At 73.3% G+C, this 48,766-nt stretch carries 52 protein-coding genes and 1 pseudogene; 30 read left to right on the top strand and 23 right to left on the bottom strand.

From position 1 onward, the window contains the following. The first annotated feature begins 98 nt into the window (after positions 1–98). From ABD52_RS10975 to ABD52_RS10965, 3 genes are all read left to right on the top strand, one after another. A complete protein-coding gene (locus tag ABD52_RS10975; protein ID WP_047891726.1) occupies positions 99–446 on the top strand; it encodes an STAS domain-containing protein in 348 nt (115 codons plus the stop codon). Positions 447–517: 71 nt separating this feature from the next. After that, on the top strand, positions 518–964 hold the full coding sequence (locus tag ABD52_RS10970; protein WP_013285990.1) for a response regulator: 447 nt from the start codon (positions 518–520) through the stop codon (positions 962–964). Between the two features lie 118 nt (positions 965–1,082). Next, positions 1,083–1,568 carry an ATPase gene (locus ABD52_RS10965; protein WP_047891725.1) on the top strand — a complete coding sequence of 162 codons (486 nt, stop codon included), beginning with the start codon at positions 1,083–1,085 and terminating at the stop codon, positions 1,566–1,568. A gap of 11 nt (positions 1,569–1,579) precedes the next feature. Here the strand turns inward: ABD52_RS10965 and ABD52_RS10960 are convergent, their stop codons facing one another. Beyond that, positions 1,580–2,272, bottom strand: a complete 693-nt coding sequence (locus tag ABD52_RS10960) for a hypothetical protein (protein ID WP_047891724.1) — start codon at positions 2,270–2,272, stop codon at positions 1,580–1,582. Positions 2,273–2,774: 502 nt separating this feature from the next. Here ABD52_RS10960 and ABD52_RS10955 point away from each other — a divergent pair. Beyond that, on the top strand, positions 2,775–3,713 hold the full coding sequence (locus ABD52_RS10955) for an endonuclease/exonuclease/phosphatase family protein (RefSeq protein ID WP_235437438.1): 939 nt from the start codon (positions 2,775–2,777) through the stop codon (positions 3,711–3,713). Positions 3,714–3,717: 4 nt separating this feature from the next. Here the strand turns inward: ABD52_RS10955 and ABD52_RS10950 are convergent, their stop codons facing one another. Together ABD52_RS10950 and ABD52_RS10945 are read right to left on the bottom strand one after the other, a co-directional pair. Then, positions 3,718–4,146, bottom strand: coding sequence for an OsmC family protein (locus ABD52_RS10950; protein ID WP_047891723.1), 429 nt, complete (start codon positions 4,144–4,146; stop codon positions 3,718–3,720). An 80-nt stretch (positions 4,147–4,226) separates the two neighbouring features. After that, positions 4,227–5,174 carry a serine/threonine-protein kinase gene (locus ABD52_RS10945; RefSeq protein WP_013477030.1) on the bottom strand — a complete coding sequence of 316 codons (948 nt, stop codon included), beginning with the start codon at positions 5,172–5,174 and terminating at the stop codon, positions 4,227–4,229. Positions 5,175–5,302: 128 nt separating this feature from the next. Between ABD52_RS10945 and ABD52_RS10940 the strand changes: the two genes are divergently transcribed. Then, positions 5,303–5,527, top strand: coding sequence for a hypothetical protein (locus ABD52_RS10940; RefSeq protein WP_013285996.1), 225 nt, complete (start codon positions 5,303–5,305; stop codon positions 5,525–5,527). 30 nt (positions 5,528–5,557) lie between these two features. Here the strand turns inward: ABD52_RS10940 and ABD52_RS10935 are convergent, their stop codons facing one another. Next, complete coding sequence (locus tag ABD52_RS10935) at positions 5,558–6,355, bottom strand: alpha/beta fold hydrolase (protein WP_047891722.1); 798 nt, start codon at positions 6,353–6,355, stop codon at positions 5,558–5,560. Beyond that, complete coding sequence (locus tag ABD52_RS10930; RefSeq protein WP_047891721.1) at positions 6,352–7,245, bottom strand: SDR family oxidoreductase; 894 nt, start codon at positions 7,243–7,245, stop codon at positions 6,352–6,354. The genes ABD52_RS10935 and ABD52_RS10930 overlap by 4 nt, the downstream gene beginning before the upstream one ends. A gap of 141 nt (positions 7,246–7,386) precedes the next feature. Between ABD52_RS10930 and ABD52_RS10925 the strand changes: the two genes are divergently transcribed. The 3 genes and pseudogenes from ABD52_RS10925 to ABD52_RS10915 all read left to right on the top strand — a co-directional run. Continuing rightward, on the top strand, positions 7,387–8,127 hold the full coding sequence (locus ABD52_RS10925) for a response regulator transcription factor (RefSeq protein WP_152748228.1): 741 nt from the start codon (positions 7,387–7,389) through the stop codon (positions 8,125–8,127). Next, positions 8,105–9,637 carry a cell wall metabolism sensor histidine kinase WalK gene (locus ABD52_RS10920; protein ID WP_047891719.1) on the top strand — a complete coding sequence of 511 codons (1,533 nt, stop codon included), beginning with the start codon at positions 8,105–8,107 and terminating at the stop codon, positions 9,635–9,637. Before ABD52_RS10925 ends, ABD52_RS10920 begins: the two co-directional genes overlap by 23 nt. A 45-nt stretch (positions 9,638–9,682) precedes the next feature. Next, positions 9,683–11,173, top strand: a pseudogene (locus tag ABD52_RS10915) (ArnT family glycosyltransferase); the annotation flags it as partial. A gap of 217 nt (positions 11,174–11,390) precedes the next feature. Here the strand turns inward: ABD52_RS10915 and ABD52_RS10910 are convergent. Continuing rightward, the gene (locus ABD52_RS10910) at positions 11,391–12,863 is read right to left on the bottom strand and encodes an NAD-dependent malic enzyme (RefSeq protein WP_013284747.1); all 1,473 of its coding nucleotides are present in this window, start codon (positions 12,861–12,863) and stop codon (positions 11,391–11,393) included. A gap of 195 nt (positions 12,864–13,058) precedes the next feature. Between ABD52_RS10910 and hflX the strand changes: the two genes are divergently transcribed. Continuing rightward, positions 13,059–14,522, top strand: coding sequence for a GTPase HflX (gene hflX, locus ABD52_RS10905; protein WP_013474486.1), 1,464 nt, complete (start codon positions 13,059–13,061; stop codon positions 14,520–14,522). A gap of 50 nt (positions 14,523–14,572) precedes the next feature. After that, positions 14,573–16,288 carry a hypothetical protein gene (locus tag ABD52_RS39755; RefSeq protein WP_047891718.1) on the top strand — a complete coding sequence of 572 codons (1,716 nt, stop codon included), beginning with the start codon at positions 14,573–14,575 and terminating at the stop codon, positions 16,286–16,288. A 54-nt stretch (positions 16,289–16,342) separates the two neighbouring features. On the opposite strand, the gene lexA is transcribed toward ABD52_RS39755, so the two are convergent. Next, positions 16,343–17,125: a transcriptional repressor LexA gene (gene lexA / locus ABD52_RS10895; protein ID WP_013284750.1), complete on the bottom strand. Its 783-nt coding sequence runs from the start codon at positions 17,123–17,125 to the stop codon at positions 16,343–16,345. Positions 17,126–17,614: 489 nt separating this feature from the next. Between lexA and nrdR the strand changes: the two genes are divergently transcribed. Together nrdR and ABD52_RS10885 are read left to right on the top strand one after the other, a co-directional pair. Beyond that, positions 17,615–18,115 (top strand): transcriptional regulator NrdR, encoded by a 501-nt coding sequence (gene nrdR, locus ABD52_RS10890; RefSeq protein WP_013284751.1) that lies wholly within the window; start codon positions 17,615–17,617, stop codon positions 18,113–18,115. A gap of 38 nt (positions 18,116–18,153) precedes the next feature. Next, positions 18,154–21,048, top strand: a complete 2,895-nt coding sequence (locus ABD52_RS10885; RefSeq protein ID WP_047891717.1) for a vitamin B12-dependent ribonucleotide reductase — start codon at positions 18,154–18,156, stop codon at positions 21,046–21,048. 70 nt (positions 21,049–21,118) lie between these two features. Here the strand turns inward: ABD52_RS10885 and ABD52_RS10880 are convergent, their stop codons facing one another. The 3 genes from ABD52_RS10880 to ABD52_RS10875 are packed head-to-tail and all read right to left on the bottom strand — an operon-like array spanning position 21,119 to position 22,373. Further along, positions 21,119–21,301 carry a DUF397 domain-containing protein gene (locus tag ABD52_RS10880; protein ID WP_047891716.1) on the bottom strand — a complete coding sequence of 61 codons (183 nt, stop codon included), beginning with the start codon at positions 21,299–21,301 and terminating at the stop codon, positions 21,119–21,121. A gap of 52 nt (positions 21,302–21,353) precedes the next feature. Beyond that, the gene (locus ABD52_RS38220; protein WP_082171265.1) at positions 21,354–21,521 is read right to left on the bottom strand and encodes a DUF397 domain-containing protein; all 168 of its coding nucleotides are present in this window, start codon (positions 21,519–21,521) and stop codon (positions 21,354–21,356) included. A 9-nt stretch (positions 21,522–21,530) separates the two neighbouring features. Continuing rightward, a complete protein-coding gene (locus ABD52_RS10875) occupies positions 21,531–22,373 on the bottom strand; it encodes a helix-turn-helix transcriptional regulator (protein ID WP_047891729.1) in 843 nt (280 codons plus the stop codon). A gap of 129 nt (positions 22,374–22,502) precedes the next feature. Here ABD52_RS10875 and ABD52_RS10870 point away from each other — a divergent pair, with 129 nt between their 5' ends. From ABD52_RS10870 to ABD52_RS10835, 7 genes are all read left to right on the top strand, one after another. Further along, positions 22,503–22,691 carry a hypothetical protein gene (locus tag ABD52_RS10870; RefSeq protein ID WP_047891715.1) on the top strand — a complete coding sequence of 63 codons (189 nt, stop codon included), beginning with the start codon at positions 22,503–22,505 and terminating at the stop codon, positions 22,689–22,691. Continuing rightward, positions 22,688–22,867, top strand: a complete 180-nt coding sequence (locus ABD52_RS10865; protein WP_047891714.1) for a hypothetical protein — start codon at positions 22,688–22,690, stop codon at positions 22,865–22,867. The genes ABD52_RS10870 and ABD52_RS10865 overlap by 4 nt, the downstream gene beginning before the upstream one ends. A 211-nt stretch (positions 22,868–23,078) precedes the next feature. Beyond that, the gene (locus tag ABD52_RS10855; protein WP_047891712.1) at positions 23,079–23,258 is read left to right on the top strand and encodes a hypothetical protein; all 180 of its coding nucleotides are present in this window, start codon (positions 23,079–23,081) and stop codon (positions 23,256–23,258) included. A 49-nt stretch (positions 23,259–23,307) separates the two neighbouring features. Continuing rightward, positions 23,308–24,243, top strand: a complete 936-nt coding sequence (locus ABD52_RS10850) for a DUF2332 domain-containing protein (RefSeq protein WP_047891711.1) — start codon at positions 23,308–23,310, stop codon at positions 24,241–24,243. A 214-nt stretch (positions 24,244–24,457) separates the two neighbouring features. Then, a complete protein-coding gene (locus tag ABD52_RS10845; protein WP_047891710.1) occupies positions 24,458–25,900 on the top strand; it encodes an alpha/beta hydrolase in 1,443 nt (480 codons plus the stop codon). Between the two features lie 29 nt (positions 25,901–25,929). Further along, positions 25,930–26,163: a DUF5522 domain-containing protein gene (locus ABD52_RS10840; protein ID WP_013284762.1), complete on the top strand. Its 234-nt coding sequence runs from the start codon at positions 25,930–25,932 to the stop codon at positions 26,161–26,163. An 87-nt stretch (positions 26,164–26,250) separates the two neighbouring features. Next, complete coding sequence (locus tag ABD52_RS10835; RefSeq protein ID WP_047891709.1) at positions 26,251–26,799, top strand: hypothetical protein; 549 nt, start codon at positions 26,251–26,253, stop codon at positions 26,797–26,799. 37 nt (positions 26,800–26,836) lie between these two features. Here the strand turns inward: ABD52_RS10835 and ABD52_RS10830 are convergent, their stop codons facing one another. After that, on the bottom strand, positions 26,837–27,523 hold the full coding sequence (locus ABD52_RS10830) for a metal-dependent transcriptional regulator (RefSeq protein ID WP_030274585.1): 687 nt from the start codon (positions 27,521–27,523) through the stop codon (positions 26,837–26,839). 97 nt (positions 27,524–27,620) lie between these two features. Between ABD52_RS10830 and ABD52_RS10825 the strand changes: the two genes are divergently transcribed. From ABD52_RS10825 to ABD52_RS10815, 3 genes are read left to right on the top strand one after another with little or no spacing between them, the layout of a single operon-like run. Then, a complete protein-coding gene (locus ABD52_RS10825) occupies positions 27,621–28,478 on the top strand; it encodes a sulfurtransferase (protein ID WP_047891708.1) in 858 nt (285 codons plus the stop codon). Between the two features lie 47 nt (positions 28,479–28,525). After that, positions 28,526–29,707 carry an acetoin utilization protein AcuC gene (locus ABD52_RS10820; RefSeq protein ID WP_047891727.1) on the top strand — a complete coding sequence of 394 codons (1,182 nt, stop codon included), beginning with the start codon at positions 28,526–28,528 and terminating at the stop codon, positions 29,705–29,707. Positions 29,708–29,732: 25 nt separating this feature from the next. After that, positions 29,733–32,288, top strand: coding sequence for a bifunctional GNAT family N-acetyltransferase/acetate--CoA ligase family protein (locus tag ABD52_RS10815; protein WP_047891707.1), 2,556 nt, complete (start codon positions 29,733–29,735; stop codon positions 32,286–32,288). Positions 32,289–32,343: 55 nt separating this feature from the next. Here the strand turns inward: ABD52_RS10815 and ABD52_RS10810 are convergent, their stop codons facing one another. The 4 genes from ABD52_RS10810 to sigB all read right to left on the bottom strand — a co-directional run bounded on the left by ABD52_RS10810 (position 32,344) and on the right by sigB (position 34,667). Next, entirely contained in the window at positions 32,344–32,751 is a 408-nt protein-coding gene (locus ABD52_RS10810; RefSeq protein WP_013284768.1) for a VOC family protein, read from the bottom strand. Continuing rightward, entirely contained in the window at positions 32,748–33,239 is a 492-nt protein-coding gene (locus ABD52_RS10805) for an SRPBCC family protein (protein ID WP_047891706.1), read from the bottom strand. Before ABD52_RS10805 ends, ABD52_RS10810 begins: the two co-directional genes overlap by 4 nt. Continuing rightward, complete coding sequence (locus ABD52_RS10800; RefSeq protein WP_198039690.1) at positions 33,236–33,577, bottom strand: helix-turn-helix transcriptional regulator; 342 nt, start codon at positions 33,575–33,577, stop codon at positions 33,236–33,238. The genes ABD52_RS10805 and ABD52_RS10800 overlap by 4 nt, the downstream gene beginning before the upstream one ends. A gap of 103 nt (positions 33,578–33,680) precedes the next feature. Continuing rightward, positions 33,681–34,667, bottom strand: a complete 987-nt coding sequence (gene sigB / locus ABD52_RS10795) for an RNA polymerase sigma factor SigB (RefSeq protein ID WP_013284771.1) — start codon at positions 34,665–34,667, stop codon at positions 33,681–33,683. A gap of 220 nt (positions 34,668–34,887) precedes the next feature. On the opposite strand from sigB, the gene ABD52_RS10790 reads away from it, so the two are divergent. Then, positions 34,888–35,676: a sporulation protein gene (locus tag ABD52_RS10790; RefSeq protein ID WP_013284772.1), complete on the top strand. Its 789-nt coding sequence runs from the start codon at positions 34,888–34,890 to the stop codon at positions 35,674–35,676. A gap of 3 nt (positions 35,677–35,679) precedes the next feature. On the opposite strand, the gene dtd is transcribed toward ABD52_RS10790, so the two are convergent. After that, positions 35,680–36,102 (bottom strand): D-aminoacyl-tRNA deacylase, encoded by a 423-nt coding sequence (dtd, locus tag ABD52_RS10785; RefSeq protein WP_013474500.1) that lies wholly within the window; start codon positions 36,100–36,102, stop codon positions 35,680–35,682. Further along, positions 36,102–37,586: a methyltransferase gene (locus ABD52_RS10780; RefSeq protein ID WP_047891705.1), complete on the bottom strand. Its 1,485-nt coding sequence runs from the start codon at positions 37,584–37,586 to the stop codon at positions 36,102–36,104. The genes dtd and ABD52_RS10780 overlap by 1 nt, the downstream gene beginning before the upstream one ends. 179 nt (positions 37,587–37,765) lie before the next feature. Here ABD52_RS10780 and ABD52_RS10775 point away from each other — a divergent pair, with 179 nt between their 5' ends. The 3 genes from ABD52_RS10775 to ABD52_RS10765 all read left to right on the top strand — a co-directional run bounded on the left by ABD52_RS10775 (position 37,766) and on the right by ABD52_RS10765 (position 40,994). Beyond that, the gene (locus tag ABD52_RS10775; protein WP_013284775.1) at positions 37,766–38,986 is read left to right on the top strand and encodes a S8 family peptidase; all 1,221 of its coding nucleotides are present in this window, start codon (positions 37,766–37,768) and stop codon (positions 38,984–38,986) included. Between the two features lie 118 nt (positions 38,987–39,104). After that, complete coding sequence (locus tag ABD52_RS10770; RefSeq protein ID WP_013284776.1) at positions 39,105–39,689, top strand: HhH-GPD-type base excision DNA repair protein; 585 nt, start codon at positions 39,105–39,107, stop codon at positions 39,687–39,689. A gap of 72 nt (positions 39,690–39,761) precedes the next feature. Next, positions 39,762–40,994, top strand: a complete 1,233-nt coding sequence (locus ABD52_RS10765; RefSeq protein ID WP_047891704.1) for a low temperature requirement protein A — start codon at positions 39,762–39,764, stop codon at positions 40,992–40,994. Positions 40,995–40,998: 4 nt separating this feature from the next. On the opposite strand, the gene ABD52_RS10760 is transcribed toward ABD52_RS10765, so the two are convergent. Further along, a complete protein-coding gene (locus ABD52_RS10760; RefSeq protein WP_013284778.1) occupies positions 40,999–41,310 on the bottom strand; it encodes a hypothetical protein in 312 nt (103 codons plus the stop codon). Continuing rightward, a complete protein-coding gene (locus ABD52_RS10755; RefSeq protein ID WP_225319724.1) occupies positions 41,300–41,611 on the bottom strand; it encodes a hypothetical protein in 312 nt (103 codons plus the stop codon). The genes ABD52_RS10760 and ABD52_RS10755 overlap by 11 nt, the downstream gene beginning before the upstream one ends. Before the next feature lie 106 nt (positions 41,612–41,717). Here ABD52_RS10755 and ABD52_RS10750 point away from each other — a divergent pair, with 106 nt between their 5' ends. Next, positions 41,718–42,074, top strand: coding sequence for a DUF3099 domain-containing protein (locus ABD52_RS10750; RefSeq protein ID WP_013284780.1), 357 nt, complete (start codon positions 41,718–41,720; stop codon positions 42,072–42,074). Positions 42,075–42,113: 39 nt separating this feature from the next. Here the strand turns inward: ABD52_RS10750 and ABD52_RS10745 are convergent, their stop codons facing one another. Further along, positions 42,114–43,010, bottom strand: coding sequence for a carbohydrate kinase family protein (locus tag ABD52_RS10745; protein WP_047891703.1), 897 nt, complete (start codon positions 43,008–43,010; stop codon positions 42,114–42,116). Then, entirely contained in the window at positions 43,007–43,939 is a 933-nt protein-coding gene (locus ABD52_RS10740) for a pseudouridine-5'-phosphate glycosidase (RefSeq protein WP_013284782.1), read from the bottom strand. Before ABD52_RS10740 ends, ABD52_RS10745 begins: the two co-directional genes overlap by 4 nt. An 88-nt stretch (positions 43,940–44,027) precedes the next feature. On the opposite strand from ABD52_RS10740, the gene ABD52_RS10735 reads away from it, so the two are divergent. The 3 genes from ABD52_RS10735 to ABD52_RS10725 all read left to right on the top strand — a co-directional run bounded on the left by ABD52_RS10735 (position 44,028) and on the right by ABD52_RS10725 (position 46,849). Beyond that, complete coding sequence (locus ABD52_RS10735; RefSeq protein ID WP_013284783.1) at positions 44,028–44,246, top strand: DUF3039 domain-containing protein; 219 nt, start codon at positions 44,028–44,030, stop codon at positions 44,244–44,246. 40 nt (positions 44,247–44,286) lie between these two features. Beyond that, complete coding sequence (locus ABD52_RS10730) at positions 44,287–44,937, top strand: trimeric intracellular cation channel family protein (RefSeq protein ID WP_013284784.1); 651 nt, start codon at positions 44,287–44,289, stop codon at positions 44,935–44,937. 190 nt (positions 44,938–45,127) lie between these two features. Continuing rightward, positions 45,128–46,849, top strand: a complete 1,722-nt coding sequence (locus ABD52_RS10725; protein ID WP_041784162.1) for a DEAD/DEAH box helicase — start codon at positions 45,128–45,130, stop codon at positions 46,847–46,849. Positions 46,850–47,001: 152 nt separating this feature from the next. Here the strand turns inward: ABD52_RS10725 and ABD52_RS10720 are convergent, their stop codons facing one another. After that, positions 47,002–47,235, bottom strand: coding sequence for a hypothetical protein (locus ABD52_RS10720; RefSeq protein WP_013284786.1), 234 nt, complete (start codon positions 47,233–47,235; stop codon positions 47,002–47,004). A 244-nt stretch (positions 47,236–47,479) separates the two neighbouring features. Next, positions 47,480–48,766: RNA polymerase sigma factor (locus tag ABD52_RS10715; RefSeq protein ID WP_047891702.1), on the bottom strand; the 1,287-nt coding region annotated here is incomplete at its 5' end.

Here is a 48,766-nt window from a genome sequence, read left to right as displayed (position 1 = left end):
GTTGTCGGCGGCGGGCCGCTGACGGGCGGCGGGGCGGCCGTCGCATATACTTGCACCACTGCAAGGGTTCGCCTGCGGTGGGAGCGAGAGGGGCCACTGTGACGTTCACCGTCACGTACGCCCAGCGGGACGAGGGCGGCGTCTGCCTCCGGCTGGCCGGCGAGCTCGACCTCGGCACGGCCGGAGAGCTGAGCTCGGCGATCGACCGGGTGGTGGCGGAGGGGCACCGCGAGTTGCTGCTCGACCTCACCGAACTGACGTTCTGCGACTCCACCGGCATCGCGGCCTTCGTCCGGGGGGACAACATCGTCGCCGCCGACGGCGGCTGGCTGCGGCTCACCGGGGCGACCGGCCGGGTGGCCCGGGTGCTCCAGGTGACCGGGCTGGCCGAGGTGCTCCACCGCGGCCTCGACACCGCCGACCCGACCGCGCCGGCCGCCTCCTGATCCGGTACATTTCCCCGCCAGCAGCCGGCCGTGCGGCCGGACGCCCTCCTCACCACGAAGCAGGTAAACCGATGGGTCAGACCAGCCCCAGCCCCGTTCGCATCCTGGTGGTGGACGACGACCCGGGTGACGTCCTGATGATCGAGGAGGCGCTGGCCGACTCCGACGTCGACAAGGTCATCGACGTGGTCGCCGACGGCCAGGAGGCGATGGAGTTCCTCCGCCGCGAGGGCCGGCACACCGAGGCGCAGCGCCCCGACGTGATCCTGCTCGACCTGAACATGCCCCGGATGGACGGGCGGCAGGTGCTCGGCGAGGTCAAGGGTGACGAGAGCCTGCGGACCATCCCGATCGTCGTGCTCACCACCTCCAACGCCGACACCGACGTGGTCAGCAGCTACACGCTCCAGGCCAACGCGTATGTGACGAAGCCGATCGACCTGGACGACTTCAACGACGTGGTACGCCGGATCGACGAGTTCTTCGGACGGGTGGTCGTGCTCCCGAAGCACCCGTAGGGGCGGGAAGTCCGGGCCTCCGCATCCTGAACATTTTGTGGGAACGGCCGCGCCCGGGAGCGCGGGGACCGCAGGATCGGCAGGTGGGGACGCGCACCGGCTGCCTGGGGGGCGACGCATGAGGTTCTCGGTGGTGGAGACCGGCTACGACAGGCGGCAGGTCGACGCCTGTCTGGACGAGCTGAGCCTGCGGCTGGGTCGGCTGGCGGCGCGAGCGGAGGGCGCCGCCGGGGCCGGCCGGGAGTGGGACCAGATCCGGTCGGACGCCGTGCACCTGTGCGACTTCCTGCATCGCCGTACCGCGCCGGTCGAGCCGGCCGCGTCCCACCCGTCCGTCGCCGAACGGGAGGCCGCCGAGCTGCTGGCGCAGGCTCGCGCCGAGCTGGAGGCCGCACGTGAGGAGGCCCGCCGGTTGCGGGAGGAGGCGTACGCCGAGGCCGTGCGGGCGCGCCGCGAGTTCGAGGCGGCCCTGCTGGCGCGCCGCCGCCGGGAGTCCCGGGTCGACGAGATCCTGGCCGGGGCGCGGGGCGAGCGGGTGGCGGTGGACACCCCCACCGCCGCGGCGAGCGTACGGCCCGGTGTTGCCGGGCGCAGCTCCGCCTGACCGGCGCCGGGTCAGACCAGCGCCGCCACCACGGTCGTGGCGCGCTTCTCGTGCCGGGCGTACGCGTCGGGGTAGGCGGACACCTGCACCGCCTGGGCGGCGGCGGTGACGCTCATGTCCTCCCAGCCCGGCACCTCGCGCAGCGCGGCGTAGAAGGCCCGGGCCGCGTACGCCGGCCGCATGAGCTGGGCGACGGTGCCCCAGCCGCTGCTGGGCCGCTGCTGGAACAGCCCGACCGAGTCGTGGTCGGAGCCGCTGCCCTGGTGCGGGTGGTCGAAGGACTGCGGCACCACGTCGCTGGCCAGGTTGTAGAGGTTGCTCTCCTGCATGGCGGTGGCGACTGCGACGACCAGTGCCCGGCGGGGCATCTTCATCTCCCGCCCCACGTCGACGATGGCCTTGGCGTTGTCCATCTGCCGTTGGTCCAGGCCGGCGACCGGACGGGGGCGCTCGGGCAGCACGGGCTTGCGCGGCGGCTTCTTCGTCGCCGTGGCGCCGGGCGTGGGAGCCGGCGGCGGCAGGGCCGCGGCGGCCGGTGGCGCGACCCGGGTGAAGTCGCGGGAGGCGCGCTGGTCGGCGGCGGCCCGGTCGGCGACCGCCTCGCGTACCTCCAGGTGCGCCGGGCCGGTCTCGCCGACGCCCGCCACGCCGATCAGGCCGAGGCAGCAGGTGACGCCGGTGGCCACCGCGATCCGGCCGGGCACGGACCGGGCCGGGCCGCGTCGTGGCGGTTCCGGGGCGCGGTGACGCCCCACCCTCCGTTCGGCTGATGCCGGGTCAATCGTTCGGCGAACCGGGCGGTTGGCGGGCAACGGCTGATGATCGGGGTCGTCGGGGTGCACCCGCCGAGGCTAGAAAGCTTCCGGCCCTTTGCCATCGGGGTGATTGGTGGCATGCGCCACAATCTGCCGGATTCGCGGGCGACATCAGGGGTGGCGGATCATGAAAACCGCTAACCGCGCGTACCCGGAACAATGCCTATGTCGGTTTCGGTGGTGCGAAGCGGACGCCGAGCCGACCCGGCGGCGGCCGACGCCCGGCTCCACCGTTCGGCCGAGGGTGCCCTGGTCGGCCGTCTCTCGCCCGGCGGCGGTCCGCCGACCCGCCGGGATCGACTCCTCGCGATCCGGCGGCTCACGGTGCGGGGACCGTGGATCATGGCGACGCCGCCGCGCGGCGACCCGGGCGCTCGATACGATTCCGACGGTGACGCAGCGGATGGTCGACGAGCGCCCGCCCGGCCCCCGCAGCCGGCGCGGCGCCGTCGTCATCGTCTGCGCCGTGCTGCTCACGCTGCTGCTGGCCGGGCACCGGCTGGTGCCGAACGTGCACGGCCTGGGCAGCCTGGTGGACAGCGTCACCCCGCTGCTCGGAATCGCCGTACCGCTGCTCGCGCTCGCGGCGCTGCTGCGCCGCTCCCGGCCGGCGCTGCTGGCGGTGCTGCTGCCGGCCCTGGTCTGGGCCGGGCTCTACGGCCGCGCGTGGCTGCCCCCGGCCGCCGGCGCGGACGGCGCCGCGGTCCGCGTGGTCAGCCAGAACCTGCGCGTGGGCAACCCCGACCCGGCCGCCACCGTCGGCGCGCTCACCGGCGACGCCCCGGACCTGATCGGGCTCCAGGAGGTCGCCGACGGCGACCGGGTGGCGTCCGTGCTGGCCGAGCGCTACCCGCACCGGGCGGTGGTGTCGACTGTCGCGCTGTGGAGCCGGTGGCCGATCCGCGAGGCGCACGGCGTCGACACCGGGCTGGGCTGGGACCGCGCGCTGCGGGCCGTGGTCGCCGCGCCTCAGGGCGACCTGGCCGTGTACGTGGTCCACCTCGGCTCCGCGCGGGCCGGGCACACCGCCACCCGGGACCAGACCGTCGCCGCGCTCGCCGACGCCGTGCGTGCCGACCCGGCCGACCGGCTGGTGGTGCTCGGCGACCTGAACACCGCCACCACCGACCGGGTCTTCGACCCGCTGACCCGGCTGCTCGGCAACGCGCAGGCCGAGGCCGGGCAGGGATTCGGGTTCACCTGGCCGGCCGGGCTGCCGGTCACCCGCCCGGACCACGTCCTCTACCGGGGACTGACGCCGACCGCCGCCGGGGTGCTGCACACCCCGGACAGCGACCACCGCGCGGTCACCGCCGGCTTCCGCTGGTGACCTCTCAGTGCCGGCCGTTCTCCGCCGGGGTCACGGTGAGGCGGTGCCGGCTCGGATCTCCGCTGGAGAAGGGCCAGAGCCGATCGGCGTACGCGACCAGGTCGGCCAGCTGGTCCCGGGTCAGTCCCGCCGAGGAGATCTCGGCGTGCACCTCGGCCCGGTAGCGGCCGTCGTCGTCGCGGCCCAGCTTCGCCTCGGCGGTCACCTGCACGGTGTGCGCCTCGTCGGTGATCTCCCCGGCCGCCTCCACCGCCGCGTGGTGCAGGCAGGAGGCGAACGCCGCGGCCAGGAGCTGTTCCGGCGTCAGGCCGGTGCAGTGCGGCGCCAGCGGGGACGCCAGGGCGGAGGAGAGCCCGCCGTCGTCGGTGCGTACGTGACCGCCCGCCGCGGTCGCCGTGGCCGTCTCGGCCAGCCAGGAACTCGGATCCGGCATCGCGTTCCTCCCGTCACTCACCGGACCGCGTTCCCGGACCCCGACCGGCGAAACCGCGCCCGAGCAGGCAGTAGGAGCGCTCAGCCGATCCGGCCGCCGGGCGCGGCGTCGACGGCCATCGCCTCGGTGGCCTCGGCGGCGGCCCGGCTGGTCCACGGCGACACCTGCGGCGCGCGCTGCCGGGGCAGCATCGCGGTCATCGGCACGTAGACCCGGGCGTCCACGGCCTCGGCCAGCAGCAGCGCGGCCATCGGGCTGGTCGGCCGGGCGCACGGGTCGGCGTCGAGGCAGCGGCGGACGAGCTCGGCCACCTCGCCCGGCAGGCCGGGAACCTCGGGCAGCGGGCGGGGCGGCCGGCGGCGGCGCGACCCGAGCAGCTGGGTGGTGGTGCCGGCCTCGTACGGCAGTTCACCGGTGAGGCAGTAGTACAGCAGCACGCCCAGCGCGTACATGTCGGCGGCCGGGGTGGCCGGCCGGCGGTCGAGCTGCTCCGGCGCCAGGTACGCCGGGGTGCCCACGACGACGCCGTCCGGAGTGTGGTCCGGTGCGCCGGCCGGAGTGGCGATGCCGAAGTCGAGCACCTTCACCCCGCACGGGGTGAGGATCACGTTCGCGGGCTTGACGTCCCGGTGCACGATGTCGTGCGCGTGCGCGGCGGCGAGCGCGGCGCACACCTCGGCGCAGACCCGTACCGCGATGCGCCAGTCCAGCGGCCCGTTGCGCAGGTGCGCGGCGAGCGTCTCGCCCTCGGCCAGCTCCATCACGATGTACGGCACCGGGCGTCCGTCCGGCAGTGTCGCGGTGCCGAAGTCGTGCACGCTGGCGACGTTCGGGTGCACCAGCCGCGCCGCCGAGCGTGCCTCGGCCCGGATCCGGTCCACCGATCCGGCGTCGCCGTCCAGTGCGGGCGAGATGAGCTTCACCGCGACGGTCCGGTCCAGCACGCGGTCGTGCGCGCGCCACACCTCCGACATGCCACCCAGGCCGGCTCGCTGTTCGAGCTCGTACCGCCCGCCCAGCGTCCTCATCGCCACTCCTCGCCTCGTCCGGTGCCCTCCGGTCCCGCTACCCGGCCCCGGAGCTGTGCAAACCGCCGAGGGGCGGCGCCGCGGCGGGGTAGCTTCGCGGCGAGGGCGTCGACGGACGGAGGGCAGCGGTGGCCGTGGTGCGCGTGCGGTTCGTCGGCGGGCCGGCCGACGAGCTGACCCGGGACCTGCCCGCCGGGCCGGACGGCGCGCCGCCGCCCCGGTGGGTGCTGCGTCATCCGGAGGAACCGGCCGAGGGGGTGGCCGACCACCTCTACGAGCGCGACGACCACGCGTCGCCCGGCGGCTGGACGATGCGGTACGTGCACACGTTCCCGTTCGGCGCGACCGAGTGAGGTCGTCTCGCAGCGGCCGGACGCGGCGCGTCAGGCCGGCCGGACGCCTGTGGTGCCGAGGATGACCGAGGCGACCAGCTCGGGGTCGTCGTGCATCGGCACGTGCCCGCAGCCGGGCAGGTCCAGGTGCCGCGCGGTGGGCAGCCGGGTACGCGCCAGCGCCGCCTGCCGGTACGGCAGGATCCGGTCCCGCGTACCCCACGCGACTGTGACCGGCACGGTCGGGGCGCCCGCGTAGGCGTACCCCCTTCCGGCGCGCGCGACGGCGCGGAACGCCCGCGCCTGGCGCAGCGCGCGGGCGTCGGCGACCGCGTCGTCGAGCGCCATCCGGTTGGGCCGGGCCAGGATCATGCCCATCGCCAGCATCCGCAGCGCGGGCGTGGCGAACAGACGGCGCAGCACCGGTTCGGGCAGCCGGGCCGCGTTGCGGTGCAGGGAGAGCACGGTCAGCGCCCAGCGCAGTTCGCGCGCGCTGCAGAACCCGGCCGGCGACAGCGCAGTGGCCGAGGAGACCGCGCCGATCGCGGCCAGTTCGAGGGCGATCGCGCCGCCCAGGCTGTTGCCCGCGACGTGCGGGCGTTCCAGCCCGAACGCGGCGAACAGCTCGACCATGGCCACGGCGAGGCCGGGCATGTCGGCGGGCAGCCCGGCGGCGGGCACCGGGGAGCGGCCGAAGCCGGGCAGGTCGACGGCTATCACGTCGTGCGCCTCGGCGAGGCGGTCCAGCACCGGCCGCCAGGCGGCCCAGTGGTGACCGATGCCGTGCAGCAGCACCAGCGCGGGCCCGGCGCCGCGCCGCTCGTAGACGACCTCCACCGCCGTGGTCACGGCCGCCCCTGCGGCGTGCTCGCACCGAAGCCCCGGCCCAGCGCCCGGGACTGCTCCTCGATCAGCGGGACGGTGGCGCGGGCGGTGCGGCCCACCAGCCGGTCGGCCAGCGGGCTGACCAGCACCGATCGCATCGCCTGCACGCCGGCGACGGCGCGCGGCACGTACACCCGGCGGCTGCGGCGCTCGATCGCCCGGACGAACGCCTCGGCGCACTCGGCCACAGTGGTGGTGCGCCGCAGCGGCCAGGGCAGCTTCGCCAGCGCCGTGGAGAAGGCCGGCAGGTCGGCGCGCGCCTCGCGGACCAGGTCGGTGTCCACCCACGACGGATGGGCGGTGCCCACCGCCACGCCCCGGTGCGCCAGTTCGAGGCGGACCGCGTTGCCGAACTGCTCGACGCCGGCCTTGGAGGCGCAGTAGGCGGCCATGCCGGGCAGTGCGGCGAACGCCGCGGCCGAGGAGACGATCAGCAGGTAGCCACCCCGGTCGACGAGCGCGGGAACGGTCGCCGCCGCGGTGCGCATCACCCCGATCAGGTTGACCTCGACGGTACGCACCAGTGCCTCGACGTCGCCGACGGCGATCGTGCCGCGGTTGGCCACCCCGGCGTTCGCCATCACCGCGTCGATCCCGCCCAGCGTCGCGAGTGTCCCGTCCACCGCCGCGGCGAGGGCGTTCTGGTCGGTGACGTCGGCGGCGAACCATGCGTGCCCCGGGCCCAGCTCGGCGGCGAGCGCGGCGAGCCGGTCGGGTTCCAGCCCGACGAGGGACAACCGGGCGCCGCGCGCCGCGGCGAGGCGGGCGGTGTGCTCGCCGATGCCCCGGGCCGCGCCGGTCACCAGCACCACCTTGCCGGCCAACCGGCCGGAAAAACGACCATCGATGGACATGCCGGGAAGTTACCACCGGGTAGCCCCGGTGCGGAAGACCCCGTCGACCTGCCCGGATCGCCGCCGCGCGGCGCGCACAGCTGGTACACAGGATCGGGACAGCCCGCCGACAGCGGGTCCGCCCACGATGGGGGCATGGTCATGAACGCGCAGTCCGCGCAGGGTCGCATCGAGCTGCGCCGACCGGACGGCGAACCGGTGCGGGTGCTCGTCGTCGACGACGAGCCGACACTCACCGACCTGCTCTCGATGGCGCTGCGGTACGAGGGCTGGCAGGTCGCCACCGCCAGCAGCGGCATGGCGGCTGTCACCACCGCCCGCCAGTTCCGCCCGGACGCCGTGGTGCTCGACGTGATGCTGCCCGACCTGGACGGCTTCCAGGTGCTGCGCCGCCTGCGCGAGCAGTTCCCGAGCGTGCCGGTGCTGTTCCTGACCGCCCGCGACGCGGTGGAGGAACGCGTCGCCGGGCTCACGGTCGGCGGCGACGACTACGTCACCAAGCCGTTCAGCCTGGAGGAGGTGATCGCCCGGCTGCGCGCGCTGCTGCGCCGTTCCGGCTTCGCGGTCGCCGCCCGCCAGGAGGCGGTGCTCACCGTCGGCGACCTCACCCTCGACGAGGACAGCCACGAGGTACGCCGCGGCGACGACCTGATCACGCTCACCGCCACCGAGTTCGAGCTGCTGCGCTACCTCATGCGCAACCCGCGCCGGGTGCTCAGCAAGGCGCAGATCCTCGACCGGGTGTGGAACTACGACTTCGGCGGCCAGGCCAACGTGGTCGAGCTGTACATCTCGTACCTGCGCAAGAAGATCGACGCGGGCCGCGCGCCCATGATCCATACGCTGCGCGGGGCGGGCTATGTCCTCAAACCCGCCGAGTGACAGGGGCGGCCGGCTGCGCCGCCGCCTGGCCGGCTGGTCGCTGCGCCGCCGCCTGGTGCTCTCCGTGGTGGCGCTGCTCGCGCTGGTGAGCATCGGCATCGGCGGCCTGACCACAGTCGCGCTGCGACACTTCCTGATCGACCAGATCGACAACCAGCTCACCTTCGGCGACCGGCGGCCCGCCGACTTCGAACGCTGGGCCCGCCGCGGCGTCGACCCGCCGCGACCGGACCAGCGGCCCACCCCGCCGGACTCCGACGAGGTGGCGCCGGACCCCCCTGGCGGCTTCCCGCCGGGCTCGATCGCCGTCCGGGTGCCCGCCGCCGCCGAACCCGTCGGCCGGGTCCGGTCCGGAAACGGCGACAGCGAGGAGGTGCCCGCCGCCGACCTGACCGCGCTGGCCCGCGTACCCGTCGGCGACCGCCCGCACACAGCCGTCGTCGGCGACCGGGGCGACTACCGCGCGATCGCGCTCCCGTCGCCGCGCGGCGACGGCGACGTGCTGGTCCTCGCGATCCCGCTGGCCCAGGTCGACGACACCGTCATGTGGATGCTCGTCGCGCAGGCCGGGGTGATCGGCGCCGGCCTGGTCATCGCCGGCGCCCTCGGTCTGCTCATCGTCCGGGTGACGCTGCGGCCGCTCAACCGCGTCGCCGCCACCGCCGCCCGGGTCACCGAACTGCCGCTCGACCGCGGCGAGGTCGCCCTGTCCGTGCGGGTGCCGGCCGCCGACACCGACCCCCGCACCGAGGTCGGGCAGGTCGGCGGCGCGCTCAACCGGATGCTCGGCCACGTCGCCGCCGCGCTCGTCGCCCGGCAGGCCAGCGAGACCCGGGTACGCCAGTTCGTCGCCGACGCCAGCCACGAGCTGCGCACCCCCCTCGCTGCCATCCGCGGGTACGCCGAGGTGGCCCGCCGGGGCCGCCAGGAGGTGCCGCCCGACGTGGCGCACGCGCTGCGCCGCGTCGAGTCGGAGAGCACCCGGATGACGAGCCTCGTCGACGACCTGCTGCTGCTGGCCCGGCTGGACTCCGGCCGGCCGCTCGCCGCCGAGCCGGTCGACCTGACCGCCATGGCCGTGAACGCGGTCAGTGACGCGCACGTCGCCGGGCCCGACCACCGCTGGCAACTCGACCTGCCCGACGAGCCGCTCACCGTCACCGGCGACGCCCACCGGCTGCACCAGGTGCTGGCGAACCTGCTGGCGAACGCGCGGGTGCACACCCCGGCCGGCACCACAGTCACGGTCCGGCTCGCGCCCGCGCCCGGCGGCGTCGAACTACGCGTCACCGACGACGGGCCGGGCATCCCGGAGCAGTTGCAGCCGGAGGTCTTCGAGCGGTTCGCGCGCGGCGACACCTCCCGCTCCCGCGCGCAGGGCAGCACGGGCCTGGGCTTGGCCATCGTCGCCGCCGTGGTGGAGGCGCACCACGGGCGGGTCGACGTGGTCAGCCGGCCCGGCCACACCGCGTTCACGGTCTGGCTGCCGGGATCCACAGCCGACGCATAGGCCGCTCACGGGAGCGGGCCAGCGGGCCCGCCGAGTCTTGCCGGCATGAACCGAACCGACAGCCCGCCGACCGTGCCCACGGCCGGTCCACCCGGCACCGAGCCGGCCCCCGCGCCCGTACCTGAGGAGACCCGCACCGGCCGCGATCCGCGCTGGGCCCGGCCGGCCCTGGCCGGCCTGCTGGTCGCGACCGCGCTGCTGTACCTGTGGGGCCTGGGCGCCTCCGGCTGGGCCAACGCGTTCTACTCCGCCGCCGTGCAGGCCGGGTCGCAGAGCTGGACGGCGTTCTTCTACGGCTCCTCGGACGCGGCCAACTCGATCACAGTGGACAAGACCCCCGCCTCGCTGTGGCTGATGGCGCTCTCCGTGCGCATCTTCGGCCTGAGCGGCTGGTCGATCCTGGTGCCGCAGGCGCTGCTCGGCGTCGCCTCCGTCGGCGTGCTGTACGCGACCGTCCGCCGCTGGTACGGCCCGGCCGCCGGCCTGCTCGCCGGCGCGGTGCTCGCGCTCACCCCGGTGGCGACGCTGATGTTCCGGTTCAACAACCCGGACGCGCTGCTGGTGTTCCTGCTCGTCGCCGCCGCGTACGCCACGGTGCGCGCGGTCGAGACGGCGAGCACGCGGTGGATCGTGCTGACCGGCGTGCTCGTCGGCTTCGGCTTCCTCACCAAGATGCTCCAGGCGTTCCTGGTGATCCCGGTCTTCGCCGGGGTCTACCTGCTAGCCGCGCCGACCGGACTCGGACGGCGGATCCGGCAGCTCCTGCTGGCCGGGCTCGCGGTGGTCGTCTCCGCCGGCTGGTGGGTGGCGATCGTCGAGCTGGCGCCGGCGAGCGCCCGCCCGTACATCGGCGGCTCGCAGAACAACAGCATCCTGGAGCTGACGCTCGGCTACAACGGGCTGGGCCGCATCACCGGCGACGAGGTGGGCAGCGTGGGCGGCGGTGGCGGCCGGCCCGGTGGGGGAGGCGGCGGGCCGTTCTCCGGTCAGACCGGTCTGCTGCGGATGTTCGACACCGAGGTCGGCGGGCAGATCTCCTGGCTGCTGCCGGCCGCGCTGATCCTGCTGGTCGCGGGGCTGTGGCTGGCCGGGCGGGCACCGCGTACCGACCGCACCCGGGCCGGTCTGCTGCTGTGGGGCGGCTGGCTGCTGGTCACCGGACTGATCTTCAGCTTCATGTCCGGGATCTTCCACGCGTACTACACGGTCGCCCTGGCCCCGGCGGTCGGCGCGCTGGCCGGCATCGGCGTCACGCTGCTGTGGCGCGCCCGCTCGGCGCCGGTCGAGGCAGTCGCGGCGGCTCCGGTTCCCGCTGTGGCGGATGCGCCGGTCGTCGCGGGTGCCTCGGTCGTCGCGGCTCCGGGCCGGCGGCGGGCGCTCGTCGCCACGCTGGTCCTGGCCGGCACGCTGGCGGTCACCGCCTGGTGGTCCTGGCACCTGCTCGGCCGCACCGCCGACTGGCACCCATGGCTGCGCTCCACAATCCTGGCCGTGGGCCTGACCACCGCAGCCCTCCTGGCCACCTCGGCGGTGATCAAGGAGTTCGCGTCCGGGAACGGCGTTCAAAGTGACGCGAACTCCTTGGTCAACCCGCGCATGGTGAGTGGTGTCGGCGACCCTGGCAGCCGTGGCCCCCGCTTCCGCCGGCGCACGATCGCCCAGCGTGCTCAACACCAGCTCGGCGAAGTGGTCATATCGCGGAGCCTCTGATGCCGCCACTTCGGGGAAGTGGAGTCGATCAAGCTGCGGTGAGTCAGGGGGTGGCGCTGGCGTTGGCGGCGATCTCGGGGAGGTCGGCCGGGCCCGGGTCGGCCGCCGGGGCCGGCGTCGCGGCCGGGTTCTGCGCGGCGGCCCGTACCGCGGCGGCCACGGCCGGGGCGACCCGGGAGTCGAAGACGCTCGGCACGATCACCGTCGGGTTGATCTTGTCTTCGCCGACCACGTCCGCGATGGCCCGCGCAGCGGCGAGCGCCATCTCCTCGGTGAACTCCTCGGCGTGCGCGTCGAGCATGCCGCGGAACACGCCGGGGAAGGCGAGCACGTTGTTGATCTGGTTCGGCTGGTCCGAGCGGCCGGTGGCGACCACCGCGGCGTACTTGCGCGCCTCCCGCGGGTCCACCTCCGGGTCGGGGTTGGCGAGCGCGAAGACGATCGAGTCCTTCGCCATCGCGGCGACGTCCTCGCCGGTGAGCAGGTTCGGCGCGCTCACGCCGATGAACACGTCCGCGCCGCGTACCGCCCCGGCCAGGTCGCCGGAGTAGTTCTCCTTGTTGGTGTTCTCGGCCAGCCACTGCCAGGCCGGGTTGAGGTCCGGCAGTCCGCGGTGCAGGGCGCCCTGGCGGTCGTACGCGATGATGTCGCCCACGCCCTGGCGCAGCAGCAGCTTCATGATCGCGGTGCCGGCCGCGCCGGCGCCGGAGACCACGACCCGGACGTCCGCGAGCTGCTTGCCCACGACGCGCAACGCGTTCGTCAGCGCGGCCAGCACGCAGATCGCGGTGCCGTGCTGGTCGTCGTGGAAGACCGGGATGTCCAGGGCCTCGCGCAGCCGGGCCTCGATCTCGAAGCAGCGCGGCGCGGCGATGTCCTCCAGGTTGATGCCCCCGTACGCGGGCGCGATCGCCTTGACGATCGCCACGATCTCGTCGGTGTCCTGGGTGTCCAGCACGACCGGCCAGGCGTCCACCCCGCCGAAGCGCTTGAACAGCGCCGCCTTGCCCTCCATCACCGGCAGCGACGCGGCCGGGCCGAGGTTGCCCAGGCCGAGCACCGCGGTGCCGTCGCTGACCACGGCGACGGTGTTGCGCTTGATGGTGAGCCGGCGCGCGTCGGCCGGGTTCTCCGCGATCGCCATGCAGACCCGGGCCACACCCGGGGTGTACGCGCGGGACAGCTCGTCGCGGGTGCGCAGCGCGACCTTCGGGGTGACCTCGATCTTGCCGCCGAGGTGCAGCAGGAAGGTGCGGTCGGAGACCTTGCGGACGTCCACCCCGTCGAGCGCGGTGAGCGCGTCGACGACCTGGTCGGCGTGGCCGGCGTCGGCGGTGTCGCAGGTGAGGTCGACGATCACGTGCGCGGGGTCGGAGTCGACCACGTCCAGCGCGGTGACGATGGCCCCGGCCTCACCGGCGGCGGTGGTGAGCCGGCCGATGGAGGAGGCGTCGGCGGGTACCGCGATCCGGATGGTGATGGAGAATCCGGCACTCGGCAGTCGGGTGTTGGCCACGAGAAACTCCTCCGTCGGCGCTGAGCGGCTCGACTGGCATTTCTACTCGCCCGCCCAGGTCGCCCGGCATCCGCCCCCGCTACCCGTCGGTAGCGTCACGGGCATAACACAGGTGCGTCCGGCGTTGTCACATGTCAGGATTGCTGTCACGCGCCGAAAATTCTCGGCGTTGCCCAAAACGGACAGGAGACGCATTTGCGCGAGCAGGAGACCTTCCATCCCTACACCGACGACGAGTTCGACGCCACCACCGGCGAGTACGAGCTGTCGGAGCGGCAGGCGCTGCGGCGGGTCCCCGGCCTCTCCACCGAACTCACAGACATCACCGAGGTCGAATACCGTCAGCTCCGGCTGGAGCGGGTCGTCCTCGTGGGGGTCTGGACCGAGGGCACCCAGTCCGACGCCGACAACAGCCTCACCGAGCTGGCGGCGCTGGCCGAGACGGCCGGTTCGCAGGTGCTCGAAGGGCTGATCCAGCGTCGTCACCGGCCCGACCCGGCCACCTACATCGGCCGGGGCAAGGTCGACGACCTGGGCGCGGTAGTGCTGTCCACCGGCGCCGACACGATCATCTGTGACGGTGAGCTGTCGCCGTCGCAGCTGCGCAACCTGGAGCAGCGCACCAAGGTCAAGGTGGTCGACCGGACCGCCCTGATCCTCGACATCTTCGCCCAGCACGCCAAGAGCAAGGAGGGCAAGGCGCAGGTCGAGCTGGCCCAGCTCGAATACCTGCTGCCGCGCCTGCGCGGCTGGGGCGAGACGCTGTCCCGGCAGACCGGTGGTAGCGGCCGCGGCGGTGGCGCCGGCGGCGGCGTGGGTCTGCGCGGTCCCGGTGAGACCAAGCTGGAGACCGACCGGCGGCGCATCCGCCACCGCATCGCGCGGCTGCGCCGCGAGATCAAGAGCATGGCGACGGTACGCCAGACCAAGCGCGCCCGGCGTACCCGTAACGCGGTTCCCGCGGTGGCCATCGCCGGCTACACCAACGCCGGCAAGTCCAGCCTGCTCAACCGCCTGACCGGGGCGGGTGTGCTGGTGGAGAACGCGCTGTTCGCCACGCTGGACCCGACCACCCGCCGGGCCACCACGTCCGACGGCCGGCTCTACACGCTGTCCGACACGGTCGGGTTCGTCCGGCACCTGCCGCACCAGATCGTCGAGGCGTTCCGCTCGACGCTGGAGGAGGTCGCCGACGCCGACCTGGTCGTGCACGTGGTCGACGGCACCCACCCGGACCCGGAGGAGCAGGTCCGGGCGGTACGCGAGGTGCTCGCCGAGGTGGGCGCCGACCGGCTGCCGGAACTCCTGGTGGTGAACAAGACCGACGCCACCGACGAGGAGACGATGCTGCGGCTCAAGCGGCTCTGGCCGGACGCGGTCTTCGTCTCCGCCCACAGCGGGCGCGGGATCGACGAGATGCGCGAGGCCGTCGAGCGGCGGCTGCCCCGGCCTGCGGTCGAGGTACGCGCGGTGCTCCCGTACGACCGGGGCGACCTGGTCTCCCGCGTACACCGGCAGGGTGAGGTGCTCAGCACCGCGCACCTGCCCGAGGGCACGCTGGTGCACGTGCGGGTCAGCGAGGGTCTGGCCGCGGAACTCGCGCCGTACCGGGCGGGTGACCGGCTGACCAGCGACGAGCGGGTGGGCGCCGGGCGGTGAGCCGTCCGGCGTCACCCGCCGGAAACCCGCGCCGTGCGACACTGAGCGTCATGCGGCACGTTGTCTCCTCGGTCACGCTCGCGCTCGGCCTGGTCGGCGCGGTCGTGGCGCCGGCCGGGCCGGCCCCGGCGGCTCCCGCCGCGGCCCCCGTGCTGGCCGCGGCTCCCAAGAAGAAGTGCACTGTCGAGGACAATCGCCTCCGCGAGCTGTCCGGTCTGGTGGCCACCAGCAACGGGTACGTCGTGATCAACGACGGCTCGGACGACCCCAGCCGCAAGCGGGTCTTCTACCTGGACACCAAGTGCAAGGTCGACAAGGAGGTCCGTTACTCCGGTGACGGGCCGCTCGACACCGAGGACCTCGCGCTCAGCCCGGACCGCAAGACCCTCTGGATCGCCGACACCGGCGACAACGTGGAGAAGAAGACGCGCCGGGAGCGGGTAGCGGTCTGGACGATGCCGCTGAGCGGCTCGAAGCAGCCGGTGCTGCACCGGCTCAGCTACCCGGGCAAGGAGCCGCACGACGCGGAGGCCCTGCTCGTCGGCGACGACAACATGCCGCTGGTGATCACCAAGGACCTCTCCGGCAAGTCGGAGATCTTCACCCCGACGGTGAAGCTGAAGGCGAGCGGTGACACCGAGCCGATCCCGATGAAGAAGGTCGGCGAGGTCACGCTCCCGAAGACGAACACCGAGAACAAGCTCGGCTCGCCCGGGCGGGCGCTGATCACCGGCGCCGCCCGCTCGGCCGACGGCAGCAAGGTCGTGCTGCGCACGTACGCCGATGCGTTCGAGTTCGACGTGGCCGGCGGCGACGTCGTCAAGGCGATCACCACCGGCAAGCCCCGGGTCACCCCGCTGGCCGACCCGTTCGGCGAGGCGATCTCCTACACGCCGGACGGCAAGTTGTTCGTCACCGTCTCCGACGGCGGCACGCTCGACGAGTCGGATCCGATCGACATCCTCAGCTACACCCCGTCGACCACCGGCGCCGAGGCGCTGCCGAACGGCGGCAAGGCCGAGACCAAGGCGTCCGCCGAGAAGTCCTGGCTCGAAGGGCTCTCGCTCGACGAGATCACGTACCTGATCGCGGCGGTCGGAGTGCTCGGCGCGCTCCTGGTCGGCGCGGGCGTCTTCGGCATCCTGCGGGCGCGGCGCAAGCCGGCGCCCCGGGCGCCGGCCGACGAGCCCGAGCACAGCGGCGAGTTCCCGGTGAACAACGGCTTCCCGTCGGGCGAACGGCCGGACGCCCCGCGCGGCGGTGTCTACGGCGGCGGTCAGGGTGGCGTCTACGGCGGCGCGGCCAACGGTGACCGCCCGGCGTCCGGCGGTGTCTACGGCGGTGGCCGGCAAGGCGGCGGCGTGTACGGTGGCGGCCCTCAGGACGGCGGTCGCGGCCAGGGCGGTGGCCGTCCTCCGGGCGCGGGCCGTCCGCAGGGCGGCGGCGTCTACGGCGGCGGCGGAGCCCCGGCCGGCGGCGGAGGGCGCGGAGGCGGCGTCTACGGCGGCGGAGGCCAGGGCGGACCGGGCGCAGGCCAGGGCGGTCCCGGTCGTGGCGGCCCGGGTGGCGGCTACGGCGGCGGCCCGGGCGGGGCCGGATACCGCGGCCAGCCGAACGGCGGCGGGCCGCGCGCAGAGGGCGGCCGGGCCGAGCCGCCGCGCCGCGGACAGGAGCCGCGTGGCGGGCGTCGCGACGGTTACGACGACCAGGGCCGGTACGGCCCGGTGTCCGGCGGTGGCCGGGAGTACCGCGGCGATCGCTACTGAGACGGCACGGAAAAGGGGTGACCGGCGACGGTCACCCCTTTTCGCTGCTGTCGGTCAGATGCGGCGCAGGACCGCCACCACGCGGCCCATGATGGTGGCGTCGTCACCGGGGATCGGGTCGAAGGCCGGGTTCTGCGGCATCAGCCAGACGTGCCCGTCCCGCCGCCGGTAGGTCTTCACCGTCGCCTCACCGTCGAGCATGGCGGCCACGATGTCGCCGACCTCGGCGTTCGGCTGCTGCCGGACGACCACCCAGTCGCCGTCGCAGATCGCCGCGTCGAGCATCGAGTCGCCCTTGACCTGGAGCATGAAGACCTCGCCCTCGCCGACCAGCTCGCGGGGGAGGGGGAAGATGTCCTCCACCGCCTGCTCGGCGAGGATCGGCCCACCGGCGGCGATGCGGCCCAGCATCGGCACGTACGCCGGGGCGGGCCGCTGCGCGCGGGCCGCCTCGTCGTCCGCCTCGCCCGGCGCGCGGACGTCGACGGCGCGCGGACGGTTCGGGTCGCGGCGCAGGAAGCCCTTCTTCTCCAGCTCCTTGAGCTGGTAGGCGACGCTGGACGGGGACACCAGCCCGACCGCCTCGCCGATCTCGCGCACGCTCGGCGGGTAGCCGTGGCGCTCGACCCAGTTGCGGATGAACTCCAGGATCCGCCGCTGCCGGGCGGTCAGGTCGACGGTCGCCGGGTCGGGGAAGCTGCTCACCACCGGGGTGACCGGACGCACCGCCGCGGGGGCGGTGCGGCTGCGGGCGGTGCGGGGGCGACGGGTCGCCGGAGGACCCGCCCCGTCGTTCGGCTGCGGGTTCTTCTGCCGGCTGGCCCGGTCCTCGGTCACGTCCGTCCCTCCCTGGTCGGCGCTGGGATGCCTCGTCGGCTCGTGGTGCGTGTGGTCTGACCGTATAGGTGAGATCGGCCATTTTCAAACATCTGTACGACCTGCTGTCGGCGTGTCGCGCCGAATTCCTGGATTTCCGAACTGGTGTTCTGATAGAAGAGTACGCCGCTCGAACGGATGTTCTATACCGGCCGCCCGTGACTAGCACGGGAGGCCGTCCGTTGGGCTCCTCGGTGGCGTCGTGCCGGGCGTGATCCTGATGACGCGCCGGACACGCCCGCCAACTTGACCTCGCTTGGGGTTCGGCATACGGTCGACCCCTAGATGTAGTAGTCACACGGGCGTAAGTTGCCTACAGGTTGGGTTCGACTACCGAACGCACTCCCGCACCGCGCACTCGGCGACGGTCATCGGACGATGGCCCCGCCGTGTCGACGCGTGCCCGGGAGCCGGTAGGTGTGCCCGCGATCGACGGAGGAGGTCGGGCGAATGCGGTGTCCGTACTGCCGGCACGCCGACTCCCGGGTGGTCGACTCGCGGGAGGCCGACGACGGCCAGCTCATCCGGCGGCGACGGTCGTGCCCGGAGTGCGGCAAGCGGTTCACCACCGTCGAGGAGGCGGTGCTCGCGGTGGTCAAGCGCAGCGGGGTGACCGAGCCGTTCAGCCGTACGAAGATCATCGGTGGGGTGCGCAAGGCGTGCCAGGGGCGCCCGGTCGACGACGACTCGATCGCGCTGCTGGCACAGAAGGTCGAGGAGACCGTGCGGGCCAAGGGGGCGGCCGAGATCCCCAGCCACGAGGTGGGCCTGGCCATCCTCGGCCCGTTGCGTGACCTCGACGAGGTGGCCTACATGCGGTTCGCCAGCGTCTACCGGTCCTTCGACTCGCTCGCCGACTTCGAGCGCGAGATCGAGACGCTGCGGGCCGCCGCGCGCGCCCGGGAGGGCGCCGGTGCCGGTGCGGCGGACGCCGCCGGCGCGATCAGCTGACATTCACGGGTTTCTGACAGGTACACGAGGCGCGGTGGGTGACCGTTGCCGACGAGGGGGGCGAGGGCGTGACGACCAGCAAGTCACGGAACAAGGCCGGGGCGGGGCTGAAGATCGAGCGCGTCTGGACGACCGAGGGGGTGCATCCCTACGACGAGGTCGCCTGGGAGCGCCGCGACGTCGTCATGACGAACTGGCGGGACGGCTCGATCAACTTCGAGCAGCGCGGGGTGGAGTTCCCCGAGTCCTGGTCGGTGAACGCGGCGAACATCGTGACCACCAAGTACTTCCGGGGCGCGGTGGGGACCCCGGAGCGGGAGTGGTCGCTGCGGCAGCTGATCGACCGGGTGGTCGAGACCTACCGCACCGCCGGTGAGGAGTACGGCTACTTCGCCACCCCGGCCGACGCCGAGGTGTTCGCGCACGAGCTGACCTGGATGCTGCTGCACCAGGTGTTCAGCTTCAACTCGCCGGTGTGGTTCAACGTCGGCACGCCGTCGCCGCAGCAGGTCAGCGCCTGCTTCATCCTCTCCGTCGACGACTCGATGGACTCGATCCTCGACTGGTACAAGGAGGAGGGGCGGATCTTCCAGGGCGGCTCCGGCGCCGGGGTCAACCTCTCCCGGATCCGTTCCTCGAAGGAGCTGCTCTCCTCCGGCGGCACCGCCTCCGGTCCGGTCAGCTTCATGCGCGGCGCGGACGCCTCCGCCGGCACCATCAAGTCCGGTGGCGCCACCCGGCGCGCGGCGAAGATGGTCATCCTCGACGTGGACCACCCGGACATCGAGGAGTTCGTGGCGACCAAGGCGCGCGAGGAGGACAAGATCCGCGCGCTGCGGGACGCCGGGTTCGACATGGACCTGGGCGGCGCCGACATCGTCAGCGTGCAGTACCAGAACGCCAACAACTCGGTCCGCGTCTCCGACGAGTTCATGACCGCGGTGGAGAACGGCGGCGGCTTCGACCTGCGCGGCCGGCTCGACGGGCAGACCATCGAGACGATCGACGCCAAGAAGCTGTTCCACACCATCTCCCAGGCGGCCTGGGAGTGCGCCGACCCGGGCCTGCAGTACGACGACACCATCAACGACTGGCACACCTGCCCGGAGACCGGGCGGATCACCGCGTCGAACCCGTGCTCGGAGTACCTGCACCTGGACAACTCCTCGTGCAACCTGGCCTCGCTGAACCTGATGAAGTTCCTCCGCGCCGACGGCGGCTTCGAGGTGGAGAAGTTCGTCAAGTCGGTCGAGTTCGTCATCACCGCGATGGACATCTCGATCTGCTTCGCCGACTTCCCGACCGAGAAGATCGGTGAGACCACCCGCGCCTACCGGCAGCTCGGCATCGGGTACGCCAACCTGGGCGCGCTGCTGATGGCCTCCGGCCTGCCGTACGACTCGGAGCAGGGCCGGGAGGTGTCCGCCGCGATCACGTCGCTGATGACCGGCACCGCCTACCGCCGTTCCGCCGAGCTGGCCGGCATCGTCGGCCCGTACGACGGCTACGCTCGCAACGCCGAGCCGCACAAGCGGGTCATGCGCAAGCACGCCGCCGCAAACGACGCGATCAAGCCGACCGGCACCGTGGCGACCGCCGTGCAGCGCGAGGCGACCAAGCAGTGGACGCTGGGCAACAAGCTCGGTGACAAGTTCGGCTGGCGCAACTCGCAGGCCAGCGTGCTCGCCCCGACCGGCACCATCGGCCTGATGATGGACTGCGACACTACCGGTGTCGAGCCGGACCTGGCACTGGTGAAGTTCAAGAAGCTGGTCGGCGGCGGCTCGATGCAGATCGTCAACCAGACCGTGCCGCGTGCCCTGCGCAGCCTCGGCTACCCCGAGGAGCAGGTCGAGGCGATCGTCGAGCACATCGCCGACCACGGCCACGTGGTGGACGCCCCGGGCCTCAAGCCGGAGCACTACCCGGTCTTCGACTGCGCGATGGGCGAGCGCTCGATCGCGCCGATGGGTCACGTGCGGATGATGGCGGCCGTCCAGCCGTTCATCTCCGGCGCCATCTCCAAGACGGTCAACATGCCGGAGCAGGCCACCGTCGAGGACGTCGAGAAGATCTACTTCGAGGGCTGGAAGCTCGGCCTCAAGGCGCTGGCGATCTACCGGGACAACTGCAAGGTCGGCCAGCCGCTGTCGGCCGCCAAGCCGAACAAGGCCACCGCCGAGACGCAGGCCCCGGCCGCCGAGGTCGAGAAGGTCGTGGAGAAGGTCGTCGAGTACCGCCCGGTGCGCAAGCGGCTACCGAAGAAGCGCCCGTCGCAGACGGTCTCCTTCTCGGTCGGCGGCGCGGAGGGCTACCTCACCGCCTCGTCCTACCCGGACGACGGCCTCGGCGAGGTCTTCCTCAAGATGTCGAAGCAGGGCTCGACCCTGGCCGGTGTGATGGACGCCTTCTCGGTGGCCATCTCCATCGGTCTCCAGTACGGCGTCCCGCTGGAGACGTACGTCAGCAAGTTCACCAACATGCGCTTCGAGCCGGCCGGCATGACCGACGACCCGGACGTGCGGATGGCCGCCTCGGTGATGGACTACATCTTCCGTCGCCTGGCGCTGGACTTCCTGCCGTACGACCGGCGCGCCGAGCTGGGCATCTTCACCGCCAAGGAGCGGGCCGCCCAGCTCCGGGCCGAGGCGGAGGCGGAGGCGAGCGGTGCGGACCTCACCGCGATGGCCGCCTCCGCCCCGGTCGAGGCGCCCGAGCCGAAGACCGGCCCGATCGCGCAGCCGGCGCAGGAGATGGCCGACGTCGCCGCGGTCAAGCCCGCTCCGGTGGTGGGTTCCAGCACGGAGCTGCTGGAGGCCGTGATCGGCAAGGCCGCCGACGCGCCGCTCTGCTTCACCTGCGGCACGAAGATGCGGCCCGCCGGTAGCTGCTACGTCTGCGAGGGCTGCGGCTCCACCAGCGGCTGCAGCTGACGACCGACCGAAGACGCGAGCGCGGCAGGGACTTCCCTGCCGCGCTCGCGCGTGCTTTGGCGAGTCGGGCTCAGCGCAGGGTACGGAGGAACACCTGCCACGGCTGACGCCCAAAGCGCAGAACCGGGCCGGACGCATCCTTGCTGTCGCGGATCAGGATGCTCCCGTTGACGGCGGCAATCTCTACGCACGCTCCGCCGTTGTTGTCGCTGCGACTCGACTTGCGCCACTTGGTGCCGATCGGGTCCGTCATGCCGCCTCCATTTCCTACCAGCGTCTGGCGCGAGCACTGCTGAGGTTGGCGCTCAGCGCAGGGTACGGAGGAACACCCGCCACGGCTGTCGGTCGAAGCGTAGAACCGGGCCGCCGGCATCCTTGCTGTCGCGGACTTCTACTGCCTGGTCGGCGTATCTCGCTTCGACGCAGGCTCCGTTGGTGCCGCTCCGGGTGCTCTTGCGCCACTGCGAGTCCACGTCCGCCTCCTACTCCACGGGCAGCGCGCCTCGGATTGCTTTGATCATTGCCGCCGAGTCGGTTGGCGACAGGGCCGCGGCGCGCAGGCTGTTGAACACCACCGTACAGCGGCGCACATCCTCGCCCTCCGCGTAGAGATCGCCCGTCAAACCCTCGATGTACACCACGCTGGGGCCGTCAGCGAAGTTGAGGATGTGGAAGCTCGACAGCATGGAAGCGTAGGCACCTTCCCGGAACGGGATCACCTGGACGGTGACGTTCCATCGGCTGCCGGCGTCGAGCAAGGCGGTGAGCTGGTCGGCCATGACGGCTGCACCACCGATCTGGCGGTGCAGAACTGCTTCGTCCAGTACGGCTACCAGGCGAAGTTTGCCCGACGAGATCAGCTCCTGGCGGTGCGTCCGGACGGCGACTCGCCTCTCGACCGCCTCGGGTGAAGGTTCGAAGGCATCCTCCGCCATCATCGCCCGCGAGTATGCCGGTGTCTGGAGCAGGCCCGGCACGACAAGCGTCTCGAAGGTCTGCACCTCCTCGGCTGCGGATTCCAATCCGATGTACTGCCGATACGACGAGGGCAGATCCCCGTACTTCGCCCACCAGCCGCGCTGCTTCCCGGTGCGCGCCATCGACAGCAGCGTGTCGCGCAGTTCGGCATCGGTGACGCCGTAGCGATCAAGCAGCGCGTTGAGCGCAGGGCCTTTGATACCGACCCGACCGGCCTCGATGCGGCGCAGGGTGCTCGCGGTCACCTCGATTGCCGCCGCTGCTTCCTCGGCGGTGACATCGGCCTGCTCTCGCGCTTTGCGTAACTGCGCCCCGAGCTGGAAGCGAACGAAGGTCGGACTCTCCATGCCGGTGATTGTGCCGCCGGCCGGCGTGCGGTGGACACGCGACACGCCCGCACGACATGCGCGCACATCGTTGACTGACTGAATATGCGCGCGCAAAATTACCCGCGCATGAGCAAAGTAGGAGGCGGCATGCGTGCTCGTGTGTCGTACGAGGAGTACGTGTTGGCGGTCGCGCTGACCCTCGCCCGGCGGCACCGTCCGGTGCGGTCCTGGCGACGCTGGCGGTGGATCTGCCGCTGCGGTGCGGAACTGCCGTGCCGCGCACGCCATCGCATCCCGATCCGTCGCGGCCACTGGCCGGGTGAGGAGCAGACGTGACGGAGCCGCAGGTCCGGCAGATCCTGTCGGTACACGTACCCGGCATCGACGGCTTCTGCACGGGGTGCCGGGCATGGTGGGCGCGTCTGTGCCCGTACCCCTGTCAGCAGGTCGAATGGGCGGCCCGCAGGCAGGCGCGGACCGCCACCCGGCGCTTCCTGGACGGCCTCCGGTGACCACCCACGGGCCGGTTCTTCCGGTGTGGAGCTGCGGTGGGTGTGGCGCTCCTTGGCCCTGCCCGACGCGGCGTCGCGAGCTGCGGGCCGAGTTCGCCGGAGCGCCGGTGTCGTTGAGCTTGTACATGGGGTCCTATCTGGTGTGGGCGGCGGAGGATCTGACCTGGGTACCGGCCGGGGTGTTGCATCAGCGCTTCCTCGGGTGGGTGCGATGAGTGTCATTCGGCCGGGCGACGAACGGTTCCACTACTGCGACGGCTCGCACCGGTGGGTGCCGCTCGATCCGGACTTCGACCAGGAGATCTGGGAGGCCATGGTGCGCGAGCACCAACAGCGGCACCTGGAGGAGATCTCCCGAGGGCTTCGTCCCCGTCGGCCCAAACTTCCGTAGGTGCCCACTGTCACAGCCCATCGCGTACGCGAGCTGGAATGCTCGGGGGATGAGCACGACAGACATCTATCGGGTCTTCGCCGAGCGTGAGACGCGCGGCGTGTCCCCGGCGTACGAGCGGTTGTCGCGGGTGGTCGCCGGTGACCCCGAGCTTCTCGCCCTGCTCGACACGCTGCCGCCAGCTAAGCGTCAGCCGAACCTGCTGTTCGGGGTGGTGCGGCTGCGCGGCGGGCCGGTGAACGACCCGGCTGCCTTTCGCGCGTACGTGATAGGGCACTGGCCGGACGTGGCGGCGCAGATGCGGGTGCGGGCGACGCAGACGAACGAGGCGGGACGCTGCGCGGCTCTGCTGCCGGTGCTCGCCGCGTTGCCGCAGCCGCTGGCGTTGCTGGAGGTGGGCGCGTCCGCCGGGCTGTGCCTCTACCCGGACCGGTACGCCTACCGCTACGGCGATCGGCGGATCGGCGACGGCGAGCCGTTGCTCGACTGTGACCTGACCGGCGCCGAGCCGCCGGAGCGGCGTCCGGAGGTGGTGTGGCGGGCCGGGCTGGACCTGAACCCGCTCGACGTCACCGACCGGGCCGACGTGGCCTGGCTGGAGGCGCTGATCTGGCCGGAGCACCGGCACCGCAGGGAACGGCTGCGCGCCGCGGCGGCTGTCGCGGCGGCCGATCCGCCACTGCTGGTACGCGGGGACCTGGTGGACGACCTGCCCGCGCTGGCGGCGCAGGCTCCGGCCGGGGCGACGCTCGTGGTGTTCCACAGCTCGGTGCTGTACCAGGTGCCGCCGCCACGGCGGGAGGCGTTCACCGCGCTGGTCCGGACCCTGCCCGGCCACTGGATAGCCAACGAGGACCCGTCGGTGCTGCCCCACGCCGACCTGCCCGAGCCGCCCGCCCAAGGCTTCCACAACGTCCTGGCCCTGGACGGCCGTCCCGTGGCCTGGACGACCGGCCACGGCCAGTCCCTCACCTGGCTCACCTGACCCGACGCGCACCCACCCGGCCCGCCCGTCCGGGCGCCCTGCCCCCGGCGATCATGAAGTTGACGGCGCGACACGCCGACGCGACGGCCGTCAACTTCATGATCGACCCTCCGGCAGCACTCAGCCGACACCCGATCTGTACCGCACGTGAGGACGGGACAGCGAAGAGTCGCCGCTCTGGCTAGGGTTGACGATCTCGGCGGAGGGAGACGGCATGCGCACCCGGATGCTCCTCGCGTCGACGCTGCCCCTGCTCTGGGGCGTTGCCGCCGGCTGGTGGACCCCGCGCGGGCCCGGCACGGTGGGCGCCGCACTCGTCTCCGTCGCGGTGAGCCTCGCCGTCGGGCTGGCCGCCGGGTGGCTGAGCCGGTCCCGCTGGTTCATGCTCGTCGCGCCGGTGATCTTCGCGGTGGCCGTCGAGCTGGTCCGGCTGCGGCTGCGCGGGCCGACCGTCGACCGTCCGCACCTGTCCGGCTTAGGCGTCGTGGCGCTGCTCGCCGGCCGGGGCGTACACGGTCTGCTGAGCTTGTTGCCGCTGCTGGTCGGTGCCGCCTACGGCGCCGGACTGGCTCGCCGCCTCGACGCGGTGCCGCCGCGCCGGCCGGTGCCGCGCCGGCTGGGCCGGATCGGCGTCGGTCTGCTGGCCGCGCTGCTTGCGCTCGTCACCGTCGGCGCGGCCGTACCGGGCCGCACCGCCCCGATCCCCGGCCGCATCGCCCGCTTCGACACCGTCGACTCCTCCGGGCGCGAGCTGGGCCTGCTGATGAGGGGTACGGACCGCAGCGCCCCGGTACTGCTCGTGGTGCCCGGGCCAGCGGGCGGCTCGGAGATCGGCGGGGTTCGCCGCCACCTGCCCGAACTGGAGCGCCGCTTCGTGGTGGCCGTGTGGGACCGTGCCGGCGGGCCGCGGTCCTGGTCGGGGTTCCGCGCCCCGTCGGACTGGCGCCTGGACGACGAGGTGGACGACCTGGTCGCGGTGGCCCGGCACCTGCGGGAACGGCTCGGCCGGGATCGGATCCACCTGGTCGCGCACTCCGGCGGCACCATCGCCGGCCTGCTCGCCGTGCGACAGCACCCGGAGCTGTTCGCCGCCTACGTGGGCGTCGGGCAGGTGGTGAGCCTGCGCGAGGCCGATCGCAGCCAGTACGCCGACACCGTGGCCTGGGCCCGCCGCACCGGCCGGACGGCGCTCGCGGACCGGATGACCGCGCAGGGCCCGCCGCCCTACCGCGACGTCTGGGCGTACGAGCCGTTGCTGACCAATGAGGCCGGGGCCTTCCCGGTCGACCGGGAAGGCGCGAGCGAGGACGAGACCGGGACCGTCGGCAACCTGGGCATGTCCGAATACAGCCTGCTGGAGAAGGTGCACCTGTTCGGGTTCCTGGACGGCTGGGACGTGCTGTACCCCCGGTTGCAGGAGATCGACTTCCGGCGTGACGTGCGGCAGCTCGCCGTGCCGGCGTACTTCGTGGACGGCGCGCAGGAGGTGCCGGGCCGGCTGCGCCTGTTCGACGAGTGGTACGCGCAGCTTCAAGCACCGCGCAAGGACCATCTGGTGATCCCGCGCGCCGGGCACCGTTCGATGTTCGAGCGGCCCGACGCGTTCGTGCCGTACCTGGAAGGCCTGCGGACCGACGGCGGCCCGGGCGGCAACTAGGGCGGGCAGGGCGTCCATAGACTTCAGCGGTGCGTGACGAGCTGGCGGGACGGCCCCTGACCGAACCCCACCCGTCCCGGCTGTCGCCGGATCACCCCGGGCGGGAACGCATCCTCGTCGCGCACGCGGCCGCGCTCGCCGCCGGGGAGGCCGGCTACCTGGACCCGGAGACCGGGCTGTTCGTGCTCAGCGCCGGGTTCCTGGCCCGGCGCGGCACGTGCTGCGGGCGAGGCTGCCGGCACTGTCCGTACGTGGCCGATTAGGGGGCTTCCGTCCCCGCTGGGGCACGCCGTACGGTGTCCGACGGAACTCCGGCGGGTCGGACCCGCCGCCGACCGCGGAGGTCTCCCGTGCGTGCACGTACATGGCTGGCCGTTCCGGCCGTCCTGCTCGCCGCCGGCTGCGCCGACGAGGCGCCGACCCAGGCCGGGCCGCCGGCCCCGCCTCCGCCGGTGCCGGTCGCGGCGGCGTCCTCGGGCGGGGCGTGCCGGCTGCTCGACTTCGCGGTGATCGCCGAGCACACCGGCGGCACGTTCGACGTGGCTGCGGCCACCGAGCGGGGCGACACCCACACGTGCGTGGTCCGGGCGGCCGGGGCGGTGCTGCCGGAGCTGACGCTGTCGGTGACCGAGACGTCGATCGACCCGGCCACGTTCGCCCTGGACGTGCAGCCGGGCGGCGCGGCGAAGATCAGCAAGCTGGGCAAGGCCGCCTACCGGCGGACGCTGCCCAAGACCGCGAAGTCCGGCCCGGCCGCCGAGGTCGGCTGGCTGGCCACCGAGGGACGGCTGGCCACCCTGCGCTGGACCGCCCCGGCCGGCACCGCGAAGGCGGAGGCGGACAAGACGGCCGGCAAGCTGGTCACGCTGGCCAAGGTGATCGACACCAGGCAGCTCTGACCGCAGGTAGCCGAGCAGCTCTGACCGGAAGCCGGCCTCAGCGGGCCGCGACGAACACCCGGGACGCCACCTCGCGGGGCAGCCGGACCCGGTCACCGGAGCGGTCGATGGAGACGGCGTCGCGTTCCTGCGCCACAGTCACTGTCGCGCCCGGGTCGACGCCGGCGGCGTGCAACTGCCGGAGCACGTCCGAGTCGGTCTGCACGCTCTCGCAGATCCGCCGCACCACGACCGGGCCGGACAGGCCGGGGAAGGCCAGGTTGCGCTCGCCCTCGACGGCGTCGGCAAGCGTCTGGCCCGGGTCACCCAGCTCCGCCAGGCCCGGGATCGGGTTGCCGTACGGCGAGCGGGTCGGGCGGTTGAGCAGGTCGAAGACCCGCTTCTCCACCGCGTCGCTCATCACGTGCTCCCACCGGCAGGCCTCTTCGTGGGCCTCCTCGTAGGGCATCCCGATCACGTTCACCAGCAGCAACTCGGCCAGCCGGTGCTTGCGCATCACCGACACGGCGGTGTTGCGCCCCTGCGGCGTGAGAGTCAGGTGCCGGTCGCCCTCGACTGTGAGCAGGCCGTCGCGCTCCATGCGGGCGACGGTCTGGCTGACGGTCGGACCACTCTGCTTCAGCCGCTCGGCGATGCGGGCACGAAGCGGCGGCACCCCCTCCTCCTCGAGTTCGAGGATGGTGCGCAGGTACATCTCGGTGGTGTCAACAAGGTCGTGCTTCACGTCTGCGGCCTCCTGGGCTCCGATGGTACCCGCTCCCACCGACCGTCGACGCAGGCGAAGCCGGAGGTGGCGGGCCGAATGGTGTTGACTGGGCCGCATGGCCGCCACCACAGACCTGCTGGTCGAGCCCGACCGGCTCGCCGCCGAACTCGATCACGCCGACCCGCCGACCCTGCTCGACGTCCGCTGGCGGCTGACCGGCCCGCCCGGGCGCGACGACCACACCGCCGGCCACCTGCCCGGCGCCGTCTTCGTCGACCTGGACACCGAGCTGTGCGGGCCGCCCGGCGCCGCCGGGCGACACCCGCTTCCGGACCCGGCGGCGTTGCAGACCGCGCTGCGGGCCGCGGGCGTCCGCGCCGGTCGTCCCGTGGTGGTGTACGACGGCGGCGACGGCATGTCCGCCGCCCGCGCCTGGTGGACGCTGCGCTGGGCCGGGCACCGGCAGGTGCGGGTGCTGCACGGCGGCTTCCCGGCCTGGACGGCAGCCGGCCTGCCGGTCGACACGAGCGTGCCCGCCCCGGTCCCGGGCGACGTGACGGTGGCGCCCGGCGCGTTGCCGGTGCTCGACGCCGCCGCTGCCGCCCGGCTCGCCGCCGCCGGGCCCGGCGTGCTGATCGACGTACGGGCCGCGCCGCGTTACCGGGGCGAGCACGAGCCGGTCGACCCGGTCGCCGGGCACGTGCCGGGCGCTGTGAACCTGCCCGCACCGGAGTACGTCACGCAGGGCCGGTTCCCCGCCGCCGAGGCGCTCCGGGAGCGGTTCGCCGCCGCCGGGGTGGACGCGGACGCGCCGGTCGGTGCGTACTGCGGCTCCGGGGTGACCGCCGCGCAGGCCGTGCTCGCGCTGCACCTGGCCGGTCGCCCGGACGCCGCGTTGTACGTCGGCTCGTGGAGCGAGTGGGTGGCCGACCCGGACCGTCCGGTCGCGACCGGTGGCACGTCCGGCCGGTGAGCGTACGACTGGTGGGCGCGTCCCGGACCACGTGCGACGATGGCCGCATGGCCGACGACACGGTGGTGGTGTGGGACGAGGCTCTCCTCGCCTACGACATGGGCGACCATCCCCTCGACCCGGTCCGGGTCGAGCTGACGATGGCGCTCGCCCGTAAACTGGGTGTGCTGGACCGGCCCGGCGTACGGCTGGTCAAGCCCGAACCGGCCGACGACGCGCTGCTCACCCGCGTACACGATCCGGCCTACCTGGACGCGGTCCGGTCCGCGCCGCGCGACCCGCTGTTCGCCGGCTTCGGTCTGGGCACCTCGGACAACCCGGTCTTCGACGGGATGCACGAGGCGAGCGCGCTGATCGCCGGCGCCACGACGGCCGCCGCCGAGGCGGTCTGGCGCGGCGACGCCCGGCGCGCGGTGAGCGTGGCCGGCGGGCTGCACCACGCGATGCCCGCCCGCGCCGCCGGGTTCTGCGTCTACAACGACCCGGCCGTGGCCATCGCGCGGCTGCTCGACCTCGGCGCGGAGCGGATCGCGTACGTGGACGTGGACGTGCACCACGGCGACGGCGTGCAGGAGATCTTCTACCGCGACCCGCGGGTGCTCACGATCAGCCTGCACGAGACGCCGCTCGCGCTGTTCCCCGGCACCGGGTTCCCGGACGAGACCGGCGGCCCGGGCGCGGAGGGCACCGCCGTCAACGTGCCGCTGCCGCCGGGGGTGGGCGACGCGGGCTGGCAGCGGGCGTTCCACGCGATCGTGCCGTCGGTGCTGCGCGCGTTCCGGCCGCAGGTGCTCGTCACGCAGTGCGGCGCCGACGGGCACCGCAAGGATCCGCTGGCCGACCTGCACCTGTCGGTGGACGGGCAGCGGGCCACCTACCGCGCGCTGCGGGCGCTCGCCGACGAGCTGTGCGACGGCCGCTGGGTCGCCACCGGCGGCGGCGGGTACGCGCTCGTCGAGGTGGTGCCCCGGGCGTGGACGCACCTGCTCGCGATCGCCACCGGCGAGCCGGTCGACCCGGCCACGCTCACCCCGCCGGGCTGGCGGGACCTGGCCGCGCGGCGGCGACCCGGGCACGAGGTGCCGCTGCGGATGACCGACGACGTGGACCCGTCGTACCAGCCGTGGCAGCCCAGCGGCGAGCCGAACGCGGTGGACCGGGCCGTCGCGGCCACCCGCAAGGCCGTCTTCCCGCTGCTCGGGCTCGATCCACACGACCCGCGCGACTGAGCCGGCGGCAGGGGAGGACCGACCGGTGACCACCGTCGAGCAACCGCTGGACGTGCTGCTCAGTGACGGCACGACCGTCCAGCTGCGACCGATCCGCCCGGAGGACGCGCCCGAGATCGTGGCCATGCACGGCCGTTTCTCGGAGCGCACCCGATACCTGCGGTACTTCTCGCCGTACCCGCGTATCCCGGAACGCGACCTGAAGCGCTTCGTCAACGTCGACCACCGCGACCGGGAGGCGTTCGTGGTGCTCGCCGGCGAGCGGATCGTCGCCGTCGGCCGCTACGAGCGGCTCGGCCCCGCCTCGCCCGAGGCCGAGGTGGCGTTCGTGGTCGAGGACGCCTACCAGGGCCGGGGCATCGGGTCGGTGCTGCTGGAGCACCTGGCCGACGCGGCCGGGCGCAACGGCATCGTGCACTTCGTCGCCGAGGTGCTCCCAGCCAACGGGGCGATGCTGCGGGTCTTCGCCGACTTCGGCTACCAGGTCCAGCGCCAGTACGCCGACGGCGTGGTGCACCTGAGCTTCCCGATCGCGCCCACCGAGGCGACCCTGGAGGTGCAGCGCGGCCGGGAGCACCGCACCGAGGCCCGGTCGATCGCCCGGCTGCTCGCGCCGCGCGGCATCGCCGTCTACGGCGCCAGCACCACCGGCCAGGGCGTCGGCGCGGCGCTGCTCGGGCACCTGCGCGACGGCGGCTTCGCCGGGGCGATCGTGCCGGTGCACCCGAGCGCGGCGACGGTGGCGGGGCTGCCCGCGTACCCGTCGGCGGCCGACGCCGGCCAGGACGTCGACCTCGCAGTGGTGGCTGTTCCGCCGGACGCGGTGACCGACGTGGTGCACGACGCGGCCCGCGCGGGCGCGCACGGCCTGGTGGTGATCTCCGCCGGGTTCGCCGAGTCCGGCCCGGCCGGCGCGGCGGCGCAGCGCGCGCTGGTCCGCGCCGCGCACCTGGCCGGCATGCGGGTGGTCGGCCCGAACTGCCTCGGCGTCGCCAACACCGACCCGGCGGTACGCCTCAACGCCACGCTCGCCCCGGTGCTGCCCGCGGCGGGCCGGGTCGGCGTGTTCAGCCAGTCCGGCGCGTTCGGGGTGGCGCTGCTGGCCGAGGCGTCCCGGCGCGGGCTCGGGCTGTCCAGCTTCGTCTCGGCCGGCAACCGGGCCGACGTGTCCGGCAACGACCTGCTCCAGTACTGGCAGGACGACCCGGCCACCGACGTCATCACGCTCTACCTGGAGACGTTCGGCAACCCGCGCAAGTTCGCCCGGCTGGCCCGGCGCATCGGCCGCCGCAAGCCGGTGGTGGCGCTCGCCTCGCTGGCCCGGCCGCCGGGCGTGGGGGACGCGCCCGCGCTGGACGCGGCTGCGGTGAGCGCGCTGTTCGCCCAGTCCGGGGTGATCCGGGTGGACACCGTGTCCGAACTGCTCGACGTGGGCGTGCTGCTGGCCCACCAGCCGCTGCCGGCCGGGCGGAGGGTGGCGGTGGTGGGCAACTCGTCGGCGCTGACCGGGCTGGCCGCGACCGCCTGCGCGGCCCAGGGACTGACAGTTGCCGACGGCTACCCGCAGGACGTCGGGCCGAGCGCGGGCGCCGCCGCGTACGCCGCCGCGCTCGGCGACGCGGTGGCCGACGAGCGGGTGGACGCCGTGGTGGCGGTGTTCGCGCCGCCGCTGCCGGGCCAGCTCGCCGACCCGGTGGCCGACTTCGCGGCGGCGCTGCCCGACGCGCGGGTCACCGGAAAGCCGGTGGTGGCGACGTTCCTGGCCGGGCTGGTGCCGGCCGGGGTGCCGGCGTACCCGAGCGTGGAGGAGGCGGTGCGCGCGCTGGGCCGGGTGACCGCGTACGCGGACTGGCTGCGCCGGCCCGCCGGTGTGCTGCCCGAACTGGCCGACGTGGACCGGGCGGCCGGGCACGCCGCGCTGCGGCCCGACGGCGCCGACTCGGCGGCGTTGCTGCGCGCGTACGGGATCGACGTGGTGGAGTCGGTGCCGGCCGGCAGCGCCGAGGAGGTGCTGGCGGCTGCCGAACGGCTCGGCCGGCCGGTGGCGCTCAAGGCTGCCGCCCCCGGGTTGCGGCACCGCCTCGACCTGGGCGCGGTACGCCTCGACCTGGCGGATGCCGCCGCGCTGCGCCGCGCGTACGCCGAGATGGCCTCGGTGTTCGGCGCGGAGGTGCTGGTCCAGCCGATGGTCGCGCCGGGTGTGGCGTGCGTGGTGGAGCTGGTGGAGGATCCGGCGTTCGGGCCGGTGGTCGGTTTCGGGTTGGGTGGCGTGGCGACCGAGCTGCTCGGCGACCGGGCGTGGCGGGCGGTCCCGCTCACCGACCGGGACGCCGCCGAGCTGGTCGACGAGCCCCGCGCGGCGCCGCTGCTGCGCGGGCACCGGGGCGCCGCGCCGGTGGACCGGGCGGCCCTTGTCGACCTGCTGGTGCGGGTCGGCCGCCTGGCCGACGAGCAGCCCCGGGTGCGGTCGCTCACGCTCAACCCGGTGCTGGCCCGGCCGGACGGCATCTCGGTGCTGCACGCCACCGTGCGCACCGGCGCGGAGGCCGCCCGCCCCGACACCGGCCCGCGCCGCTTGTAAGGAAGGGCCCCTTCTTAACGCCTCCGGTAGAGAAGGGGCCCCCTTTTAACACCGCTCACCCACGCTCGGAGATCTGCTGCACCGACCACTCGTTGCCGTCTGGGTCGCGGAAGAACACGAAGCCGACGTTGTCCAGCGGATGCGGCACCGGGCGCGGGTTCTGGCCCATCACCTGGATCTCGCTCACCTCGACGCCCCGCTCGACCAGTTCGGCGCGCGCCCGCTCCAGGTCCGGTACGACGAGTTGCACGCCCTTGAGCGAGCCCGGCGGCATCTCCGGTACGACGCCCCGGCCGAGGACGATCGAGCACCCGGAGCCCGGGGGAGTGAGTTGGACGATCCGCCCCGCGCCGCCCAGATCCGTGTCGTGGTCGAGGACGAAGCCGAGCCGCTGCGCGTAGAACTCCTTGGCCCGGTCCACGTCGGAGACCGGCACCACCACCACTTCCAGTGTCCAGTTCACGTTGTCGCTCCTGTCGTCGAATCGGTGTGCAGCACTGCCGCGAGCCGGTCGAACGCCTCGCCCAGGCCGCGGGTCATCGGGTAGCGCAGGACGGTGTCGCGGCCCTGCGCGGTGGCGTACACCAGGTGGGTGACGACTGTGGTCCGGTCCGCCGAGCCGGTGAAGTCGTGGCGGACCAGCGTCTCGCCCGGATAGGACTGGTCGTCGAAGAGTTCGGTGCAGACCAGCCGCGCCGGCGGGTCGACCTCCCGGTACGTGCCGCCCTGGCCCATCAGATCGCCGTCCGGGCCTCGGGAGACGAACCGCCACCGCCCGCCCACCCGCAGGTCCACCTCGCACTCGACGAGGTGCCAGCCCCGGGCGCCCCACCAGCGGACCAGCAGCTCCGGGCGGGTGAAGGCGGCGAACACGAGGTGGCGCGGAGCGGCGAAGTCGCGGCTGAGCCGGATCTCCCGGTCGCCGGGCAGGGACACGGTCAGGCCGGTCACCGCTGCTCCCCGGCGGTCAGTTCGGCGAGCACCTCGTCCAGTCGCGCATAGCTCTCGGCCCAGTAGTCCCGGTAGTCCGCCAACCATGCGACCGCCTCCCGCAGCGGCCGGGCGTCGAGCCGGCAGGGACGGCGCTGGGCGTCCCGGCCCCGGGTGACCAGGCCGGCGCGTTCGAGCACCTTGAGGTGCTTGGAGACGGCCGGCTGGCTCATCGCGAACGGCTCGGCCAGCTCGGTGACAGTCGCCTCCCCGGCGGCCAGCCGGGCGAGGATGGCACGCCGGGTGGGATCGGCGAGCGCGGCGAAGGTGGCGTCGAGCAGATCCGCGGGCACTTTCATAACCTCCTGGTTGTGTAACCAGTCGGTTGTATACGGTGGGAGCGCCCGGGTCAAGCGCGACAGGCCCCGGCGAACCGCCGGGGCCTGTCGGGGCTGGGGTGGGTCAGCAGGCGTACGCCTCCAGCCGGTTCGCCCGCTCCGGGTCGCGCAGCTTGAGCAGCGTGACCTTCTCGATCTGCCGGATCCGCTCCCGGGACAGGCCGAATTCGCGGCCGACCTCGTCCAGCGTGCGCTGCCGGCCGTCGTCCAGGCCGAAGCGCAGCCGGATCACCGCCTGCTCCCGCTGGGACAGCGTGGCCAGCACGATGCGGACCTCGTTGCGCAGCTCGCCGTTGGTGGCGGCGTCGCCCGGCTCGGTACGCGGGTCGACGGCGGCGACGAAGTCGCCGAGCGCGCTCTCGCCGTCCTCGCCGACGGCCTGGTCCAGGCTGACCGGCTCCCGGTCGTAGGAGATCAGCTCGATCACCTGGAACTCCGGGATCTCCAGCGCTGTGGCGACCTCGCTGACGGTGGGCTCGCGGCCCAGCGTCACCGACAGCTCGCGGCGCACCCGGACCATCCGGTTGACCTGCTCGACCATGTGCACCGGGATGCGGATGGTGCGGGCCTGGTCGGCCATGGCGCGGGTGATGGCCTGGCGGATCCACCAGGTGGCGTAGGTGGAGAACTTGTAGCCCTTGGTGTAGTCGAACTTCTCGACCGCGCGGATCAGGCCGAGGTTGCCCTCCTGGATGAGGTCGAGGAAGGCCATGCCGCGACCGGTGTAGCGCTTGGCGATGCTCACCACCAGCCGCAGGTTGGCCTCCAGCAGGTGGTCCTTGGCGGCGCGGCCCTCGGCCGCGATCAGCGCCAGGTCCGCGTGCAGCTCGGCGGAGACGGGGGTGCAGGTGGCCAGCTTCTCCTCGGCGAAGAGGCCGGCCTCGATCCGCTTGCTCAGCTCGACCTCCTGCGCCGCGGTGAGCAGCTTGGTGCGGCCGATGCCGTTCAGGTACGCCCGGACCAGATCGGTGGAGACGCCGCGCTCGTCGGTGGCGTCGAGGTCCGTGAGGGTGACGTCCATGTCCTGGTGCTCGATCATCTGCTGGGTCATCTCTGTTCTCCCCGTGTCCGACGTGCCTACCGGTCCCGTGCCGCCCACGCGGTGGTGGCCGATGACAAACAGCTTGGCGGTCGGGGCGTGAGACGGGAGTGAGGCGATCGGAGACCCGACAGGAATCCCGGCCGGAATCCGGCGTTCCCTTGCCCGGCGCGGTTACCGTGCCACCGACCGGCCGTCGGGGCCGGCACGGCACTGACGATCGGAGAACGTGGTGGTCTTCAAGCGGCTCATGCAGGCGATGGGTGTGGGTGGACCGTCGGTGGAGACGGTGCTGGCCAACCCGAACTGCCGCCCCGGCGGCGAGCTGGCGGGCCGGATCCAGGTGGTCGGCGGCGACCACCCGGTGGACGTGAGCTACATCGCACTCGGCCTGGTCACGCGGGTCGAGGTGGAGAGCTCCGACAGCGAGTACGACGTGAACCAGGAGTTCGGCCGGGCCCAGGTGACCGGCGCGTTCCGGCTGGAGCCGGGGCAGCGGCACGACGTGCCGTTCCGCTTCCAGGTGCCCTGGGAGACGCCGCTGACCGACCTGTACGGCCAGCACCTGCACGGCATGACGATGGGTCTGCGTACCGAGCTGGAGGTGGCTCGGGCGATGGACAAGGGCGACCTGGACCCGGTGGCGGTGCACCCGCTGCCGGCCCACGAGCGGCTGCTGGAGGCGCTGCTACGGCTGGGCTTCCGGTTTGCGCGGGCCGACGTCGAGCGTGGACACATCTACGGTCTGCACCAGCAGCTGCCCTTCTACCAGGAGATCGAGTTCTACCCGGCGCCGCAGTACGCGGGCGCGATGAACCAGCTCGAGGTCACCTTCGTGACCGATCCGCGCCAGGTCCACGTGGTGCTGGAGCTGGACAAGCGGGGCGGCCTGTTCACCGAGGGCCGGGACGCGTTCGGCCGGTTCACTGTGGACCACGCGACGGCGGACCGGACGGACTGGGCCGCCCAGCTCGACGGCTGGCTGCGTCAGTCGCTGTCCCGCCGCGGGCTGTTCTTCTAGGCCTCAGAGGTCGAGCACGAGGGTCCGGGGACCGACGTTGACGCTCTCCACCAGCATGTGGGCGCGGAAGCGGCCGGTCTCCACCTTCGCACCCCGGGCGCGCAACTGTTCGACCACGGCGTCCACCAGGGGTTCGGCCACCTCGGCGGGCGCGGCGGCGGTCCAGCTCGGTCGCCGGCCCTTGCGGGCGTCGCCGTAGAGCGTGAACTGGCTGACCACGAGCAGCGGCGCCCCGACGTCGGCGGCGCTGCGCTCGTCGTCAAGGATGCGCAGCTCGTGCAGCTTGCGGGCCATGGTGGCGGCCACCTGCGGGGTGTCGGTGTGGGTGACGCCGAGCAGCACCAGCAGCCCGTCGGCGATCTCACCGGTCACCTCGTCGTCGACAGTCACCCGGGCCCGGCCGACGGTCTGCACCACCGCCCGCATCAGTCGGTCACCGGCTCGACGATGCCGCGCTCGACCAGGTGTGCCACGATCGGTCCGGCCGCCTCGGCCAGCTCGTCCGGGGCCACGTCGTGCGCTGCGGCCAGCAGGGCGAGCTGGTCGCGCAGCGGCAGCCGGCCGTCGGCGCCGCCGACCAGGGCGAGCACCAGCGGGTCGATCTCCTCGGACCAGCGCAGCCCGCGCGGCATGGCCAGGACCTGCCGGTCCACAGCCCAGCCGTCGTCGCCCATGGTGGCCTCCTGCCGCAGCTGGAGTCCGTCGGCGGCGCGGTAGCGGGCGGCGAGCAGGCCCTCGGTGTCCCGGGTGCGCAGCCAGTCCTGCCGGGCGAACCACTCGCCGATCCGGTCGCCCAGCGGCGGCTCGACCCGCTGGCGCAGGTCCTCCACCCGGACGACCGGCTGGTCGTGGCCGGAGCGGCGCAGCGAGACGATGCCGAAGCCGATCGCCTCCACCTTGTGCGCGTCGAACCAGTCCAGCCAGGCCGCCATCCGCTGCGGGTCGGCGCTCTCGCCGACGTCGGTGAGCCACAGGTTCACGTACGCCATCGGGTCGGCCACCTCGCGCTGGATCACCCAGGCGTCCAGGCCGGTGCCGGCGAACCAGCCGGTGACCCGCTCGGCCCAGTCCTCGCCGGTGACGTGCACCCAGTTCGCCAGGTACTGCATGGTGCCGCCCTCGGTGAGCAGGTCCGGCGCGGCCGCTGCCAGCTCCGCGCCGATCGCGTCGCCAACCCGACCGGAGTCCCGGTAGACGTGCGTGGTGGTGCCCGGGCCGACCACGAACGGCGGGTTGCTGACCACCAGGTCGAAGCGGCGCCCGGCCACCGGCGCGACCATGTCCCCGCGCAGCAGCTCCCAGTCCTGACCGTTGAGCGCGGCGGTGGTCGCGGCGAACCGCAGCGCCCGCTCGGAGACGTCGGTGGCGGTGACCCGGCGGGCGTGGGTGCCCAGGTGCAGCGCCTGGACGCCGGAGCCGGTGCCGAGGTCGAGCGCGGTGTCCACGGTCGGGCGGACGGCCGCCGAGATCAGCGTCTGGGTGGCGCCGCCGATGCCCAGCACGTGCTCGGCGTGCAGCGGGCGCCCGGGCCGCGCGCTGGCCGGCACGTCGGCGAGTACCCACCAGTCGTCCCCGTACGGCTCCAGGTCGACCCCGGCGCGCAGGCCGTCGCCGTGCCGCTCCACGATGCCTCCGGCCAGCGCCTCGTCCAGGGCGAGCGGGGCCAGCGCGGAGGCCACCGCCGCCTCCGGCTCGGTCTGGTCGCAGATGAAGACGCGGATCAGCGTGGCCAGCCGGTCCCGGTCCTCGGTGGCGCGCAGCGCGGCCCGGTAGTCGTTGCGGGCCACCGCGCCGGTGCCCTGCGGGCCCAGGCGGTCGGCGATCCCGTTGGCGGTGAAGCGGCCGAGCGTGAGCGCGGTGCGCAGTGCGTCGACCCCGGCGGGGGAGAGCAGCATGTCGTGACGGTCCACGTGCTCATCCTGCCTCGGGCGCGGTCCGGCGTGGCGCGCACCCGCCGATCCATAACGTGGACCGTATCTATCGGCAACTATCTCTTTCATGTGCATCGATCTCTGGTTAGCATTCCTGCCAACATCCGTCGATGGGGCGATCCGGCCACAAACCGGGCCGCCCGGTAGGGAGCCAGACGATGCCCGACGTGTCCCTTCCCCGGCGGCGCGCGCTGCGTGCGCTCGCCGTCACGGCCGCCGCCGCGGCCTTCGCCGCCGCCGCCTCCACGCCCGCTCTCGCCGCGCCCACCGGGGAGATCCGGTACGCCGGCGCCGCGGACGCCGTCAGCGGCAGCTACGTGGTCGTGCTCAAGGGCGACGCGGTCGGCACCGCGAACACCCTCGCCGCCCGTACCGCCGTCCCGGACCGGGCCGCCGGCCTGGCCAAGCGCTACGGCGGCAACGTCGGCACGGTGTGGAGCTCCGCTCTCACCGGCTACAGCGCGAAGATGACCCCCGCCCAGGCGCGCCGCCTGGCCGCCGACCCGGCCGTCGCGTACGTCGAGCAGGACCGCGTGATGACCACCCAGGGCACCCAGACCGGCGCCACCTGGGGCCTGGACCGGATCGACCAGCGCAACCTGCCGCTGAACAGCACCTTCACCTACCCGAACACCGCCAGCAACGTGCGCGCCTACATCATCGACACGGGCATCCGCACCACGCACAGCGACTTCGGCGGCCGGGCCACCTGGGGCACCAACACGGTGGACACCAACAACACCGACTGCAACGGCCACGGCACCCACGTCGCCGGCACGGTCGGCGGCACCAGGTACGGCGTGGCCAAGAGCGTGCGCCTGGTGGCCGTCAAGGTGCTCAACTGCTCCGGCAGCGGCACCACCGCCGGCGTGATCAGCGGCGTCAACTGGGTCACCTCGAACGCGGTGAAGCCGGCCGTGGCCAACATGAGCCTCGGCGGCGGCGCCAGCACCACGCTGGACAACGCGGTGGCGAACTCGATCAACTCCGGCATCACGTACGCGCTCGCGGCCGGCAACTCCAGCGCCAACGCGTGCAACTCCTCGCCGGCCCGCGTCGCCTCGGCGATCACCGTCGGCTCGACCACCAGCACCGACGCGCGGTCGTCCTTCTCCAACTACGGCTCCTGCGTGGACATCTTCGCCCCGGGTTCGTCGATCACCTCGGCGTGGCGTACCAGCGACACCGCCACCAACACGATCAGCGGCACCTCGATGGCGTCCCCGCACGTGGCCGGCGCGGCGGCGCTCGTCCTGTCCGCGAACACCTCCTACACCCCGGCTCAGGTGGCCAGCTACCTGACCAGCAACGCCACCACCGGCAAGGTGACCAGCCCGGGCTCGGGCTCGCCGAACCGGCTGCTCTTCGTCGTCAACTGACGACACGGGCGACCTGACCACTCCGTGGGCCGCGGCCCGGCGGACCTCCCAGGGGTCCGCCGGGCCGCGTCACGTCGTCGGGGAGTCGCCGCCCCCGACCGGCGGCCGGCGCGGCACTATGGTCCCCATGACGCTGTCACTGCCCATCGACCCGCAGGCCAACGAGCTGCTGGCACGCAGCCCGCTGGCCCTGCTCCTCGGCATGGTGCTGGACCAGCAGGTGCCGATGGAGAAGGCGTTCTCCTCCCCGTACGTGCTGGCGCAGCGCCTCGGCCACGAGCCCGACGCCGCGGAACTGGCCGGGTACGACCCGGACGCCCTCGTGGAGATCTTCGCCCGGCCGCCCGCGCTGCACCGGTTCCCCAAGGCGATGGCGGCCCGTGTGCAGGAGGTGTGCCGGGCGCTCGTCGAGCGCTACGACGGCGACCCGGCCCGGCTCTGGTCCGACGTGACCGACGGCCGGGAGCTGCTGCGCCGGGTGGGTGAGCTGCCCGGGTTCGGCCGGCAGAAGGCGCAGATCTTCGTCGCGCTGCTCGGCAAGCGGTTCGGGATCACCCCGGACGGCTGGCGCGAGGCAGCCGGCGACTACGGCGACGCGGACGCCCACCGTTCGGTGGCGGACGTGACCGATCCCGAGTCGCTGCGCCGGGTACGCGAGTTCAAGCAGCGGATGAAGGCGGAGGCGAAGGCCGCGAAGGGCTGATCCGCCGTACGCCGCCGCAACCGGCCCGCCGTCCCTGTCGTTGGTCGCCAGGACGGGGGACAGGGGCGGACGATGACCGAGCAGCGGGGCGGGGCGCTGCTGCGTACCGCGTCCAGCCCCGGGCGGGCCACCTTCCTGGAGCTCTTCTTCGACCTGGTCTTCGTGTTCGCGCTGACCCGGGTCTCCCAGCGGCTGATCAACGGCGTCGACGGCTCCGCCGGTGCGGTGGCCGCCGACGTGGGCAGGACCCTGCTGCTGTTCCTGGTGCTCTGGCAGGTCTGGACGATCACCACCTGGGTCACCAGCCGGTACGAGCCGGAGCGCGCCGTCATCCAGGTCGTGGCGGTCGGCACCATGTTCGGCAGCCTGGTGCTGGGCGTGACCCTGCCCCGCGCCCTGGAGGAGCGGGCGTTGCCGTTCGCGCTCGCGTACGTGGTGGTGATGGTCGGGCGGCCGCTGCTGATCGCGGTGGCGTTGCGTGCCCACCCGCGGCGTCTGGTCCCGCTGCGGCTCGCCGTCTGGGCGGGGGTCAGCGCCCCGCTGTGGATCGCCGGCGCGCTGATGCCCGGTCCGCGCCTGGCGCTGTGGGTCGTCGCGCTGGCGGTGGACCGCCTCGGCACGTTCCTGGGCTGGCCGCTGCCGTGGATCGGGGCGTCGCGCATCCGGCAGTGGCTCGTCGCCGGGGAGCACCTGGCAGAGCGCTACCAGCAGATCTTCCTCATCGCGCTCGGCGAGTCGATCCTGGTGATCGGCGTGACCTACAGCGGGAAGGAGTTCTCCGGCGACGCGGCGGTGGCGTTCACGATCTCGTTCGTGATCACGGCGTTGCTCTGGCGCATCTACTTCTACCGGGCCGGTCACCTGCTGGCGGAGGCGCTGCGGATGGCCGGCACGCCGGGGCGGCTGGCCGAGTCGGCGGCGCAGACCCACCTGTTCATGGTGCTCGGGGTGCTCAGCGCCGCGGTCGGTTACGAGCTGGTGATCGCCCACCCGTACGACACGGCCCGGCCGAACTGGCTGGTCTTCGTGGTGGGCGGCCCGGCGCTGTTCCTGGCCGCCCGCTCCCGGTTCGAGTACGAGATCTTCGGCCGGGTGTCCCGCCCCCGGCTGGCCGGGCTGCTGGCCCTGGTGCTGCTCCTGCCCGCGCTGGCGACCGTGCCGGCGATGTTCGCGCTCGGCGCGGTGGCCCTCGTGCTGGCGCTCGTCGCGTTCGCCGACGCCCGCCGGGCCTGGCACCGGCCGCCGGAGTCCTCCGCCTCGCCGATCGGGCGGGAGGCGCTCGGCGAGGGCGGCCCCGAGGCGTGAGCCGTCAGGCGGCGGTCGGGCGGGACAGCGACGCCAGCGCGCGGCGTACGTCGGCCAGCGAGACGGTGGCCGAGTCGTCCAGGTCGGCCAGGCCGGCCTCGATCCACTGCCGCATCAGTGTGGTCACCCCGATGCCGCGCGCGTCGGCGGCGGCGCGGACCCGCTCGTACGTCTCCAGCGGGAGCCGGACCGACCGGCTGACCATCGGCACATCGGTGTCGGGGGTGGGCAGCTGTGCCGGCGACGTGTCGTCGATCAGGTCGGCGAACGCGTCGCCTCCGGCGTGGAACCGCTTGGTCGCCTCGTCACGGTGCATCGTGACCGCCTCCTCGTCGGCGTGATCTCCGCACCGCCTCGTCGTAGCGCTTGGCCTCGACGTCGCTCAGTTCGCGGGCGGAGAGGATGTCCCAGTCGTTGTCGGTGCCGTCGGCCTCGGCCAGCAGCACGGCGAGCCGCCGGCCCCGGTGGTCGGTGGCGTAGACCACCATCACGTCGTCCCCGAGGTGGCGGATGACCCGGCGCTTGCTGTGCAGGGCCTCCCAGACTTCCCCGGGTGTGACGTCGTAGACCCGCAGGTTCGCCAGCGCCTCGTCGGTGAAGCTGAACCGGTTGGCCACGCGCGAAGCGTACCACGCACGTAACACGCACCCGGCTGTCACGAATTTCGTCGATCATCCGTCCGGGGTGACAGGATGGGCCCTATCCCCTCGTAGGAGGTCCGTGGTGAAGCGTCAGGCGTACCAGCCGATACTGATCACCGACGCCCCGCGCAGCCAGGACGACCAGCTCAACAGCCGGCAGAAGCGGTACGTGCTGATGATGGCCATCCGGGTCGCGTGTCTGGTGGCCGGCGCGATCCTGGTCGGCGCGAAGGCCCCGCTGCTCTGGCTCTGGCTGCCGCTGTGCGCGCTCGGCATGGTGCTCGTGCCCTGGCTGGCGGTGCTGCTGGCGAACGACCGGCCGCCGAAGGAGGAGCACCGCCTGGCGAACCGGTTCCAGAACCGGCGCCGCGAGGAGCCCGCGCCCACGGCTCTGACCGCCGAGGAGAATCCGCACAAGATCATCGACGCCGAGCCCTGACCGGCCCGGGCGGAGCACCGCCCGGACCGGCCGCAGGCGTCAGGGAGCCGGGCGGGCGCCTACTGTCGTCACGGCGAGCGCGCCCAGGTCACCGGCGCGGCCCAGCGCCGCACGCGGGTCGGCCCCGGCCAGCCACGCGGTGAGCAGCCCGGCCGCGAACGCGTCCCCGGCACCCGTCACGTCCACCACGTCCACCCCGGGCGCGGGCGCGAACTCCACCACACCGCCGCGCTCCACCCACACCGCGCCCGCCGCGCCGCGCTTGACCACCACCCGGTGCGCCACCGCGGTGAGCGCCCGCGCCTGCGCCGCCGGGTCCAGCCCGCCGGCCAGCACCGTCGCCTCGTCCGTGTTGACGAGCAGCAGGTCGACGTCGCGTACCCAGGTCAGGAACGCCCCGCCGACGCGCCGCAGCGGCGCCGCGGACGCCGCGTCGACGCTGACTGTCAGCCCGCGCTCGCGAGCGGTGGCCAGCGCGCGCAGGCCGGCGCCGCGCGACCCGACGTCCAAGAGGGTGTACGCGGACAGGTGCAGATGCCCGGCGTCGGGCGCGGCGGCCAGTGCCGCGTCCACGTGCCCGGCGGTCAGCCGCAGGTTCGCGCCGCGCTGGCTGACCATCGTGCGCTCCCCGTCGTGGGTGAGCACGATGACGGTGCCGGTCGGGTAGCCCTCGTGCCGCTCCACCGCGCAGTCGACACCGATCCGGCTCAGCTCGGCCACCCGCTCCCGGCCGGTCTCGTCGTCGCCGACGGCGGCGACCAGCGTCACCGCGGCGCCCTGCCCGGCGAGCCAGGCCGCTGTGTTCGCCGCCTGCCCGCCGCCGCTGAACCGGATGCCGGCCGCGGTGTCCGAGCCGGTCGCGAGCGGCCCGGACAGCACCGCGAGCACGTCGGTGATCACGTCGCCGACGACGACGATGCGCGGCCTGGCGTTCATGCCGTACCGGTGGGGCGGGCCGCCGCGGCGACCGCGATCCGGGCCGCGAGGTCGGCGTTACGCAGGATGATCCGGACGTTCACCGCCAGGCTGGCGCCCTCGGTGGCGGAGTGGAAGTGCGACAGCAGGAACGGGGTGACCGCCTTGCCGGTGATCCCCTCGCGGGCCAGCGCGGCCAGGCCCTCGGCGAGCGTGCGGTCGTGCAGCGCCGGGTCGAGCTGCTCGTCGGCGGGCAGCGGGTTGGCCACCACCAGGCCGCCGTGGTGCACGCCGTGCGCCGCGCGGGCGGCCAGCACGTCCGCCACCTGCTCCGGCGAATCGACAGACCAGTCCAGGTCGAAGCCCGCGTCGGTGAGGTAGAAGCCGGGGAAGCGGCGGGTGCGGTAGCCGACCACGCCCACCCCGAGCGTCTCCAGGCGCTCCAGCGTGGCACCCACGTCGAGGATCGACTTCACCCCGGCGCAGACCACGGCGATCGGCGTCCGGGCCAGCGTGACCAGGTCGGCCGACTCGTCGAACGTCTGCGCCGCCTCCCGGTGCACGCCGCCGAGCCCGCCGGTGGCGAACACGCCGATCCCGGCCGCCGCCGCGACCGCGCTGGTGGCCGCGACGGTGGTCGCGCCGTCCGCACCTGTCGCCGCCGCCGGGGCCAGGTCGCGGACCGAGAGCTTGCTCACGCCGTCGACGGTGGCGAGCCGGGTGAGCTGGGCGTCGTCCAGCCCCACCCGCAGCTCGCCGGCGACCATGCCGATGGTGGCCGGCACCGCCCCCGCGTCCCGTACCGCCTGCTCGATCTCGCGCGCCACCCGCAGGTTGTCCGGGCGGGGCAGCCCGTGCGAGACGATCGTGCTCTCCAACGCCACGACCGGGCGGCCGTCCCGCAGGGCGTCGGCCACCTCACTACCGAGACTGATGTGAAAGTTGGTCACGTCGGTTACCGTACGGGCCGCTTCCGGCCGGGGCCCAGGTGGACCGGGGCGGACCGACCTGCAAAACTGGAACGCCGGAGGTGTAGTCGTGAGCACAGAGGTTCTCGAGCGTCCCGAGCTGAAGGACGCGGACACTGGTCCGGAGATGTTCCACTACGTCCGCAAGGAGAAGATCGCCGAGAGTGCCGTCATGGGCACCTACGTGGTCGCGCTCTGCGGCGAGACGTTCCCGGTCACCAAGGCGGCCAAGCCGGGCTCGCCGGTGTGCCCGAAGTGCAAGGAGATCTACGACTCGTACGCCGAGTGATCCCGGGCGGCTCCGCCGCCCCTGCACGTAACCTGCGGCGGTGACCACCTCCACCGCCCTCCTGCTCGCCGACCTCACCGGCGTGGCGGTCTTCGCCGCCTCCGGCGCCTCCGCGGCGGTGGCGAAACGGCTCGACCTGTTCGGGGTGGTCTTCGTCGGCGTGGTCGCCGCGCTCGGCGGCGGTATCTTCCGCGACCTGGCCATCGACGAGGTGCCCCCGCTGGCGTTCGCCGACTGGCGCTACGCCGCCACCGCCGCAGTCGTCGCCGCGGCCGTGTTCTGGCTGCACCCCCAGCTCGCCCGGCTGCGCACCACAGTGCTGGTGCTGGACGCGGCCGGTCTCGGCCTGTTCACAGTCACCGGCACGCTCAAGGCCCTCGACGCCGCCGTGCCGGCGGTCGGCGCCTGCATGATCGGCATGCTCACCGCGATCGGCGGCGGGCTCGGCCGCGACCTGCTCACCGGCGAGATCCCGGTGGTGCTGCGCCGGGAGATCTACGCGCTCGCGGCGCTCGCCGGCTCGATCGCGGTGGCGCTGCTGTCGGCGTGCGGACAGGCCACCGCCGTACCGCTCACCGGCGCCGCGCTGCTCGTGTTCGGGCTGCGCCTGATCGCGCTGCGCCGCCGCTGGTCCGCCCCGGTGGCGACGCTGCGGCCGCCGCGCACCGGCACCCGGGGACCACTGCCCTGACCCGATCCGCGCCGGGGTGGGCGGATGTGACAGGCGTGGCGTCGAGTGGGGCGTACGGCCCGCGCTGGTTATGCTGAACCGGCCTTCGCGGCACGGATGCGCGAGGGCGTTTTCATGGGCGGCGGCTCCCGTGGCCCCGGTCGGGCCCGCCGCCGTCCGCGGCGGAGAGGAGCTACGCGTGCCACCGCGGATGCCGGCGCTCGACACGTTCCCGCCCCTGCGCGCCTGGCAACGCAAGGCGCTGGTGGAGTACCTGCGCCGCCGGACCGAGGACTTCACAGCGGTCGCCACGCCCGGCGCCGGTAAGACCACGTTCGCGTTGCGCATCGCCGCCGAGCTGCTCGCCGACGGCACCGTCGAGGCGGTCACCGTGGTCGCGCCGACCGAGCACCTGAAGACCCAGTGGGCGCAGGCCGCCGCACGGGTCGGCATCCAGCTCGACGCCGCGTTCCGCAACGCCGACCTGCACTCCGCCGCCGACTTCCACGGCGCCGTGGTCACCTACGCCCAGGTGGGCATGGCGCCGCAGGTGCACCGGCGGCGCACCATGACCCGGCGCACGCTCGTCATCCTCGACGAGATCCACCACGCCGGCGACTCGCGTACCTGGGGCGACGGCGTGAAGGCGGCGTTCGAGCCCGCGGTACGCCGGCTGATGCTCACCGGTACGCCGTTCCGCTCCGACGACAACCCGATCCCGTTCGTCAGCTACGAGCGCGGCGGCGACGGGCTGCTGCGCTCCCGCGCCGACTCGGTCTACGGCTACTCCGACGCGCTGCGCGAGGGCGTGGTCCGGCCGGTGCTGTTCCTGGCGTACTCGGGGGAGACCCGCTGGCGCACGAACGCCGGCGAGGAGCTGGCCGCCCGCCTCGGTGAGCCGATGACGCAGGACCTGATCGCCCAGGCGTGGCGTACCGCGCTGGACCCGGCCGGCGACTGGATGCCGCAGGTGCTGCGCGCCGCCGACGCCCGCCTGACCGTGCTGCGCGCCAACGGCATGCCCGACGCGGGCGGCCTGGTCATCGCCAGCGACCAGCAGGTGGCCCGCTCGTACGCGAAGCTGCTGGAGCAGGTGACCGGTGAGAAGGCCGCCGTGGTGCTCTCCGACGACCAGGGCGCGTCCGCGCGGATCGCGACGTTCGCCGCCTCCCAGCAGCGGTGGCTGGTCGCGGTGCGGATGGTGTCCGAGGGCGTCGACATCCCCCGCCTGGCCGTCGGCGTGTACGCGACGAGTGCCAGCACCCCGCTGTACTTCGCGCAGGCGATCGGCCGGTTCGTCCGGGCCCGCCGCTCCGGCGAGACCGCGTCGGTGTTCCTGCCCAGCGTGCCGCACCTGCTCGGGCTCGCCAGCGAGATGGAGGCCGAGCGGGACCACGTGCTCGGCAAGCCGAAGGACCGCGAGGGCTTCGACGACGACCTGCTGGAGCGCGCCCAGCGCGACGACGGCGCCAGCGGGGAGCTGGAGAAGCGCTTCGCGGCGCTCTCCGCGACCGCCGAGCTGGACCAGGTGATCTTCGACGGTGCCTCGTTCGGCACCGCCGCCCAGGCCGGCACGCCCGAGGAGGAGGAATACCTCGGTCTGCCCGGTCTGCTCACCGCCGACCAGGTCTCGCTGCTGCTGACCAAGCGGCAGGCCGAGCAGCTCGCCGCGCAGAAGCGCCGGGCCGCCCAGCGGACCGCTGAGCCGGCCGCTGCGGCCCCGGTGGCGGCGCCCCCACCGATGAGTGCCGCCCAGCGCCGGGTGGCGCTACGGCGGCAGCTGAACGCTCTGGTGGCCGCCCGGCACCACCACACCGGCCAGCCGCACGGCAAGATCCATGCCGAGCTGCGCCGGATCTGCGGCGGCCCGCCCAGCGCGCAGGCGACGATCGAGCAGCTCGAGGAGCGCATCGCCACCGTGCAGACCCTGTAAGGAAGGGCCCCCTGTTAACGCCTCCGGTAGAGCAGGGGCCCCTTCTTAACACCGTCGCGCACCGTTGGCACCCGGCACGAAAAACCGGCCGGAGGCTCCCCTTGCGGGTGCCTCCGGCCGGTCATGTCGGGTTGTGGACTTCTTGTCGGACCTCAGTTCGCCATGAGATCGGCGCCTCGCCAGCTGAACTCCGGGTCCGACGCGTACCGCACGGTGATCTTCACGAGATCCTCCGCGTACTTGTTCGCGTGGTGCCCACAGAACACCAGCTCACTCCCACCCGCCAGAGTGATGCGGAGCTTGCCGGCAGCATTGCAGCGGTCGCACCGTTCATCGGCGGCCGGGGGGCTCACCGTCTCGGGCGGCGGCGTGAGGGTCGGGGTCATCGCCTTCCTCCTCTGGTCGTCACCGATGAACACTCTCTTCGGTTGCTCACCTATCGTGCAACACCCATCTCGGGCCCTGCCTTCCCTGTGTGCCCGCGGGGGACCGAGGTCACACCTGGCGTGGAGGACAGTGTGCCGTGCACCAAGGGTGCCACGTCAACGATCACAAACAGGCAACCGAACGATCACCAAAGAGTGTTCTACGGCTGGTGATCAAACCGGCACGATTTGTTGACGTACGCGGTCAGTCCAGGTAGTCGCGGAGCACCTGGGAACGCGAGGGGTGCCGCAACTTGGACATGGTCTTGGATTCGATCTGCCGGATGCGTTCCCGGGTCACGCCGTACACCTGGCCGATCTCGTCCAGAGTGCGCGGCTGTCCGTCGGTGAGGCCGAAACGCAGGCGCACCACGCCCGCCTCACGCTCGGACAACGTCTGCAGGACCTGCTGGAGCTGGTCCTGCAGCAGCGAGAACGACACCGCGTCGACCGCGACGACCGCTTCGGAGTCCTCGATGAAGTCGCCGAGCTGGCTGTCACCCTCGTCGCCGATGGTCTGGTCGAGCGAGATGGGCTCCCGGGCGTACTGCTGGATCTCCAGCACCTTCTCCGGTGTGATGTCCATCTCCTTGGCCAGCTCCTCCGGGGTGGGCTCACGGCCCAGGTCCTGGAGCAGCTCGCGCTGGATGCGGCCGAGCTTGTTGATCACCTCGACCATGTGCACCGGGATGCGGATGGTGCGGGCCTGGTCGGCCATGGCGCGGGTGATGGCCTGGCGGATCCACCAGGTGGCGTAGGTGGAGAACTTGTAGCCCTTGGTGTAGTCGAACTTCTCGACCGCGCGGATGAGGCCGAGGTTGCCCTCCTGGATGAGGTCGAGGAAGGCCATGCCACGGCCGGTGTAGCGCTTGGCCAGCGAGACCACGAGCCGCAGGTTCGCCTCCAGCAGGTGGTTCTTGGCGCGCTCGCCGTCCCGCGAGATCCACATCAGGTCGCGCTGGAGGTCGCGGACCAGCTTCTCCTCGCCCTCGTCGGCGGCGCGCAGCCGCTCGGCGGCGTAGAGGCCGGCCTCGATCCGCTTGGCCAGCTCGACCTCCTGCTCGGCGTTGAGCAGCGGCACCTTGCCGATCTGCTTCAGGTACGCCCGCACGGAGTCGGCGGAGGCGGTCAGCTCGGCGTCCCGGCGCGCCTGCTTCAGCGCCTCGGACTCCTCGTCGTCCCACTCGAAGTCGTTGTCGGTGGCGGAGCTGGCCGCGTCGGCCTCGGCGGCCTGGGTCAGCTCGGCCGGCTCCTCGACCACCACGTCCTCGATCTCGGCGGCCAGCTCCTCCGGATCGATCTCGCCGTCGGGGCCCTCGCCCTTGCCGCCGGCCTTGGCCGGCTTGGCCGCTGCGGTCTTCGCCGCCACGGTGGCCTTGGTGGCGCGGGTCGTCTTGGTGGCCTTCGCCGGGGCCGCGGCCTTGGCCACGTCGGCGGTGGTGGCCTTGCGGGCGGTCGCCTTCCGGGGGGCCGGGGCGGGCGACTCCTCGGC

This window comes from Micromonospora sp. RV43, assembly GCF_001029515.1.
Lineage (GTDB): Bacteria > Actinomycetota > Actinomycetes > Mycobacteriales > Micromonosporaceae > Micromonospora > Micromonospora aurantiaca.
This window is presented reverse-complemented; position numbering and strand designations above follow the sequence as displayed.

Excerpts from the sequence above, each read along its gene's own strand:
- ABD52_RS10970 (WP_013285990.1), top strand. The coding sequence starts at position 518 with ATGGGTCAGACCAGCCCCAGCCCCGTTCGCATCCTGGTGGTGGACGAC.
- ABD52_RS10965 (WP_047891725.1), top strand. The coding sequence starts at position 1,083 with ATGAGGTTCTCGGTGGTGGAGACCGGCTACGACAGGCGGCAGGTCGAC.
- ABD52_RS10950 (WP_047891723.1), bottom strand. The coding sequence starts at position 4,146 with ATGCCGGATCCGAGTTCCTGGCTGGCCGAGACGGCCACGGCGACCGCG.
- ABD52_RS10945 (WP_013477030.1), bottom strand. The coding sequence starts at position 5,174 with ATGAGGACGCTGGGCGGGCGGTACGAGCTCGAACAGCGAGCCGGCCTG.
- ABD52_RS10930 (WP_047891721.1), bottom strand. The coding sequence starts at position 7,245 with ATGTCCATCGATGGTCGTTTTTCCGGCCGGTTGGCCGGCAAGGTGGTG.
- ABD52_RS10925 (WP_152748228.1), top strand. The coding sequence starts at position 7,387 with ATGAACGCGCAGTCCGCGCAGGGTCGCATCGAGCTGCGCCGACCGGAC.
- ABD52_RS10920 (WP_047891719.1), top strand. The coding sequence starts at position 8,105 with ATGTCCTCAAACCCGCCGAGTGACAGGGGCGGCCGGCTGCGCCGCCGC.
- ABD52_RS39755 (WP_047891718.1), top strand. The coding sequence starts at position 14,573 with ATGCGGCACGTTGTCTCCTCGGTCACGCTCGCGCTCGGCCTGGTCGGC.
- nrdR (WP_013284751.1), top strand. The coding sequence starts at position 17,615 with ATGCGGTGTCCGTACTGCCGGCACGCCGACTCCCGGGTGGTCGACTCG.
- ABD52_RS10880 (WP_047891716.1), bottom strand. The coding sequence starts at position 21,301 with ATGACGGACCCGATCGGCACCAAGTGGCGCAAGTCGAGTCGCAGCGAC.
- ABD52_RS10875 (WP_047891729.1), bottom strand. The coding sequence starts at position 22,373 with ATGGAGAGTCCGACCTTCGTTCGCTTCCAGCTCGGGGCGCAGTTACGC.
- ABD52_RS10870 (WP_047891715.1), top strand. The coding sequence starts at position 22,503 with ATGCGTGCTCGTGTGTCGTACGAGGAGTACGTGTTGGCGGTCGCGCTG.
- ABD52_RS10855 (WP_047891712.1), top strand. The coding sequence starts at position 23,079 with ATGAGTGTCATTCGGCCGGGCGACGAACGGTTCCACTACTGCGACGGC.
- ABD52_RS10850 (WP_047891711.1), top strand. The coding sequence starts at position 23,308 with ATGAGCACGACAGACATCTATCGGGTCTTCGCCGAGCGTGAGACGCGC.
- ABD52_RS10845 (WP_047891710.1), top strand. The coding sequence starts at position 24,458 with ATGCGCACCCGGATGCTCCTCGCGTCGACGCTGCCCCTGCTCTGGGGC.
- ABD52_RS10825 (WP_047891708.1), top strand. The coding sequence starts at position 27,621 with ATGGCCGCCACCACAGACCTGCTGGTCGAGCCCGACCGGCTCGCCGCC.
- ABD52_RS10820 (WP_047891727.1), top strand. The coding sequence starts at position 28,526 with ATGGCCGACGACACGGTGGTGGTGTGGGACGAGGCTCTCCTCGCCTAC.
- ABD52_RS10800 (WP_198039690.1), bottom strand. The coding sequence starts at position 33,577 with ATGAAAGTGCCCGCGGATCTGCTCGACGCCACCTTCGCCGCGCTCGCC.
- sigB (WP_013284771.1), bottom strand. The coding sequence starts at position 34,667 with ATGACCCAGCAGATGATCGAGCACCAGGACATGGACGTCACCCTCACG.
- dtd (WP_013474500.1), bottom strand. The coding sequence starts at position 36,102 with ATGCGGGCGGTGGTGCAGACCGTCGGCCGGGCCCGGGTGACTGTCGAC.
- ABD52_RS10775 (WP_013284775.1), top strand. The coding sequence starts at position 37,766 with ATGCCCGACGTGTCCCTTCCCCGGCGGCGCGCGCTGCGTGCGCTCGCC.
- ABD52_RS10770 (WP_013284776.1), top strand. The coding sequence starts at position 39,105 with ATGGTCCCCATGACGCTGTCACTGCCCATCGACCCGCAGGCCAACGAG.
- ABD52_RS10765 (WP_047891704.1), top strand. The coding sequence starts at position 39,762 with ATGACCGAGCAGCGGGGCGGGGCGCTGCTGCGTACCGCGTCCAGCCCC.
- ABD52_RS10760 (WP_013284778.1), bottom strand. The coding sequence starts at position 41,310 with ATGCACCGTGACGAGGCGACCAAGCGGTTCCACGCCGGAGGCGACGCG.
- ABD52_RS10745 (WP_047891703.1), bottom strand. The coding sequence starts at position 43,010 with ATGAACGCCAGGCCGCGCATCGTCGTCGTCGGCGACGTGATCACCGAC.
- ABD52_RS10725 (WP_041784162.1), top strand. The coding sequence starts at position 45,128 with ATGCCGGCGCTCGACACGTTCCCGCCCCTGCGCGCCTGGCAACGCAAG.
- ABD52_RS10720 (WP_013284786.1), bottom strand. The coding sequence starts at position 47,235 with ATGACCCCGACCCTCACGCCGCCGCCCGAGACGGTGAGCCCCCCGGCC.